Below are 57,671 nucleotides of genomic sequence, written 5' to 3'. Positions count from 1 at the left end.
GCTAAAGGTTTGTCTGAGAAAGAGATTTCTGATAAGCACATCTTTAAAAATGCTATGGTACCACTTGTTTCTGGTATTCCAGGTGCTATCATTGGTGTTATTGGTGGAGCAACTCTTACAGAAACAGTCTTCGCCTTCCCAGGTATGGGTAAAATGTTGATCGACTCTGTAAAGGCTTCAAACAATAATATGGTAGTTGGTCTTGTCTTTATCTTCACTTGTGTCTCAATCTTCTCAAACCTTATTGGTGATATTTGGATGACGATTATTGACCCACGTATTAAATTGACAGAGAAAGGAGGCAAATAATGTCTACAATTAGTAATGAAAAATTTCAGTTTGTAAAACGTGATGATTATGCCTCTGAAGCAATTGATGCTCCTGCCTACTCATACTGGGGTTCTGTCTTTAGACAGTTTTTGAAGAAGAAATCAACAGTAATCATGCTAGGTATCTTGATTGCAATTGTTTTGATGAGTTTCATTTACCCAATGTTTTCTGATTTTGACTTTAATGATGTAAGTAAGGTAAACGATTTTAGCGCTCGTTACATTAAGCCAAATGCTGAATATTGGTTTGGAACAGACAGTAATGGTAAATCTCTCTTTGATGGTGTCTGGTTTGGGGCTCGTAACTCTATCTTGATTTCGGTTATTGCTACCTTTGTTAACCTTTTTATCGGTGTTGTCATTGGTGGACTTTGGGGGATCTCAAAATCAGTTGACCGTATCATGATGGAAGTCTACAACGTTATCAACAATATTCCATCACTTTTGATCGTTATTGTTTTGACTTACTCTATCGGGGCAGGTTTCTGGAACTTGATCTTTGCCATGAGTGTAACCACTTGGATTGGTGTTGCCCATTCAATTCGTATCCAAATGTTACGTTACCGTGATTTAGAGTACAACCTTGCTTCACGTACCTTGGGAACACCAAGTTATAAGATTATTGTGAAAAACATTATGCCCCAATTGGTATCTGTTATTGTTACGAGTACGTCGCAAATGCTTCCAGCCTTTATCTCATATGAGGCTTTCCTATCATTCTTTGGACTTGGCTTGCCCATCACAGTACCAAGTTTGGGACGTTTGATTTCAGATTATTCTCAGAACGTAACAACCAATGCATATCTCTTCTGGATTCCATTGACAACTTTGGTCTTGGTATCCTTGTCCCTTTTCGTAGTAGGTCAAAACCTAGCGGATGCTAGTGATCCACGTACACATAGATAGGAGTAGACATGATAAAAGGAAAAAATGTAATTTTGACTGCTCAAGATATTGTCGTGGAATTTGATGTTCGTGACAAGATTTTGACAGCTATTCGAGGTGTCTCCATCGATTTGATTGAGGGAGAGGTCCTCGCCTTAGTTGGGGAGTCAGGTTCAGGTAAATCAGTTTTGACAAAAACATTCACAGGAATGTTGGAAGAAAATGGTCGTATTGCACAAGGTAGTATTAATTACCGTGGACAAGATTTGACAGCCTTATCTTCTCATAAAGAATGGGAAAGTATTCGTGGTGCGAAGATTGCAACTATCTTCCAAGATCCGATGACCAGTCTAGACCCAATCAAGACAATCGGAAGTCAAATCACAGAAGTTATTGTTAAACACCAAGGCAAGACTGCTCAAGAAGCTAAAGAGATGGCTATTGACTATATGAATAAAGTTGGTATTCCAGATTCTGAGAAACGTTTTGACGAGTATCCATTCCAATATTCAGGGGGAATGCGTCAACGTATCGTTATCGCGATTGCTCTTGCCTGTCGTCCAGACATTCTTATCTGTGATGAGCCGACAACAGCCCTTGACGTGACCATCCAAGCACAGATTATCGATTTGTTGAAATCACTTCAACATGAATACCACTTTACAACGATTTTCATCACTCACGACCTAGGTGTTGTAGCAAGTATTGCAGATAAAGTTGCTGTTATGTATGCTGGTGAGATTGTTGAGTATGGTACTGTTGAAGAAATCTTCTACGATCCACGTCACCCATATACTTGGAGCCTTTTGTCAAGCTTGCCTCAGCTTGCGGATGATAAAGGGGAGTTGTATTCAATTCCAGGAACACCTCCATCACTATATACTGAATTGAAGGGAGATGCTTTTGCTCTTCGTTCAGATTATGCCATGAAGGTTGATTTCGAGGAGAAAGCACCTCAGTTTGCAGTGTCTGATACTCATTGGGCGAAAACATGGTTGCTTCATGAACAAGCTCCAAAAGTTGAAAAACCAGCAGTAATTGCAGATTTACACGATAAGATTCGTGAAAAGATGGGCTTTACTCATCTTGAGGACTAGGAGGAAGGAAATGTCTGAAAAATTAGTAGAAATTAAAGACTTAGAAATTTCCTTCGGTGAAGGAAGCAAAAAGTTTGTAGCTGTTAAAAATGCGAACTTCTTTATCAACAAAGGAGAAACTTTCTCACTTGTTGGAGAGTCTGGTAGTGGTAAAACAACGATTGGTCGTGCCATTATCGGTCTTAATGATACCAGCAAAGGTGATATTATCTTTGATGGTCAAAAAATTAATGGGAAAAAATCACGTGAACAAGCTTCGGAATTAATCCGTCGTATCCAAATGATTTTCCAGGACCCTGCTGCAAGTTTGAATGAACGTGCAACGGTTGACTATATCATTTCTGAAGGTCTTTATAACTACCATTTATTTAAAGATGAAGAAGAAAGAAAAGAAAAAGTTCAAAATATCATTCGTGAAGTGGGACTTTTGGCTGAACACTTGACACGTTACCCACATGAGTTTTCAGGTGGACAACGTCAACGTATCGGGATTGCCCGTGCCTTGGTTATGCAACCTGACTTCGTTATTGCGGATGAGCCGATTTCAGCCTTGGACGTTTCAGTACGTGCCCAAGTTTTGAACTTGCTCAAGAAATTCCAAAAGGAATTAGGCTTGACTTATCTCTTTATCGCCCACGATTTGTCAGTAGTTCGTTTCATCTCTGATCGTATCGCGGTAATTTATAAGGGTGTCATTGTTGAAGTGGCTGAGACTGAAGAATTGTTTAACAATCCAGTTCATCCATACACGCAAGCACTTCTATCAGCTGTTCCTATTCCAGACCCAATCTTGGAACGTAAAAAAGTTTTGAAAGTCTATGATCCAGATCAACATGACTATGAAACTGATAAACCTTCTATGGTAGAAATTCGTCCAGGTCACTATGTTTGGGCAAACCAAGCTGAGTTGGAACGCTATAAAAAAGATTTGAAATAAGAAAGAGTTTTGTAATCTTGGTAGAACAATTCTATTAAGATTATGAAACTTTTTTATTTTTGTAAAAGAACATTAGATTAAAGATAGACAACGATATACCCGAAAACATGCTAATACTTAATGAAAATCAAAGAGCAAACTAGGAAGCTAGCCGCAGGTTGCTCAAAGCACGGCTTTGAGGTTGCAGATAAAGCTGACCTAGTTTGAAGAGATTTTCGAAGAGTACAAGACTAGGCTTCAATGACTCTTGGATGAGAGAGCAAAGAAGCTGTTTTCTTTGAAAGTGTATTGAATCTATACAGAATGGAATGAATAAAACTACTTTCAGATAAGTTTTTATGAATCTTCAAAATTAAAATCACTTTCTATTTAAAATATCAGTCTTGCATTGCCTTCCTTTATGTGCTAGAGTTATGGTAACGTTTACAAAATCAAGGAGGGTTTTATGAGAAATCCAGCACTAATAGAAGAAATGAAAACTTACAGAGGGCGAGATGAAGTTCCGCAAGACTTTGACGATTTTTGGGATGGGGAAATAGAGAAGGTTTCGGCCTTACCAGATTACCAATTAGAGGAACGTGATTTTCATATTCCAAATGTGAAGTGCTATGAACTCAGCTTTAAGGGCACTCGGGAAGGTCTTGTTTATGCACGTGTGGTCTTACCAAAATCTGAACATAAAGTACCTGTCATTTTCCACTTCCATGGCTATATGGGACGTTGTTGGGATTGGACAGATATGTTGGCCTTTACAGTCGCTGGTTATGGTGTTGTATCTATGGATGTCCGTGGTCAGTCTGGATACTCACAAGATGGGTTACGCTCGCCTCTTGGAAATACAGTTAAGGGTCAAATCATTCGTGGTGCAGTAGAAGGAAAAGAGCAACTCTTCTATAAGGATGTTTATCTTGATATTTATCAATTAGTTGAGATTGTAGCTAGCTTACCACAAGTGGATGAAGGCCAATTAGCAAGCTATGGAGCTTCTCAAGGAGGAGCGTTGGCTCTGGTGGCTGCGGGGTTGAATCCACGTATCAAGCGTACAGTTGCTATTTATCCATTCTTATCAGACTTTAGACGAGTACTTGAGATTGGGAATACCAGCGAAGCCTATGATGAGCTCTTTCGTTACTTTAAGTTCCATGATCCATTCCATGAGACAGAAGAGCAGATTATGGAAACACTTAGCTATATCGATGTAAAAAATCTTGCCCATCGTATTAAGGGGGAAGTTCGGATGATTACTGGACTTGATGACGATGTCTGCTATCCAATCACTCAGTTTGCTATTTACAACCGTTTGACTTGTGAAAAGAGTTATCGTATCATGCCTGAATACGCTCATGAGGCCATGAATGTTCATGTCAATGATCAAGTTTACAATTGGTTGTGTGGTAGTGAGATCCCCTTTACCTATCTTGGTCACTAAAAATTGAAAAAAAGCTCTGTAGTTTCGAATGAACTACAGGCTTTTCTTTATGTGACCCAGATAATGAGAAAGTAGTTTCAGGTAGTTTGAAACTTCTAAATATCTTTGAAAGTAGAATCTATTATAGATTATAAAGTCTAAAATTTAGAATATTTATTATATAATATGATTAAGATAAAAAGTGAAAGGAGTATAGCTAGTTGCGAATCTTTTAACATGGAATTTATAAAAGAGCAACAGCATTTCATCTACAAAGAATGGCAATTTCATTCAATAATACAGTTTCTTATTTGCAGCTAGTTTGAGTGGCTAAAAATTTTAAGCAAAAAAGAAAGCGCTTAACTTTATATAAAAACGGAAGGAAACACATGAATCAGAGAGATTTTGATAGAAAACAGAGATATGGAATTCGGAAATTTGCAGTTGGAGCAGCTTCAGTAGTGATTGGAGCGGTTGTTTTTGGTGCTGCACCGGCTTTGGCTCAAGAGGCGCCATCAGCGAATGGTGAAACAGCGGGGCAATCTTTGCCAGAATTGCCTAAGGAAGTAGAGACAGGAAGTCTAGCTAATTTAGATAAGGAGCTTGCAGGCCAAGTAACCACAGTAAATAATAGTGGAACAGAAGTGAGCCGTGAAGAGTTGCAAGCAAACCCAGGGTCTGAAAAACCAACCGGAACAGAAACATCAAACGAAACTCCAGCTACAGAGAGTGGAGACGAGGAAGTTGGAAACATTCCTCGTGACTTTTATGCCAGAGAGTTGGAAAATGCCAATACTGTTATAGAGAAAGAAGATGTTGAAACCAATCCTTCAAACGGTCAAAGAGTTGACATGAAGGAGGAGCTCGACAAGCTTAAAAAACTTCAAAATGCGACCATTCATATGGAGTTTAAGCCAGATGCATCTGCTCCACGTTTTTACAACCTCTTCTCAGTCTCTAGTGATACCAAAGTAAATGAGTATTTCACTATGGCCATCCTTGATAACACAGCTATCGTTGAAGGTCGTGATGCAAATGGAAACCAATTCTATGGTGATTATAAAACTGCTCCTTTGAAGATTAAGCCAGGTGAGTGGAACTCTGTAACCTTTACAGTTGAAAGACCAAATGCTGACCAACCAAAAGGTCAGGTTCGCGTCTATGTAAATGGTGTCTTGTCGCGCACAAGTCCTCAGTCTGGTCGCTTCATCCAAGACATGCCAGATGTCAACCATGTACAAATCGGTACAACAAAACGCACAGGCAAAAACTTCTGGGGTGCCAATCTTAAAGTCCGTAATCTAACTGTTTATGACCGTGCTCTTTCTCAAGAAGAAGTTAAAAAACGTAGCCAACTTTTTGAAAGAGGAGAGTTGGAGAAGAAACTTCCTGAAGGAGCAGAAGTTACTGATAAACTGGATGTTTTTGAAGGTGGTGAGAACCGCAAGCCAAATAAAGATGGTATCGCAAGCTACCGCATTCCAGCCTTGCTGAAAACTGATAAAGGAACCTTGATTGCTGGTGCAGATGAGAGACGCTTGCATCACTCTGACTGGGGCGATATCGGTATGGTTGTTCGTCGTAGTGATGATAAGGGCAAAACGTGGGGAGATAGAATTGTCATCTCAAATCCTCGGGACAATGAGAATGCCAGAAGAGCTCATGCGGGATCACCAGTCAACATTGACATGGCCCTAGTCCAAGATCCGAAAACTAAGCGAATCTTCTCTATTTTTGATATGTTCGTAGAAGGTGAAGCTGTCAGAGATTTACCAGGAAAAGCACCACAAGCCTATGAGCAAATTGGAGATAAGGTTTATCAGGTTCTATACAAAAAAGGTGAAGCAGGACGTTATACAATCCGTGAAAATGGTGAAGTCTTTGACCCTGAAAATAGAAAGACAGAATACCGTGTTGTAGTTGATCCTAAGAAACCAGCCTATAGTGATAAGGGTGACCTTTACAAGGGTGAGGAACTAATCGGTAATGTCTACTTTGATTACAGCGACAAGAATATCTTTAGAGTTTCAAACACCAACTATCTCTGGATGTCTTATAGTGATGACGATGGTAAAACTTGGTCTGCACCAAAAGATATTACATACGGCATTCGTAAGGACTGGATGCACTTCTTAGGTACTGGACCTGGTACAGGTATTGCCTTACATTCAGGAACTCATAAAGGGCGTCTGGTTATCCCTGCCTACACAACAAATAACGTATCTTACCTAAGTGGCTCCCAGTCTTCACGTGTCATTTACTCAGATGACCATGGTGAAACTTGGCACGCTGGTGAAGCGGTCAATGATAACCGTCCAGTAGGTAACCAAACAATTCATTCTTCAACTATGAATAATCCAGGTGCTCAAAATACTGAGTCAACTGTTGTGCAGTTGAATAATGGAGATCTCAAACTCTTCATGCGTGGATTGACAGGGGATTTGCAAGTTGCAACGAGTAAAGACGGTGGAGCAACTTGGGAAAAAGATGTAAAACGCTATTCAGATGTCAAAGATGTCTATGTTCAAATGTCTGCCATTCACACGGTGCACGATGGTAAGGAATATATCATCCTCAGTAATGCAGGTGGGCCAGGACGCTACAATGGTTTGGTGCACTTGGCACGTGTGGAAGCTAATGGAGACCTAACTTGGCTAAAACATAATCCAATTCAAAGTGGTAAATTTGCCTATAACTCATTGCAAGATCTTGGGAATGGCGAATTTGGCTTGCTTTATGAGCATGCAACTGCCACTCAAAATGAATATACCTTGTCTTATAAGAAATTCAACTGGGATTTCTTAAGCAAGGATAGAATTGCTCCAACAAAAGCAACTGTAAAAAATGCTGTGGAGATGAGCAAAAATGTCATTGCTCTAGAATTTGATTCTGAAGTATTGGTGAATCAACCACCAGTTCTTAAATTGGCAAATGGGAACTTTGCGACTTTCTTGACGCAATACGATACAAAAACATTGCTTTTCGCAGTTAACAAGGAAGATATTGGTCAAGAAATTACAGAAATCATTGATGGTGCAATTGAGAGCATGCATAATTTACCTGTAAGTCTTGAAGGTGCAGGAGTCCCTGGTGGTAAAAATGGAGCAAAAGCAGAAATCCATGAAGTCCCAGAATTTACAGGTGCAGTCAATGGTGAAGAAGGTGCAGTTCATGAGGCTCCAGCCTTTGATGGTGGTGTCAACGGTGAGGAAGCCGCTGTTCATAATGTGCCAGCCTTTGAAGGTGGTGTGAACGGCGAAGAAGCCGCTGTTCATGAAGTTCCAGAAATAGAGGTTGAAGAAAATCCACCGGGAACTATTCATGAAGTCCCAGAATTCGAAGGTGGAGTCAATGGTGCTGAAGCAGCCATTCATGAGATTCTGGACTTCGAAGGTGGTGTGAACGGTGAGGAAGCCGCGGTCCATGAAGTTCCAGAAGGTAGTCTAGTAGAAAGCTCAAAAGGAGAGTCTGCCGTTCATGAAGTTCCAGCCTTTGAAGGTAGCGTCAATGGTGAGGAAGGAGCTAAAGCAGAAAGTACAGAGTTCGAAGGCGGTGTTAATGCAGTAGAATCTGCTAAGTTAGAAGCGCCAGAGTATACAGGTGGTGTTAATGGAGTAGAATCCACTAAGTTAGAAGCGCCAGAGTATACAGGTGGTGTCAATGGAGTAGAGGCCGCTAAGTTAGAAGCGCCAGAATATACAGGTGGTGTCAATGCAGTAGAATCTGCTAAGTTAGATTCTCCAGAATACACAGGTGGTGTGAATGCAGTGGAATCCGCTAAGTTAGAGGTGCCAGAATATACAGGTGGTGTGAATGCAGTAGAATCCGCTAAGTTAGATTCTCCAGAATATACAGGTGGCGTCAATGCAGTGGAATCCGCTAAGTTAGAGGTGCCAGAATATACAGGTGGCGTCAATGCAGTAGAGGCCGCTCAGTTAGAGGTGCCAGAATATACAGGCGGTATTAATGGATTAGAATCTGCTAAGTTAGAAATTCCAGAGTACACAGGTGGCGTCAATGCAGTAGAATCTGCTAAGTTAGAAGTTCCAGAGTACACAGGTGGCGTTAATGGAGTAGAATCTGCTAAGTTAGAAGTTCCAGAGTACACAGGTGGCGTTAATGGAGTAGAGGCCGCTAAGTTAGAGGTGCCAGAGTATACAGGTGGTGTTAATGGTCTAGAATCTGCGAGTACAGATGTTCCAGCCTATGTAGGTGGTGCAAACAGTGCTGAAGCTGCTGTCCATGAGGTTTCAGAGTATAAGGGAGAACAGTCAATTGTGGTTCAAGCTATGGCACAAGATAAAACTTATCAAGCCCCTGCTGCTCGTCAGCAACTTCTTCCTGAAACAGGAAGTGAAGCTGTTGCTCCTCTCGCCTCTCTAGGATTTGTAGGCATGCTCCTAGGTATGTTTGCCATGGGCAAGAAAAAAGAAGATCAATGAAATAGTTAAAACCAACGAAATTCATAGAGAAATTTGATCGAATATTAGAAAGGGTCGTGACTAGAACTAGTTACGGCCTTTTTGATCTAGATAAATCAGGAGTCAAATAGTTAATACTCTTCGAAAATCAAATTCAAACCACGTCAGCTTTATCTGCAACCTCAAAGCCGTGCTTTGAGCAACCTGCGGCTAGCTTCCTAGTTTGCTCTTTGATTTTCATTGAGTATAAGTTTGAGATAAAGTTCATTAAAAAAACGATCCAACTGAATGAAGCAATTTTCTGTTTGAAAAAATTCAAAGCATCCGAAAGTAGTTTCAAATGTCTGAGTTTAGGTTTCAAAAACTGAAAGTGAAATCTGTTCTATATTCATCTATCTTAAAATAGGGAAATTTATTATATAATGAGAATAAGATAAAATTTGAAAGGAGTAGGAGACTCTAGTTAACGATGGGTCGTTAAGTGAGAGAAAATTTGAAAGAGCGAGTGTAACCATTCGTGAAAAAGTAATTTTTGTCATTTAGTCAGATGGCTAAAAATTTTAAGCGAAAAAGAAAGCGCTTTATTTTTGAAAATGAAAGGAAGAAAGATGAAGCATAATCAGTTGGAGAGAAAACAACGATACGGAATTCGCAAATTTACAGTAGGAGCCGCTTCAGTAGTGATTGGAGCAGTTGTTTTTGGTGCATCGCCAGTATTGGCACAAGAATCAACAACTACCAATAAGGAAACGACAGAACTAGGAGTAGAGAAGGATCAGGTAGAAAAAGCAGTAGATACTGAAAAGACTGCGACAGATTCTAATGGGGTAGATACAGTCACACATACATCTACAGAAGCACATACTGGAACAGAGACCACTGCAATGGCAGAAACAACTGCAACAGCAGAAACGGCAGAAGCAACTAGAGAAACCGAAAAAGATCCAGCTGCGCTTCCACGTGATTACTATGCTAGAGAGTTGGAAAATGTCAACACTGTTCTTGAAAAGGAAGATGTAGAGACTAATGCTGCAAATAGCAATAGAATTGATCTGACAGAGCAATTGGGCAAACTGAAACAACTTCAAAACGCGACCATTCATATGGAGTTCAAACCAGATGCTTCTGCGCCAGCATTTTACAACCTTTTCTCAGCCTCAAGTGATACGGTTCGAAATGAATATTTCACCATGGCTGTTTACAACAACGTTGCCTTGATTGAGGGCCGCGATCAAAACGGCGACCAATTTTATGATAGATACACAGACGCACCATTAACTGTCAAACCAGGTCAGTGGAACTCAGTAACCTTTACAGTTGAAAGACCAAGTGCAGATTCTCCAGATGGGCAAGTTCGTCTCTATGTAAACGGAGTCTTATCACGAACAAGTAAAAAATCAGGACGCTTTATCAAAGATATGCCTGATGTGAATCATATGCAAATTGGTACCACAAATCGTGCAGGAAGTATGGTTTGGGGGGCAGGTTTACAAGTTCGTAATCTAACTGTTTATGATCGTGCCTTGAGTCCAGAAGAAGTTCAAAATCGTAGCTACCTATTTGAAAGATCCGAATTAGAGAAAAAGCTTCCAGAAGGAGCTGAGATAACAGATAAAAAGGATGTTTTTGAAGCGGGTAAAAATGGGCAGTCAAATCCAGATGGTATTAATAGCTATCGTATTCCAGCCCTCCTTAAGACTGACAAGGGAACTTTGATTGCTGGAGCTGATGAACGTCGTTTGCACCACTATGACTGGGGCGATATCGGTATGGTCGTCAAACGAAGTGAAGATCAGGGTCAAACATGGGGCGATCGTATCACACTTACGAATCTACGCGACAATCCAAAAGCTACTGATCCATCTGTTGGTTCACCAGTAAATATCGATATGGTTTTAGCCCAAGATACTGAAACCAAACGAATCTTTTCAGTCTATGATATGTTCCCAGAAGGAAAAGGTATCTTTGGGATGTCAGCTGAAAAAGAGGAAGCTTATAAAGAAATTGATGGGAAAACCTACCAAATTCTCTACCGTGAAGGAGAAAATGGAGCCTATACCATTCGTGAAAATGGTGTTGTCTACACGCCAGATGGTCAGGCAACGGATTACCGTGTTGTTGTAAATCCAGTTAAGCCGGCTTATAGTGATAAAGGTGATCTTTATCAGGGTGAGCAACTGCTAGGAAATATCTATTTTACAAGCAATAAAACTTCTCCATTTAGAATTGCTAAAGACAGCTACCTATGGATGTCTTACAGTGATGATGACGGTAAGACTTGGTCTGCGCCACAAGATATTACCCCAATGGTCAAAGCTGATTGGATGAAATTCTTAGGTGTGGGACCTGGAGTGGGCATTACCCTCCAGAATGGACCTCATAAAGGTCGTATCGTCGTTCCTGTCTATACGACGAATAGAACAAACCACCTCAATGGTTCTCAATCATCTCGTATCATCTACTCAGATGACCATGGTAAGACTTGGCATATGGGTGGCGGTGTCAATGACAACCGTACACTTTATGATGGCACAGTAGTTGATTCAAGCAATATGAACAATTACTACGCTCAAAATACAGAAGCTTCTGTTGTTCAGTTGAACAATGGTCAGTTGAAACTCTTTATGCGTGGTTTGACTGGTGATTTGCAGGTTGCGACAAGTAATGATGGTGGTATTACATGGGATAACTATGTAGCACGCTATGATGTACCAGATGTCTATGTTCAAATGGCAGCGACTCATACAGTTCAAGATGGTAAGGAGTATATCCTTCTAGCAAATGCCAATGGCCCAGGTCGTAAGAATGGTTACATTCGAGTGGCTCGCGTAGAAGAAGATGGCGAGTTGACTTGGCTGCATCATCATTTGATTCAAGAAGGGGAATATGCCTATAACTCACTTCAACAGATCGGACCAAAAGAATTTGGTCTCTTGTATGAACATCATGAAGCTGGTGGCAATCCTTATACTCTATCCTTCAAGAAATTCAACTGGGATTTCTTAACGAAGGAAAGAATTTCTCCTAAAGAAGCCAAAGTTAAAAATGTTATTGAAAAATGGCCAGGAATTCTTGCAGTAGAGTTTGATTCAGAAGTTTTGGTTAACAAAATCCCAACACTTCAGTTGGCAAATGGTAAAAAAGTAAACTTCATGACCCAGTATGATACTAAGACTCTTCTATTTACAATAGACAAGTCAGATCTTGGTCAAGAAATAACTGGACTTGCTTCTGGAGCGATCGAGAGTATGCACAATCTTCCAGTGAGTCTTGAAGGAGCAGGTATTCCTGGAGCTGCCAACGGTAGTGAAGCTGCTGTTCACGAAGTTCCAGAATTTACAGGTGGTGTTAATGGTGTAGAAGCTGCTGTTCATGAATTACCAGAATTCACAGGTGGTGTGAATGGTGTAGAAGCTGCTGTGCATGAATTACCAGAATTCACAGGCGGAGTCAATGGTAGTGAAGCTACTGTGCATGAAGTGCCAGAATTCACAGGCGGAGTAAGCGCTGATAGTCCTGTAACTCCTGAAAACCTAGGATTTGAGGGTGGTGTCAATGGTCTAGAACCAGCTGTTCATGAAGTCCCAGCATTCACGGGCAGTGTGAAGAATGACGTCGCACCAACGCTAACAGAAAAACCAGGATTTACAGCTGGCATCAAAGGTTCAGAAGGAGCAGGCCATAAAGATCCAGATCACAAAGGTCAGCAGTCTATTGTATCTCAGGCTATGGCACAGGATAAGACCTATCAAGCACCTGCAGTTCGTCAAGATGTTCTTCCTAAGACAGGAAGTGAAGATGCCACTGTCCTTACATCAGTAGGGCTTGTGGGGATGCTCCTTGGTATGTTTGCTTTGGGGAAGAGAAAAGAAGATTAGTAAAATCGTTAAAATTGAAGGTTTCCTTAGTGAAACTAGATCTTAGTTAGAAAGGGTCGTAACGAAAATTTGTTACGGCCTTTTTTCTTTCATGTTTGCGAGAAAAAGGGCTCTATAATATTTGTAGTGGGTAAATCCCCTATGGATATTATGGAGCCTATTTTTGTGTAGAAAAAAAGTCCCATAAGATCTATAATGAAAAGCGACCAAACCATCATTAGAAAGAATCATATGGAACAATTACATTTTATCACAAAACTACTCGATATTAAAGACCCTAATATCCAGATTCTAGATGTCATCAATAGGGATACACACCAGGAAATCGTCGCTAAACTGGACTATGACGCCCCGTCTTGCCCTGAGTGCGGATGTCAAATGAAGAAATATGATTTTCAAAAACCGTCGAAAATTCCTTACCTCGAAACGACTGGTATGCCTACCAGAATTCTTCTTAAAAAGCGTCGTTTTAAGTGCTATCATTGCTCGAAAATGATAGTCGCTGAAACTTCTATCGTTAAGAAGAATCATCAAATTCCTCGTATTATCAACCAAAAGATTGCTCAAAAGTTGATTGAAAAGACTTCTATGACTGATATTGCACATCAGCTATCCATTTCAACTTCAACTGTCATTCGTAAGCTCAATGACTTTCACTTTAAGCATGATTTTTCTCGTCTTCCCGAGATTATGTCTTGGGACGAGTACGCCTTTACCAAGGGAAAGATGAGCTTTATTGCACAAGATTTTGACAAGCTCAATATCATCACCCTTCTTGAAGGAAGAACACAAGCAGTCATCCGAAATCACTTTCTTAAATATGATAGAGCGGTCCGATGTCGAGTGAAAATCATTACTATGGATATGTTTAGCCCTTACTATGCCTTAGCTAAACAGCTTTTTCCATGTGCTAAAATCGTTCTAGATCGCTTTCACATTTTACAACATTTGAGCCGTGCTATGAGCCGTATTCGTGTCCAAATCATGAATCAATTTGATCGAAAATTTCATGAATACAAGGCTATTAAACGTTACTGGAAGCTCATTCAACAGGATAGTCGTAAACTCAGCGATAAACGTTTTTATCGCCCTACTTTTCGTATGCACTTGACGAATAAAGAGATTCTAGACAAGCTTTTAAGCTATTCCGAAGACTTAAAATCTCACTATGAACTCTATCAACTATTGCTTTTTCACTTTCAGAATAAAGAGCCCGAGAAATTTTTCGGACTCATTGAGGACAATCTAAAGCAGGTTCATCCTCTTTTTCAGACTGTCTTTAAGACATTTCTCAAGGACAAAGAGAAAATTGTCAACGCCCTTCAATTGCCCTATTCCAACGCTAAATTGGAAGCGACTAATAATCTCATTAAACTCATCAAACGAAATGCTTTTGGTTTTAGGAACTTTGACAACTTTAAGAAACGAATTTTCATCGCTTTGAATATAAAAATGGAGAGGACAACGATTGTCCTCTCCAGATGTTAGCTTTTATTCAACCCACTACAGTTGACAAAGAGTCGAAAAAAGGGCTGGTTTCAAGATTTAAGAGGTGTTGGGATAGATTTTAGGTCCCTGAAACTACTTTCAGAAGAAACTGTTGCATAAAATTGTTTTGAAACTTCAATCTATTCTAGCACAAGTTATTGAAAGCGCTTTAATAATAAGCTATAATAGTCACATAAACACAAAGGAAAAGAAAAGGAGGAAAGTAGATGCCACAAATTAGTAAAGAAGCCTTGATTGAACAAATCAAAGATGGAATCATCGTTTCTTGTCAGGCACTTCCTCATGAACCGCTCTACACAGAAGCGGGAGGAGTTATCCCCTTGTTGGTGAAAGCAGCTGAACAAGGTGGTGCAGTCGGTATCCGAGCAAACAGTGTTCGAGATATCAAGGAAATTAAAGAGGTCACTAAACTTCCGATTATCGGAATTATTAAACGTGATTATCCACCACAGGAACCATTCATCACAGCGACTATGAGAGAGGTGGATGAACTAGCAGCTCTTGACATCGAAGTCATTGCTCTTGACTGTACCAAACGTGAACGTCATGATGGCTTGGAGATTCAAGAATTTATCCGTCAGATCAAAGAAAAATATCCAAATCAACTCTTGATGGCTGATACAAGTACCTTTGAGGAAGGTCTAACAGCAGTTGAAGCGGGAATTGACTTTGTCGGAACAACCTTATCAGGTTACACTTCTTACAGTCCAAAAGTGGATGGCCCAGACTTTGAACTCATCAAGAAACTCTGTGATGCAGGGGTGGACGTCATCGCTGAAGGAAAAATTCACACACCAGAACAAGCTAAGCAAATCCTAGGTTACGGAGTGCGAGGTATCGTAGTTGGTGGCGCTATTACTAGACCAAAAGAGATTACGGAACGATTTGTTGCGGGTCTTAAATAACACAATATAAAAAACGAGGAGAGTGGTTGATTAGTAGGAAAAAATGAAAACGTATACAAAGTCGACATTGCTCATTATCCGATTCGGATACGCTTATCATCATTTAGGAGAATACAAATGAAATTTAAAAAACTAGCTTGTACAGTACTTGCGGGTGCTGCGGTTCTATCTCTTGCTGCTTGTGGCAAATCAGATGCAAACAAAGATGCTGCTAGCTCTGGTAATGACAGTGGAAAAACTGAAATCACTTGGTGGGCATTCCCAGTCTTTACTCAAGAAAAAACTGGCGATGGTGTAGGAACTTATGAAAAATCTATCATCGAAGCTTTCGAAAAAGCAAATCCAGATGTTAAAGTTAAACTAGAAACAATCGACTTCAAATCTGGTCCAGAAAAAATCACAACAGCAATCGAAGCAGGAACTGCGCCAGACGTTCTCTTTGACGCACCAGGACGTATCATCCAATACGGTAAAAATGGTAAATTGGCTGAGTTGAACGACCTCTTTACAGATGAATTTGTTAAAGATGTCAACAACGAAAATATCATCCAAGCAAGTAAAGCTGGTGATAAAGCTTACATGTATCCAATCAGTTCTGCACCATTCTACATGGCTATGAACAAGAAAATGTTGGAAGATGCAGGAGTTGCAAACCTTGTAAAAGAAGGTTGGACAACTGATGACTTTGAAAAAGTTTTGAAAGCGCTTAAAGATAAAGGATATACACCAGGTTCATTGTTCAGTTCAGGTCAAGGGGGAGACCAAGGAACACGTGCCTTCATCGCTAACCTTTATGGCGGTTCTGTAACTGACAAAGATGTAACTAAGTATACAACTGACGATCCTAAATTCGTTAAAGGTCTTGAAAAAGCATCAAGCTGGATCAAAGATGGTTTGTTGAACAACGGTTCACAATTTGACGGTGGAGCAGACATCCAAAACTTTGCAAATGGTCAAACTTCTTACACAATCCTTTGGGCACCAGCTCAAAATGGTATCCAAGCTAAACTTTTGGAATCAAGTAAAGTAGAAGTGGTAGAAGTACCATTCCCATCTGATTCAGGTAAACCAGCTCTTGAATACCTTGTAAATGGATTTGCAGTATTTAACAACAAAGACGAAAAGAAAGTCGCAGCAGCTAAGAAATTCATCCAATTCATCGCAGATGACAAAGAATGGGGTCCTAAAGACGTAGTTCGTACAGGCGCATTCCCAGTTCGTACTTCATTTGGAAAACTTTATGATGACAAACGTATGGAAACAATCGGTAGCTGGACTCAATACTACTCACCATACTACAACACAATCGACGGCTTTGCTGAAATGAGAACACTTTGGTTCCCAATGTTGCAAGCTGTATCAAATGGTGACGAACAACCTGCTGCAGCATTGAAAGCATTCACTGAAAAAGCGAATGAAACAATCAAAAAAGCAGCTAAATAATAAGCCCTAAATAAAAACTGAGTTCCCCCCTTTTCCCTGAGCATATCTGTGTATGAAAAGGGGGACTTTTGTTTGAAATAGAAGCAACTGACAGGTCAAAATTAAAATGAAGTTTTTACATTGACGAATCTTAGAAAAATTTCATTTTGATTTTAGATCAGGGTCAGATAACAGTCAAAAAAACAAAACTATGTGAAAGTGAGGTGCCGACTGTGAAAATCAATAAAATTCGCATGCGGGAAACTATTGTTTCCTACGCATTCCTAGCACCAGTATTAATCTTCTTTACCGTCTTCGTTTTAGCTCCAATGATCATGGGCTTCATCACAAGTTTCTTTAACTACTCGATGACTAGCTTTGAGTTTGTTGGCTTGGACAACTACATTCGTATGTTTAAAGACCCTGTCTTTACAAAATCTTTGATTAATACCGTAATCTTGGTTATTGGGTCTGTACCAGTCGTTGTACTCTTCTCGCTCTTTGTGGCATCACAAACTTACCAACAAAATGCCGTTGCTAGATCTTTCTACCGTTTCGTATTCTTCCTTCCTGTAGTAACAGGTAGTGTTGCCGTAACAGTAGTATGGAAATGGATCTACGATCCACTATCAGGTATTTTGAACTTCGTGCTTAAGTCAAGCCATATCATCAGCCAAAACATTTCTTGGTTGGGAGATAAAAACTGGGCTTTGATGGCGATTATGATTATCCTTTTGACAACATCAGTTGGTCAACCAATCATTCTTTACATCGCTGCAATGGGTAATATTGATAATTCACTTGTAGAAGCAGCTCGTGTTGACGGTGCGACTGAATTTCAAGTATTCTGGAAGATTAAATGGCCAAGCCTCCTTCCAACAACTCTTTATATCGCAATCATTACAACCATCAACTCATTCCAATGTTTCGCCTTGATTCAATTGTTGACATCTGGTGGTCCAAACTACTCTACAAGTACTCTCATGTACTACCTATACGAAAAAGCCTTCCAATTGACTGAATATGGCTATGCCAATACTATCGGTGTATTCTTGGCAGTTATGATTGCCCTTGTCAGCTTCGCTCAATTCAAGATCCTCGGAAACGATGTAGAATACTAAGGAAAGGAGACAGCTATGCAACCTACACAACAAAAGAAACCATTAACAGCCTTTACTGTTATTTCAACAATCATTTTGCTCTTGTTGACTGTACTGTTTATCTTCCCATTCTACTGGATCTTGACAGGTGCATTCAAATCACAACCAGATACCATTATGATTCCACCACAATGGTTCCCTAAAGCTCCAACTATGGAGAACTTCCAACAATTGATGGTGCAAAACCCAGCCTTGCAATGGATGTGGAACTCAGTGTTCATTTCTTTAGTAACGATGTTCTTGGTTTGTGCAACCTCTTCACTAGCGGGTTATGTCTTGGCTAAGAAACGTTTCTATGGACAACGCATTCTCTTTGCAATCTTCATCGCTGCCATGGCCCTTCCAAAACAAGTTGTCCTTGTACCATTGGTACGTATCGTTAACTTCATGGGAATCCACGACACTCTTTGGGCAGTTATCTTACCGTTAATCGGATGGCCATTTGGGGTCTTCCTCATGAAACAGTTCAGTGAAAACATTCCTACAGAATTGCTTGAATCTGCTAAAATCGATGGATGTGGCGAGATTCGTACATTCTGGAGCGTAGCCTTCCCTATCGTGAAGCCAGGATTTGCAGCTCTTGCAATCTTTACTTTTATCAATACATGGAATGACTACTTCATGCAGTTGGTAATGTTGACATCTCGTAACAACTTGACCATCTCACTCGGGGTTGCGACTATGCAGGCTGAGATGGCAACCAACTATGGTTTAATTATGGCGGGTGCTGCCCTTGCAGCTGTGCCAATCGTAACAGTCTTCTTAGTATTCCAAAAATCATTTACTCAAGGTATTACTATGGGAGCTGTCAAAGGATAGTACACTGCGAAAATTGAATATAGTACAATCTGTTTATCAGTATGCAGAAGTATAGTTGATAGACTAAGAGAATATAGGCTATATAAGTGTCTACAAAATGGAGAGTAGTTCTTACTTCTTGAAGTTTTGTTAGACACTTATAAACTTACTAGACATCTTATGTCTGAAGGTAACAATCAGGTAAAGGAAATTACTATGATTTTTGATGATTTAAAAAACATTAGTTTTTACAAAGGAATTCATCCAAATCTCGATAAGGCTATTGATTATCTCTATGAGCATCGTAAAGATAGTTTTGAATTAGGTAAATATGAGATTGATGGGGATAAGGTCTTTCTAGTTGTGCAAGAAAATGTTCTCAACCAAGAAGAAAATGATCGTTTTGAGCATCATAAAAAATATGCAGATTTGCATTTGTTGGTTGAAGGACATGAGTACTCTAGCTATGGTTCTCGTGTCAAAGATGAGGCTGTAGCCTTTGATGAAGCTAGCGATATCGGCTTTGTCCATTGTCATGAACAATACCCACTCTTGTTGGGTTATCACAATTTTGCAGTCTTTTTCCCAGGTGAACCTCATCAACCTAATGGTTATGCAGGTATGGAAGATAAAGTTCGCAAATATTTATTTAAAATTTTAATCGATTAGTCAGTTAGGAGGAGCAAACAATGGCACATAAAGGATCTGGATTGATAAAAGCGGCATTTGATACGGATAACTTTCTGATGCGTTTTTGCGAGAAAGTTTTAGATATTGTGACGGTTAATCTACTCTTTGTTGTGTCTTGTTTGCCTATTGTGACAATCGGAGTAGCGAAAATCAGTCTCTATCAGACAATCTTCGAAGTTAAGAGTAGTCGACGTGTTCCTGTTTTTAAAACTTATATGAGAGCCTTTAAGCAAAATTTGAAATTAGGTCTCCAGTTAGGTTTGTTGGAACTAGGAATTTTTCTGATTAGCGTTGTTGACTTATCACTATTCTGGGGGCAAACCAGCCTAGGCTTCCAGCTCATTAAAGCCATTTGCTTGGGAATTCTGATATTTTTAACCTTAGTCATGTTGGCTAGCTATCCAATTGCAGCACGCTATGACTTGACTTGGAAAGAAGTTCTTCAAAAGGGCTTGCTTTTGGTCAGCTTTAACTTCGTGTGGTTCTTCTTGATGTTTGCAATTATTTTATTAATCATGATGCTTCTCTATCTATCAGGCTTCACTCTAGTGCTAGGTGGTTCAGCATTTCTACTTTTTGGCTTTGGCCTTCTTGCCTTTTGCCAAGCTGGATTAATGGAAAAATTGTTTGCTAAATATCAAGCAGATTGAAAATGATATGAAACTACTTTCAAACATAAAAAGCTATGGGAGATGAATAGAAATTAAAATCTAAGTGGCTGAGATGTATTGAAAGCGCTTTTCACAAGGTGTATACTAAAATAGTAAAAAATCATCTGCCAAGAGCAGAAAATAAGAAATCTTAGGAGAAATCTATGTCAGATTTAAAAAAATATGAAGGTGTCATTCCTGCCTTCTACGCATGTTATGATGATGCGGGTGAAGTAAGCCCAGAACGTACTCGTGCCTTGGTACAATACTTTATTGATAAAGGTGTTCAAGGGCTATATGTCAACGGTTCTTCAGGTGAATGTATCTACCAAAGCGTAGAAGATCGTAAATTGATCTTGGAAGAAGTTATGGCAGTTGCCAAAGGTAAATTGACCATCATTGCTCATGTGGCTTGCAACAATACCAAAGACAGTATCGAACTTGCTCGTCATGCAGAAAGTTTGGGAGTGGATGCTATCGCAACAATTCCACCAATTTACTTCCGTTTGCCTGAATATTCAGTAGCAAAATACTGGAACGATATCAGTGCAGCAGCACCAAACACAGACTATGTTATCTATAACATTCCTCAATTGGCAGGTGTTGCTTTGACTCCAAGCCTTTACACAGAAATGTTGAAGAATCCACGTGTTATCGGTGTTAAAAACTCTTCAATGCCAGTTCAAGATATCCAAACTTTTGTTAGTCTTGGTGGTGATGATCATATCGTCTTTAATGGTCCAGATGAACAATTCCTAGGTGGACGTCTCATGGGTGCTAAAGCTGGTATCGGTGGTACTTATGGTGCTATGCCAGAACTCTTCTTGAAACTCAACCAATTGATTGCGGATAAAGACCTAGAAACAGCGCGTGAATTACAGTACGCAATCAATGCTATCATTGGTAAATTGACTGCAGCACATGGTAATATGTACTGTGTCATCAAAGAAGTCTTGAAAATCAATGAAGGACTTAATATCGGATCAGTTCGTTCTCCACTTACACCAGTGACCGAAGAAGATCGTCCAGTTGTAGAAGCAGCTGCTCAATTGATTCGTGAAACTAAGGAGCGTTTCCTCTAATCAATAGGAGGCTTTATGACTAATTACGTTGCAATTGATATTGGTGGAACTAATATCAAATATGGTTTGATTGACCAAGATGGACAACTTGTAGAGTCTCACGAAGTAGCAACTGAGGCTCATAAGGGCGGTCCACACATCTTACAGAAAACAAAAGATATCGTAGCTAGCTATCTAGAGAAAGGTCCAGTGGCAGGTGTGGCTATTTCCTCAGCGGGAATGGTTGATCCTGATAAGGGTGAGATTTTCTATGCTGGTCCACAGATACCGAACTATGCAGGGACTCAATTTAAAAAAGAAATTGAAGAAAGTTTCCAAGTTCCTTGTGAAATTGAAAATGATGTCAACTGTGCAGGGCTAGCAGAAGCTGTTTCTGGATCTGGAAAAGGTGCAGGAATAACGCTTTGTTTGACCATCGGAACAGGTATCGGCGGTTGCTTAATCATTGACGGCCAGATTTTCCATGGATTTAGTAATTCTGCCTGTGAAGTTGGCTATATGCATATGCAAGATGGGGCTTTCCAAGATTTAGCTTCTACAACTGCCTTGGTTGAGTATGTCGCTAAGGCTCATGGTGAAGAAGTAGCCCATTGGAATGGTCGTAGAATTTTCAAAGAAGCTACAGAAGGTAATAAACTCTGTATGGAGGGAATTGACCGTATGGTAGACTATCTTGGGAAAGGTCTTGCTAACATTTGTTATGTTGCCAATCCAGAGGTTGTTATACTAGGTGGTGGTATTATGGGGCAGGAAGCGATTTTGAAACCGAAAATTCGTACAGCTCTGAAAGATGCGCTTGTTCCAAGTTTAGCGGAAAAAACAAGATTAGAGTTTGCGCGTCATCAAAATACTGCGGGTATGCTTGGAGCTTACTATCACTTCAAAACAAAACAATCCTAAGTTGGCCTTGCCAATTTAGGATTTTTTAGTCATAAACAGTAAAATGATCATTTAGTAAAAATCTAGTTAAAGCTTTGAAAACCCTTGCATTTTTTAATATAACATAGTATATTTATAATAATGCGAAAACTCTAGAAAAATTCTTGCTAATGGAAGCATTATTTTATTTTTAGAAAATGTAAGCGATTTCTACAACCTTATATTTACTCAAAATAAATAGCTCTGAAAAAGAATTTTAAGCTAGGGAATCAAACAAAAATTGTCGCCAGATAACACTGGGCTCGGGCAGTAGCTGACTGCTCTAGAAGATTAGGAGTATTTGATGAAACAATATTTTTTAGAAAAAGGTCGAATATTTAGTATTCGTAAACTGACTGTTGGTGTTGCTTCTGTAGCAGTCGGTCTTGTTTTTTTTGCATCTGGTAATGTTGCGGCTAGTGAACTTGTGACGGAACCAAAACTTGAAGTAGATAGTCAAGCAAAAGAAGTAGTAGATGTAGATCATAAAAAAGAAGAAGCAGTAAAAGAAGAAGTAACTGAAAAAACAGAAACTGCTGTCGAGAAGGTGGCAGAGGAAGGAAAAACTGCTGAAGTGGCTAGTGATTTACTCCCTGAAGAAATCCCTGACCGTGCCTATCCTGATACACCAGTGAAAAAAGTGGATACTGCAGCTATTGTATCAGAAAAAGATAGCCCACAAGTAGAGACTAAGAGCATTTTGAAACCTACAGAAGCAGCTCCATCTGAAGGCGAAAAAGAAAATAGAGCTATTATCAATGGCGGACAAGACCTTAAGCATATCAATTATGAAGGTCAACCAGCAACATCTGTTACTATGGTTTATTCAATCTTTAGCTCACCTTTGGCCAATGGCGGTAGTCAGCGATACCTTAACTCAGGTTCAGGTATCTTTGTTGCTCCAAATGTCATCTTGACAGTGGCCCACAACTTCTTGGTCAAGGATGCAGATACTAATGCGGGTTCTATCCGTGGTGGTGATACGGCTAAGTTCTATTACAATGTAGGTTCAAATACTGCTAAGAATAATTCTTTACCAACTTCAGGGAACACTATTTTGTTCAAGGAAAAGGATATTCATTTCTGGAATAAAGAAAAATTCGGTGAAGGCTATAAGAATGACCTAGCCTTGGTTGTAGCTCCAGTTCCACTTTCAATTGCAAGTCCAAATAAGGCGGCTACATTTACTCCTCTAGCAGAGCATCGGGAATACAAAGCTGGAGAACCAGTGAGCACAATTGGCTACCCTACAGATTCAACTTCTCCAGAATTGAAGGAACCAATTGTTCCTGGTCAATTGTATAAAGCAGACGGTGTCGTTAGAGATACTGAAAAGTACGATGAAAATGGAGCTGTAGGTGTTACCTATCGTTTGACTTCTGTTTCTGGTCTTTCTGGTGGTGGAATTATCAACGGTGATGGTAAGGTCATTGGGATCCACCAACGTGGTACTGTTGATAATGCGAATATTGCTGAAAAAGATCGCTTTGGAGGAGGGCTTGTCCTCTCACCAGAACAATTGGCATGGGTCAAAGAAATCATTGATAAATACGGTGTTAAAGGCTGGTATCAAGGCGACAACGGCAATCGTTATTACTTTACTCCAGAGGGAGAAATGCTCAGAAATAAGACAGCTGTTATCGGTGAAAACAAATATTCCTTCGATGAAAGTGGTGTAGCGACTCTTCTTGAAGGTGTTGATTATGGACGAGTTGTTGTCGAACATCTAGACCAAAATGATAATCCAGTCAAAGAAAACGATACTTTTGTTGAAAAGACGGAAGTTGGAACTCAGTTCGACTATAACTATAAAACAGAAATTGAAAAGACAGACTTCTTCAAGAAGAATAAAGAAAAATATGAGATTGTATCGATTGATGGCAAAGCTGTCAATAAACAGCTAAAAGATGCTTGGGAAGATGATTATAGCGTTGTGAGCAAGGCTCCTGCAGGAACTCGTGTCATCAAGGTGGTTTATAAGGTCAATAAAGGTTCCTTTGACATTCATTATCGTTTGAAAGGTACCGACCAAGAATTGGCAACTGTAACTGTGGATAATAACGATGGTAAAGAATACGATGTTTCCTTTGTTCACAGATTCCAAGCCAAAGAAATTGCAGGATACCGTGCAGTCAATGAAAATCAAGAAGCAACAATTCAACATAAAGGGGTGAATGAAGTTATTTTTGAATACGAAAAAATTGAAGATCCAAAACCAGTAACTCCTGCAACTCCAGTAGTGGATCCAAAAGACGAAGAAACAGAAATTGGAAATTATGGACCACTTCCAAGCAAGGCTCAATTGGACTACCACAAGGAAGAATTGGCTGCCTTTATCCACTATGGTATGAATACTTATACCAACTCTGAGTGGGGAAATGGTAGAGAAAATCCTCAAAACTTTAATCCAACTAACCTTGATACAGACCAGTGGATTAAGACTTTGAAGGATGCCGGGTTCAAACGAACAATCATGGTTGTCAAACACCACGACGGTTTTGTGATTTATCCATCTAAATATACAGACCATACGGTGGCTGCAAGTCCATGGAAAGATGGTAAGGGTGACCTTCTCGAAGAAATCTCTAAATCAGCGACTAAGTATGACATGAATATGGGTGTTTACCTATCACCATGGGATGCTAATAACCCTAAATATCATGTTTCAACTGAAAAAGAGTATAATGAATACTATCTCAACCAACTCAAGGAAATCCTTGGAAATCCTAAATACGGAAACAATGGTAAATTTATCGAAGTCTGGATGGACGGTGCGCGTGGTAGTGGAGCTCAAAAAGTAACCTATACATTTGACGAATGGTTCAAGTACATCAAGGAAGCTGAAGGAGATATCGCTATCTTCTCTGCACAACCGACAAGTGTCCGTTGGATCGGTAATGAACGTGGTATCGCTGGAGATCCAGTTTGGCATAAGGTTAAGAAAGCTAAAATCACTGACGATGTGAAGAATGAATATCTCAACCATGGAGACCCAGAAGGAGATATGTACTCTGTCGGTGAAGCAGACGTTTCTATCCGTTCAGGTTGGTTCTACCATGATAATCAACAACCAAAATCAATCAAAGATTTGATGGATATCTACTTCAAGTCTGTTGGTCGTGGAACGCCGCTTCTTCTCAATATTCCACCAAACAAAGAAGGTAAATTCGCAGATGCAGACGTGGCTCGCTTGCAAGAATTCCGAGCAACCTTGGACCAAATGTATGCGACTGACTTCGCCAAGGGAGCAACTGTAACGGCAAGCTCTACCCGTAAGAATCACTTGTATCAAGCAAGCAACCTAACCGATGGTAAGGATGATACTAGTTGGGCATTGTCAAATGATGCGAAGACAGGTGAATTTACTGTCGATCTCGGTCAAAAGAGACGCTTTGATGTAGTCGAACTCAAAGAAGATATTGCTAAAGGTCAACGTATCTCTGGATTTAAGGTTGAAGTTGAGCTCAATGGTCGCTGGGTTCCATATGGAGAAGGTTCTACTGTTGGTTATCGTCGTCTTGTTCAAGGTCAACCTGTGGAAGCACAAAAGATTCGTGTGACTATCACGAATTCACAAGCAACTCCTATTTTGACAAACTTCTCTGTTTATAAGACACCAAGTAGTATCGAAAAAACAGATGGCTATCCTCTAGGTTTGGATTACCATTCAAATACAACAGCTGACAAAGCAAATACAACCTGGTATGACGAATCTGAAGGCGTCCGTGGAACATCTATGTGGACCAATCAAAAAGATGCTAGCGTAACCTACCGTTTTAATGGAACTAAGGCTTATGTCGTATCTACAGTGGATCCAAATCACGGTGAAATGTCAGTTTATGTGGATGGTCAAAAGGTTGCAGACGTACAAACTAATAATGCAGCTCGTAAACGTAGCCAGATGGTTTATGAAACAGATGACTTGGCTCCAGGTGAACATACCATCAAGCTCGTTAACAAAACTGGCAAAGCTATTGCAACTGAAGGTATCTACACGCTCAACAATGCTGGTAAAGGTATGTTTGAGTTGAAAGAAACAACCTATGAAGTTCAAAAAGGTCAACCAGTTACTGTAACCATTAAACGTGTTGGTGGTAGTAAAGGAGTAGCAACAGTCCATGTTGTAACAGAGCCAGGAACAGGGGTTCATGGTAAAGTGTACAAGGACACAACTGCTGACTTGACCTTCCAAGATGGTGAAACTGAGAAAACAATCACGATTCCAACGATCGACTTTACAGAGCAAGCTGATTCAATCTTTGACTTCAAAGTGAAAATGACGAGTGCTTCAGACGAAGCTTTGCTTGGATTTGCTTCAGAAGCTACTATTCGAGTGATGAAGGCAGAATTGCTCCTAAAAGACCAGACAAGCTATGACGATCAGGCACCTCAGCTTGACTATAGTCCAGGTTGGAACCATGAAACGAACTCAGCTGATAAATACCAAAATACAGAATCATGGGCGTCATTTGGACGTTTGACAGAAGAACAGAAGAAAAATGCCAGTGTAACAGCCTACTTCTACGGAACAGGTCTTGAGATCAAAGGATATGTGGATCCAGGACATGGTATCTACAAAGTAACGTTAGACGGTAGAAAAGTCGAGTATCAAGATGGCCTAGGTAATGCTTCTGAGTACAACGGTAAGAAGTACTTCAGTGGTACAGCAGCTACACGCCAAGGTGATCAGACTCTCGTTCGTTTGACAGGACTAGAAGAAGGTTGGCATGCTGTAACCTTGCAATTGGATCCAAAACTAAATGATACCTCTAGAAATATCGGTATCCAAGTAGACCAGTTCATCACTCGTGGTGAAGATAGCGGTCTTTATACCAAAGAACAGTTAATCCAAGCAATGAAGAATTGGAAGGATGAATTGGTTAAATTTGACCAAACAAGTTTGAAGAACACTCCAGAGGCGCGTCAAGCCTTCAAGTCAAACTTGGACAAATTATCAGAGCAACTTTCAGCAAGTTCTGCAAATGCACAAGAAGTTCTGAAAACAGCTACAGCCTTGCAAACGATCCTTGATAAGGAAGAAAACTACGGTGTAGAAGAAACCCCAGCCCAACCAGAAGAGCCTAAGATTGACTACGACAAGGCAATGGCAAGCTTGGCAGAGGCTATTCAAAACAAGACTAAAGAACTAGGTGATGATAAGGAAGCTAAGAAGAAACTAGTCGAGTTATCAGAGCAAGCTCTTACTGCTATCGAAGCAGCTAAGACACAGGATGCAGTAGACAAAGCCTTGCAAGCGGCTCTAACTTCAATCAACCAACTTCAAGCGACTCCGAAAGAGGAACCAAAACCAGAGCAACCAGCCCAACCAGAAGAGCCTAAGATTGACTATGATAAGGCCATGGCAAGCTTGGCAGAGGCTATTCAAAACAAGACTAAGGAATTAGGTAGCGATAAAGAAGCTAAGAAGAAACTAGTCGAGTTATCAGAGCAAGCCATCGCAGCGATCGAAGCAGCCAAGACTCAGGATGCGGTAGACAAAGCCTTGCAAGCAGCTCTAACTTCAATCAACCAGCTTCAAGCGACTCCGAAAGAGGAACCAAAACCAGAGCAACCAGCACAGCCGGAAGAGCCTAAGATTGACTATGATAAGGCAATGGCAAGCTTGGCAGAGGCTATTCAAAACAAGACTAAGGAATTAGGTAGCGATAAAGAAGCTAAGAAGAAACTAGTCGAGTTATCAGAGCAAGCCATCGCAGCGATCGAAGCAGCCAAGACTCAGGATGCAGTAGACAAGGCCTTGCAAGTAGCTCTAACTTCTATCAACCAACTTCAAGCTACTCCGAAAGAGGAGCCAAAACCAGAGCAACCAGCCCAACCAGAAGAGCCTAAGATTGACTACGATAAGGCTATGGCAAGTTTGGCAGAGGCTATTCAAAACAAGATTAAGGAATTAGGTGACGATAAGGAAGCTAAGAAGAAATTAGTTGAATTGTCAGAGCAAGCAATCGCAGCGATTGAAGCAGCTAAGACTCAGGATGCAGTAGACAAGGCCTTGCAAGTAGCTCTAACTTCTATCAACCAACTTCAAGCTGCTCCGAAAGAGGAAGTGAAACATTCAACAGTTCCAACTGAAGGAGATAAGGTCTTAGTTCAAACGCAACCAAGTCTTGAAGTAACGACAGAACCAATCGCCTTTAATACTGTTCGTCGTGAGAATGCCTTCCTAGCTAAAGGTAAGGAACAAGTTGTTTCAGATGGTAAAGCAGGTCAAGTAACGACTTATGTAGAAGTAGATGGAGATACACGTAAGACAGTTAAGGTTGAACGTGAAGAAGCACAAGATCGTGTCATCGAAGTTGGTACTTATGAAGGAACATCTGAGCCAGCTGAAGGCGTTAAAAAATTGAGCTTTACTCAACCAAGCCTTGAGGTAGTAGAAGAAGCTGTCAAATTCAAGACAGTTAAACGAGAAGATCCAACTCTGCCAGAAGGTGAAACTCGCGTAACTCAGGTAGGTCGCCCAGGCAAGGAACGTATCTTAACAGAAGTAGCGCCAGATGGAAGCCGTACTGAAAAACTGCGTGAAGTTGTTGAAGTGGTACAAGATGAGATTGTGCTAGTTGGAACTAAGAAAAAAGAATCAGGAAAAACAGAAGCAGCTATCCATGAAGTACCAGAGTTTACTGGTGGTGTAAATGGTTCTGAAGCAGCTATCCATGAGCTTCCAGAGTTTACTGGTAGTGTGACTGGTTTTGAAGCAGCTATCCATGAAGTGCCAGAATTTACTGGTAGTGTGAATGGCTCTGAAGCATCTGTCCACAGAGTTCCGAACTTTGAAGGAGGAGTTCCTGATGGAGCAGCACCTATTCATCAAGTACCAGGGTTTACTGGTGGTGTAAATGGAGCTATTAATGAAGCTCCTACACACAAGGATGAGCAGTCGCATGTGGCTCAGGCTATATCACAAGATAAGACGTATCAAGCACCTGCAAATCGTCAAAACATCCTTCCTGAAACAGGCGCTAAAGAAACAGCTACCCTTGCAAGCTTGGGAGCTTTAGGAGCGCTTCTTGGATTAGCTGCAATGGGAAAGAAAAAAGAAGACGAATAGAATCTGTCAAACTCAAGACATACTTTTGAGGAAGTATAGATTTTGTGGGAAGTTATTGCAGAATAGTAGCATTATTTAAACAAACTACCGTAATAACTATCCAAACTTTAGAGATTGAAAATAATAGCTAATCTCAATTATAAAAAGCGAGCAAAACGAGTTTTCTGAGAATCAGAATTCCGTCTTGTTCGCTTTTTTATATCAAGAATCAGGTGTAGAGTTCGATGTTCACAAGTCATCAGTTATAGGATTTGAGTAAACTAATACTCAATGAAAATTAAAGAGCAAACTAGGAAGCTGGCTGCAGATTGCTCAAAGCACAGCTTTGAGGTTGCAGATGGAAGCTGACGTGATTTGAAGAAGTATAAAAACCAGCGACTTTAATCGCTGGTTGCTGATGTGATTGTTCACTTGAAAGGGATAAAGACTTATCTAGATCTTCTATTTCTACGATAGCCATTTAGTTTTTTATTTTCCCAATAACTGTTAAAGATTTTTTCTTTACTTTCACGATCAATTTCTAGGAAATAAGCATAGAGTAGATCGATTAAGATCAACATAGGAAGTTGGGCAGAAATACGTTGGATATAGGAAGCCTGACTCTGGCTTGCTACCAGTACAGTTTCTGTAAATGCCTGAGTTTCCTTGCTAGGCGTACTAGTAAAAAGAACAGTTTTAGCCCCCATATCTTGAGCGTCTAGTAGACTGTCAATGATGGATGGAGTTGTTCCTGAAAGGGAGAAACCAAAGACCAAACATTTTTCATCGATGATACTGGTTGTCCAAGCGAAACCGTCTGGATCTGTCAAAGCCTCACAAACGACTCCAAGTCTCATGAAACGCAATTTCATCTCACGCGCAACGAGACCAGAACTTCCAGTGCCAAAAAAATAGACGCGTTCTGATTGATCAATCATTTGGGCAATGCGCTCCAGTTGGTCATCATCAATCAATTCTTGTGTCATTTCTCGGATATTTGTATAGCTTCTCAAGACTCTTTGGGTCAAAGGATTCATATCCTGTTGTGGAACGGAAAGGGTATCCTTTTGTTGCTGGTATTTAAAAATAAATTCCCGATAACCTGTAAAGCCACATTTTTTGGCAAAACGAGTGAGAGCCGCCTGAGAAATATGAAGTTTTTGAGTGACCTGCTGAGAAGACAAGTCATCATGAATGGTATCTGCCTGCAAAAAATAGCGGGCAATCTCTTGCTCTAAATCGGTCATTTCTTCAAAGTGAAGATCAATAATCGTAGAGATGTCTGGCTTGTTCATGGGACTCCTTTGTAGTTATTTGTTAAACATTATTTGTCAATAAAAGCTAACAAATAAAATAGCGCTTACTTATATTATACCACAGTTGCTTTGTTTTTGGGATAAAAAGGAAAAGTCTTTTCTTTTTCCATAATTTTCTCATCAAATTATGGTACAATGAAGAGTAAGATTTTAATTAGAAATGAGACTGATTTGTATGAGAAAATTCAACAGCCATTCGATACCAACTCGGCTTAATTTATTGTTTGCAATTGTCATTTTGCTTTTTTTAACAATTATTGGTCGCTTGCTCTATATGCAATTCGTAAATAAGGATTTCTATGAAGCCAAGTTAGCGTCTGCTAGCCAAACTAGGGTAACAACGGGTTCTGCTCGTGGAGAAATCTATGACGCAGCTGGAAAACCCTTGGTAGAAAATACCGTCAAACAAGTCGTGGCTTTCACACGAAGTAATAAGATGACGGCTGCAGATTTAAAGGATATTTCTGCTAAACTATTAACTTATGTAACGGTATCCTCTCCAGATTTGACAGAACGTCAAATTGCTGACTATTATCTAGCTGATCCAGCAGTTTATAAAAAAACGGTAGAAGCCCTACCCAAAGATAAGCGTTTTGATTCTGATGGTAATCAACTTTCTGAATCAGACCTTTATAACAATGCTGTTGAGAGTGTTAGCTCTAACCAAACTAATTATACAGAGGATGAAAAGAAAGAAATCTATCTTTTTAGTCAGTTAAATGCTGTTGGAAACTTTGCGACAGGAACCATTGCGACAGATCCTCTAAATGATTCTCAGGTGGCTGTTATTGCCTCTATTTCAAAGGAGATGCCTGGCATTAGTATTTCTACTTCTTGGGATCGAAAGATTTTGGAAACTTCCCTTTCTTCTATAGTAGGGAGTGTATCCAGTGAAAAAGCCGGTCTCCCAGCGGAAGAAGCAGAAGCCTATCTTAAAAAGGGCTATTCTCTAAATGACCGTGTTGGAACCTCCTATTTGGAAAAGCAATATGAAGAGACCTTACAAGGAAAACGCTCGGTAAAAGAAATCCATCTGGATAAATATGGCAATATGGAAAGCGTGGACACAATTGAGGAAGGTAGTAAGGGAAACAATATCAAACTGACCATTGATTTGGCCTTCCAAGATAGCGTGGATGCTTTGCTGAAAAGTTATTTCAATTCCGAGCTAGGAAATGGTGGAGCCAAGTATTCTGAGGGTGTGTATGCAGTCGCCCTTAACCCCAAAACAGGTGCTGTTTTGTCTATGTCAGGACTCAAACATGACCTGAAAACGGGAGAGTTGACTCCTGATTCCTTGGGAACGGTAACCAATGTCTTTATCCCAGGTTCGGTTGTTAAGGCCGCTACCATCAGCTCAGGTTGGGAAAATGGTGTTTTATCAGGAAACCAAACCTTAACAGATCAGCCTATTGTTTTCCAAGGTTCAGCTCCAATTTATTCTTGGTATAAATTGGCATATGGATCTTTTCCTATTACAGCTGTGGAAGCCTTGGAGTATTCATCCAATGCTTACATGGTTCAAACCGCTCTTGGAATCATGGGCCAGACCTATCAACCAAATATGTTTGTTGGAACCAGCAATTTGGAAACAGCTATGGGAAAACTTCGTGCGACCTTTGGCGAATATGGCTTGGGGGCTGCGACCGGAATTGACCTACCAGATGAATCTACTGGATTTGTTCCCAAAGAGTATAGCTTTGCTAATTACATCACCAATGCCTTTGGGCAGTTTGATAACTATACGCCCATGCAGTTGGCTCAGTATGTAGCAACTATTGCAAATGATGGTGTTCGTGTGGCTCCTCGTATTGTTGAAGGCATTTATGGTAATAATGATAAGGGAGGACTGGGTGACTTGATTCAGCAACTGCAACCGACAGAGATGAATAAGGTCAATATATCCGACTCCGATATGAGTATCTTGCACCAAGGATTTTACCAAGTATCGCATGGAACTAGTCCCCTTACGACAGGACGGGCGTTTTCAGATGGCGCCACTGTTTCTATCAGTGGTAAGACCGGTATAGGTGAAAGCTATGTAGCTGGTGGTCAAGAAGCTAATAATACCAATGCCGTGGCCTATGCTCCAACAGAAAATCCTCAAATTGCAGTTGCAGTAGTCTTTCCTCATAATACCAATTTAACCAAAAATGTTGGGCCAGCAATTGCTCGCGACATTATCAATTTATATAACCAACACCATCCAATGAACTAGAAAGGAAGCCATGCTTTATCCAACACCTATTGCTAAGTTGATTGACAGTTATTCCAAACTTCCTGGTATTGGGATTAAGACAGCAACCCGTCTAGCCTTTTATACTATTGGAATGCCGGATGATGACGTCAACGAATTTGCTAAAAATCTCCTTTCAGCTAAAAGAGAGTTGACCTATTGTTCTATCTGTGGACGTTTAACCGATGAAGATCCCTGTTCTATCTGCACAGATCCAAGTCGGGACCAAACAACTATCCTCGTCCTAGAGGATAGTCGAGATGTAGCTGCTATGGAAAATATCCAAGAATACCACGGACTCTATCATGTCCTGCATGGTCTCATTTCTCCTATGAATGGCATTAGTCCAGATGATATCAACCTTAAGAGTCTTATGACTCGTCTTATGGACAGTGAAGTTTCAGAGGTCATCGTAGCTACCAATGCGACAGCTGATGGCGAAGCGACCTCCATGTATATCTCTCGGTTACTCAAACCTGCAGGGATTAAAGTCACTCGTCTAGCAAGAGGTCTAGCAGTCGGAGCTGATATCGAATATGCTGACGAAGTAACACTCCTAAGAGCTATTGAAAACCGTACCGAACTTTAGTCTGTAAGGATATAGAACAGGCAATTAACTAGCAGATACGATATATAAGAAATCAAGAGACTGGATTTATTTTTAATCCAGTCTCTTTTGTGCTATTCAAGTTTAAAAAAATAAACAAATGTGATATACTAAAAAGCGAGTATTCTAGTAGAAATAGGACAATCATATGAAACAAACAATTATTCTATTATATGGTGGACGCAGTGCAGAACGTGAAGTATCTGTATTGTCAGCTGAGAGTGTCATGCGTGCGGTCAACTATGACCGTTTTGCAGTCAAAACGTTCTTTATCAGCCAGTCAGGTGATTTCATCAAAACCCAAGAATTTACCCAAACTCCTGGACAAGATGAACGTCTCATGACCAATGCGACTATTGATTGGGACAAGAAAATTGCTCCAAGTGCTATCTACGAAGAAGGCGCAGTTGTTTTTCCAGTTCTTCATGGACCTATGGGAGAAGACGGTTCAGTCCAAGGTTTCCTAGAAGTCTTGAAAATGCCTTATGTCGGTTGCAACATCTTGTCTTCAAGCCTTGCTATGGACAAAATCACGACTAAACGTGTCTTGGAATCTGCTGGCATTGCCCAAGTTCCTTACGTAGCCATTGTTGAAGGGGATGACTTAGCTTCTAAGATCGCAGAAGTCGAAGAAAAATTAAGGTATCCAGTCTTTACCAAACCATCTAATATGGGTTCTAGTGTTGGTATTTCTAAGTCTGAAAATAAAGAGGAACTCCATCAAGCTCTCGAACTCGCCTTTAAATATGATAGCCGTGTCTTGGTAGAACAAGGCGTCAATGCGCGTGAAATCGAAGTTGGGCTTTTAGGAAACTATGATGTCAAGAGCACGCTTCCTGGTGAAGTTGTCAAGGACGTAGCCTTCTATGACTACGAAGCAAAATACATTGATAACAAGATTACTATGGATATTCCAGCCAAGATTAGTGATGATGTAGTAGCAGTCATGCGTAAAAATGCAGAAGCTGCCTTCCGTGCCATTGGTGGACTTGGATTATCACGTTGCGACTTCTTCTATACAGATAAGGGTGAAGTTTTCCTAAACGAGCTTAACACCATGCCAGGATTTACCCAATGGTCTATGTATCCATTACTTTGGGACAACATGGGGATTAGCTATTCAGAACTAATTGAGCGTTTGGTGGACCTTGCTAAAGAGAGTTTTGATAAACGCGAAGCACACCTATTGTAAAGACAACTATAAGGGCGGGGCAAGACTCCCTGCCCCTTTTTAAAGGAGTAAACATGAAACTTACGATTCACGAAGTTGCGCGTGTCGTCGGTGCAAAAAATGATGTGACAAGTTATGCGGATAGCCCGCTAGTCAAGGCTGAGTTTGATAGTCGTTTGATTGGACCTGGGGATTTATTTGTTCCTCTAAAGGGGGCGCGTGATGGTCATGACTTTATCGAGACAGCTTTTGAAAATGGCGCTGTTGTAACTCTGTCAGAAAAGGAAGTAGAAGGTCATCCTTACATTTTAGTAGATGATGTCTTGACAGCCTTTCAAGCTCTTGCGGCCTATTACCTTCAGAAGACAGGAGTCGATGTCTTTGCTGTTACAGGTTCAAATGGGAAGACAACGACCAAGGATATGTTGGCCCATTTGCTTTCAACAAGCTACAAAACCTACAAAACACAAGGGAACTATAATAACGAGATTGGGCTTCCCTACACGGTTCTCCATATGCCAGATGACACTGAAAAGTTAGTCTTGGAAATGGGACAGGATCATCTAGGAGACATCCATCTCTTATCTGAACTAGCTCATCCAAAGACAGCTATTGTGACTCTGGTCGGAGAAGCTCATTTGGCCTTCTTTAAAGACCGTTCTGAAATTGCCAAAGGGAAATTGCAAATCGCTGATGGGATGGGAAAGGGTACCTTGCTTTTAGCACCAGCTGATCCTATTGTAGAGGATTATCTACCTACTGAGCAAAAAGTGGTCCGTTTTGGTCCAGGTGCAGAACTCAAAATTACAGAATTGATTGAGCGTAAGGATAGCTTAACTTTCAAGGCTAATTTCTTGGAACAGGCTCTCGACTTGCCAGTAACTGGTAAGTACAATGCGACCAATGCCATGATTGCATCTTATGTTGCTTTGCAAGAAGGAGTAACTGAGGAGCAAATCCATCAAGCCTTCCAAAATCTTGAATTGACCCGCAATCGTACCGAGTGGAAAAAAGCTGCCAACGGTGCAGATATCTTGTCAGATGTCTACAATGCCAATCCAACTGCCATGAAATTGATTTTAGAGACTTTCTCTGCCATTCCAGCCAATGAAGGTGGTAAGAAACTCGCAGTTTTGGCAGATATGAAAGAACTTGGAGATCAGTCTGTTCAACTTCATAATCAGATGATTTTGAGCATTTCACCAGATGTTCTTGATGCTGTTATTTTCTATGGTGAAGACATTGCTGAATTGGCTCAATTAACCAGTCAAATGTTCCCAATTGGCCATGTTTACTACTTCAAGAAAACAGCTGAAGAAGACCAGTTTGAAGCCATGGTCAAGCAAGTTAAGGAAAGTCTTGGTGCACATGACCAAATCTTGCTTAAAGGTTCGAATTCTATGAATCTAGCTAAGCTAGTAGAAAGTCTAGAAAATGAGCACAACTGATTTCGCCAAAGCTATTCAGAGAATGTTAGCTATCACTGATACTGGGTTGACCTATACAAAGGATCCTTATGATCGTGAACGTTATGAGGATTTACGTCAGATTTTATGGAGTGTCTTGCAAGATCAAACAGAGCTCGATCAAGAGGAATTGACTGCAATTTTAAAACCAACAGGTAGCTATGCAACTCCCTTGATGGATGTAAGGGCATGGATTGTTCAAAATCAGAAGATTTGCCTGGTTAGAGGACAAGGAGAGGATACTTGGGCATTACCTGGTGGCTTTGGCGAGGTAGGATATTCTCCCAAGGAAAATATCCGAAAAGAAGTTCAGGAAGAAACAGGCTTTTCGGCAGAAGTAGGTTCTTTATTAGCGGTTTTTGATACCAATCGCTTTCAACTTCAGAACAAGCAGTATGCAAAGTTCGTCTTTGACTGTCAGTTATTGGATGGACACTTTCAAGAAAATCAAGAAATTGCAGAACTTGAATTTTTTGATATCAAGAATCTCCCACCCCTATCTGAAAAACGAATAACCAAAGAACAAATGGAAATTCTATGGCAGGTCTATCAGGGTGAGCGGGAACAATATGTCGATTAGAAGCTTTGTTTTATATTAAGATCGACAGTTTCTTTTACACAAAATTATATGAAATAAATGTAAGCTAGGCTCTATAGAGATGAGTAAGGGGCCTGCTTATATGAAAATGAGGAAAGTTACATGAATGTTTGGGATGCTTTATTTAGCACGCAGCCGACGGAGCCACCCCAATTTGATCTTCTTTGGTATGGAAGTCTATTTACTTTATTGGCATTGACTGTATTTCTTGCCTATCGCTATGGTAATAATAAAATTTGTCAGCGATTTTTCCAGATTTTACAGGCTCTGCAGTTAATCCTTCTCTACGGTTGGTATTTGGTCAATCAGATGCCTTTGACAGAAAGTCTACCCTTTTATCATTGCCGTCTGGCAATGTTTGTAGTGCTTTTGCTTCCTGGTGTTTCTAGAGTCAAACAGTATTTTGCTGTATTGGGAACCTTTGGGACTTTGGCAGCCTTTGTTTATCCAGTGCCAGATCCCTATCCCTTCCCCCACATCGCTATCCTGTCCTTTATTTTCGGACACTTAGCCCTTCTTGGAAATTCCTTGATTTATCTTTTGAAGGACTACGATGCTAGCTTATTGGATTTCAAACGGACCCTAATCATCACATCTTCCCTTAATGCTGTGATTTTTGTGGTTAATCTAATGACGGGTGGAGATTATGGCTTTTTGACAAAACCGCCATTGGTTGGAGACCACGGTCGTTTGATCAATTATCTAGTGGTTACGCTATTCCTGACTTGTGCCATTTATTTAGTCTCTAAAATTTTTCAGACAATCCTTCAGGAACAGGAAGAAAAAAGATTGAGAATCTGGCAGAAATAAAAAAATATTTTCCCAATCTCTTGACTTTTATCTGAGAATTTTGATACAATAGTAGACGGTATTGTTTACCCCATTTGTAAGGCCCCGGAACCTTTCAAATAACTTGCGGACCGGAACATCCGCCCTGTAAACAAAAACGATATTCATATAGGAGAAATCATGAACAAAACTACATTCATGGCTAAACCAGGCCAAGTAGAACGCAAATGGTACGTTGTTGACGCAACTGATGTACCTCTTGGACGCCTTTCAGCAGTTGTTGCTAGCGTGCTTCGCGGAAAAAACAAACCAACATTCACACCACACACTGATACAGGTGACTTCGTAATCGTTATCAATGCTGAAAAAGTTAAATTGACTGGTAAAAAAGCATCTGATAAGATCTACTACACTCACTCAAACCACCCAGGTGGATTGAAATCAATCTCTGCTGGTGAACTTCGTTCTAAAAATGCAGTACGTTTGATCGAGAAATCAGTTAAAGGTATGCTTCCACACAATACTCTTGGCCGCGCTCAAGGTATGAAATTGAAAGTATTCGTTGGAGCTGAGCACACTCACGCTGCACAACAACCAGAAGTTCTTGATATTTCAGGACTTATCTAAGGAAAGGAACAATAAAGTATGTCACAAGCACAATATGCAGGTACTGGACGTCGTAAAAACGCTGTTGCACGCGTTCGCCTTGTTCCAGGAACTGGTAAAATCACTGTTAACAAAAAAGATGTTGAAGAGTACATCCCACACGCTGACCTTCGTCTTGTCATCAACCAACCATTCGCAGTTACTTCAACTGTAGGTTCATACGACGTTTTCGTTAACGTTGTAGGTGGTGGATACGCTGGTCAATCAGGAGCTATCCGTCACGGTATCGCTCGTGCCCTTCTTCAAGTAGACCCAGACTTCCGCGATTCATTGAAACGCGCAGGACTTCTTACACGTGACTCACGTAAAGTTGAACGTAAGAAACCAGGTCTTAAGAAAGCTCGTAAAGCATCACAATTCTCAAAACGTTAATCAATGCGATTATATCAACGTTTACAGACATTCAAGAATTATTTCTTGGATGTCTTTTTTTGCTTAAAAATCAATAATTTCCCTGAAAAATTCCCTGAGATTTCCCTTAATCATTTTTTGAGATTCCTAAAAGCAATTTCACCGACTGTCTGATTAACTGTATCAGCTGTATTTACATATATTTTTGTTACCTGTTTATCGCTATGAGTTAGAGCTTCAGAAATAGTCTCAAGTGAAATACCTGCTTGTTTAGCAAGATGTTGGAATTTATGAGGTCCTTGATGGATATTATTTTTCTTCATAGTATGTTGTGTTATAATGTAGATACGATATGAAAAAATTAAGATATCTCTTTAAATGCTGTAAATGTCACTTTGTGTGAACATGAGTACATTTGAATTTAGAGAATGATAGGAGATGGTTTACAATGATAAGTTTAGAGCTGATGTCTGAAGAAAATAGCATAGATATTTATTATTTTGAAAAAGAAAATCGGGAGTATTTTGAGCGAAGTTTACCTCCTAGACCAGCTCACTATTTTGACTCAGAAGGTTTTAAAGAACTTACAAGGGAATTGTTAAGGGAACAAGAGAATCATGATGTCTACATGCATCTTATTAGAGATGCACAAGGCATTATGGTCGGAAGAATCAATTTAAGTGTTTTAGGGAAGGATAGAAAAACAGCAGAACTTGGATATAGGATTGGAGAAAATGTTACTAATTTAGGTTATGCAAGTGAAGCGGTTAAACTCGTTTTAGACAAGGCCTTTACTACTTATGGTTTACATAAGATTATCGCAGGGACGGCAACGGACAATCGGGCTTCCCAGAGAGTGCTTTTAAAAAATGGTTTCACCTTTAGTAAAATCATAGAAAATGACTTTCAAATGCATAACGAGTGGATTCATACGGCAGTATTTGAGATAAGGAATCTATAGCATCATCATTACAAGTCGTTTGCCAAAACTCAACATTCCCAGTAGACATTCGTCTACTTTTTTTATATAATAAAACTAAACCAAAACGGTTGAGTTTCAAAAATAGAGTCAACCTACGATGAAACATCACACTAGGAGGGAAGTCATGTACCAACCAGAAAAACTTAAGGCTCGGAGAAAAGAGTTAAAGCTAACACAGAAGGAAATTGCAGAGCAGCTTGGCATTAGTTTTCAGGCTTATTCGGCTTGGGAGCGTGGAGTCAAGGAGCCTTCTGAAGAAAAGGTTGCTCAGCTAGAGAAAATCTTAAAAGTACCAAAAGGCTATTTTACTCAAATCGAAATTGTCCGTCTCTACAATAGTCTTTCTAACCAAGGGAAAGAAAAGGTGGTAGTCTATGCTCGCAACCTGGTTCAAGAAGAACAAGCTAAGAAGGTAACGGCCATGCCAGAAAAACTTTTCGAGTATCATGTCTACGAACGCATGTCAGCTGGGATCGGTGCTTCAGTTTATGATGATCGAAACTTTGACACGGTTTACTTTAATGAGGAACTAGCTCACGATTTTGCTTCCTGGGTCTCTGGGGATTCTATGGAACCCAAGTATCAAAATGGTTCCGTGGCTCTGATTCGAGAGACTGGATTTGATTATGATGGCGCTGTCTATGCAGTGGTTTGTAACAACCAGACCTATATCAAACGGATCTATCGAGAAGAAGATGGCTTGCGTTTAGTTTCCATCAATCCTAAATACAAGGATATTTTCATCTCTTATGAGGAAGATCCGCGGATTGTAGGCATTATCGTGGGCAACTTTGTACCGATGGAGGGATAGCCTATGGGCTACTTTGATTATTCCAGAGAGCCCAAAAGTGATATTGCCTTTGTCGATATGAAGTCCTTTTATGCCAGTGTTGAGTGTGTGGAAAGAGGACTTCATCCTCTTAAAACTTCCCTTTGTGTCATGAGTCGAGCGGATAATTCTGTTGGGCTTATTCTTGCCTCCTCACCTATGTTCAAAAAGGTCTTTGGGAAAGCAAATGTAGGCCGTGCTTATGACCTGCCCTTTGATATTAAGACGCGTAAATTTTCCTACTACAATGCCAAGAAACAAGGCTTGCGGACAGACTCAGACTATGTGAAATTTATCGAAGACTGGGCTCGGGTGACCGTGATTGTCCCTCCTCGGATGGATAAGTATATCGCAGTTAATATAGAAATCCAACGAATCTTTCAGAATTATGGCAGTCCAGATGATATTTATCCCTACTCTATTGATGAGGGCTTTATCGATTTGACTAGTTCGCTCAATTATTTTGTTCCAGACCAGCAGATTTCTCGCAAAGATAAGCTGGATATGCTTTCGGCTCGTATCCAGAGGGATATCTGGCGGCAGACAGGGATTTACTCGACGGTGGGCATGTCTAATGCCAATCCTCTGCTTGCTAAGCTAGCCTTGGATAATGAAGCCAAGCACACACCGACCATGAGGGCCAACTGGTCTTACCAAGACGTGGAAGATAAGGTTTGGTCCATTCCAAAGATGACCGATTTTTGGGGGATTGGACATCGGATGGAGAAGCGCTTGAATGCCTTAGGGATTCGTTCAATTAAGGAATTGGCCAATAGCAATCCTGACGTTCTGAAGAAAGAACTTGGTCAAGCTGGACTTCGCTTATGGTTTCATGCCAATGGGATTGACGAGAGTAATGTTCATAAACCCTATAAAGCGAAATCTCACGGCTTGGGCAATTCGCAAATTTTACCGAGAGATTATGTTAAGCAGCGAGATATCGAAATTATACTCCGAGAGATGGCTGAGCAGGTGGCTATCAGGCTTCGAAGAGCTAGTAAAAAGGCGACAGTGGTATCTATTCATCTTGGTTTTTCTAAGCATGAAGAACAACGGTCGATTCATACTCAAATGAAGATTGAGCCGACCAATAACACCAGTATTTTGGTCAGCTATGTATTGAAATTATTCCATAGTAAATACACTTCTGGTGCTGTTAGGAGTGTTGCCATCAGTTATTCAGGATTTGTGGACGAATCCTTTGGATTGATTTCCCTTTTTGATGATGTTGATAAGCTAGAAAAAGAAGAAAGGCTCCAGACGGCCATTGATTCTATTCGAGAGCAATTCGGATTTACTTCTCTCTTGAAGGCGACTGTCTTAGAGGATGCATCGAGAAGTATTGCCAGAAGTAAGCTGATCGGAGGGCATTCTGCTGGAGGATTAGATGGACTCAAATGATTGATCGTTCTTACTTACCTTTTCAATCCGCGAGGGACTACCAGGATCCAGGAATGCAGAAGTGGATGGGATTTTTCTTATCGGAGCATACGAGTTCACTCAGTGAAGAAAAAAATCGTGTCGATTTGTCGACTGATTTGAATCCAGTTGAGAAGTTGTTGTTACTTTCCCAGCTCTACGTTGGGCGGCTAAAAGGCTCTTTTGTGGTCAAGGAGAAAAATCATAAAAGCACGATATTGGGTGAAGTAAGAGAATTATCTCCTCAAGAAATCTCTGTTAAAACTGATGAGGGCTATAGATTGATAAGGGTAGATGATATTCTCGCAATCCAATTATGTCAGGAGGAAGTTCATGACTAGAAAAGAGCTATATGAAAATAAATTGCAGATGGATTATTTCTCAGATGACTACATTCGTTTTGAAGAAGATTTCCAAAAATACTCTGCCATGAATGTACCTCTGACTTTCCTGATTGACGACATTCTACGAACCATGGCCATCAACCAAAAGAACTACTTTGTCTTGAACAAGGAAAATGCCAAGGATGGTAGGGAGCATCGGTTTTATTTTAGGGTGAAGATGTCCGAAAATAAAGCCGTTAGAGGTTTTAAGTATACTTTTTGTATTTAGACAACGAAGAGGCTAGGATAAAAGTCTTTAAAATCAAAAAAACGCATATTATCAGGTATTGAAAAACCTTGATAATATGCGTTTTATCATAGAAAGATCTATTTCATTTTCTGCTAAAATTAAGTTATTGTCCAGCCGTCGTCGATTGATTATTGAAGATTAACTTTATTTTTCAAGATATAGTAGGTTCCGAGATAGAAGGCTGCGCTGAGGATGAGGTCTTTAACGATTTCAAAGGAGATCATCCAATTGTAGTCGATATCTATGCGAAGGTTGAGACCAACAAAGCCGAGAATGGTTTGGATAACAATATAGGCTAAAACGGCAAGAGCTGTACGGTATTCATTAAAGAGTTGTCCAATTGAAATAGACAAGTAGATGCAAAGGATGCTTGCTACAGTGCTAAGGATGAATGAAATCACAGAAAGCCAGAAACTATCCATGTAAAATTTAAAGAGGTATTCGAGAGAAAAGATATCAAGGAAGTTTGCGCCAGTCAGAACTAAAATGATATAAATACTCAAGATAAAGACTAATGAGCTCGCCAGAGACCAGATGAAAGCACCCAAAAGTTTGGATAAAATGATTTGGTGCTCAGATACGGGGAGTGTGAGAGTTAGGTATCCCTGACGATCATAGACACTACCCTTGAAGCGACGGATGATCAAAATCAAGGTTGAAATACTTAAGGTAATGATTAGTCCACCAAAAACTAGAGCCAGAAAAACTAACATAATCATTTGTTGATCAGGTGTATCGATGGATTTTAGGGAATTAGCTTGAACCCCGATAAGGGCAGAAAGAGCCAACACAGCACCATAGAGGGCTAAATACCATTTGTTAACATTTTTAAATTCATAACGAACTAAATTCCAAAACATAATAATCTCCTTTATCTAGGCTTTGAATTCGTGGCGGAAGAGCTGGTCGATAGACTCTCCAGACTCATAGCGAATATCATCAACATTTCCTTGACGGACGACTTTTCCATCCTTGAGGAAGATAATCTCATCCAAGATTGGTTCGATATCTGAAATCAAGTGAGTTGAAATCAAGACAGTCGAAGTTGGAGAGTAGTTGTTAATGATGGTGTTCAAGATATAGTCACGAGCCGCTGGGTCTACACCCCCGATTGGTTCGTCAAGCACGTATAGACGAGCATCACGACTCATGACAAGGATCAACTGAACCTTTTCTTTGTTCCCTTTTGAGAGTTTCTTGAAACGGCTGTTTTCATCAATGCCAAGATCACGAAGGAGACCTTGAGCACGTTCCAGATTAAAATCTTGGTAGAAGGTCTTGAAATAAGTGAGAGCTTCTTTGACCTTCATCTGTTCGTTGAGGTAGGTCGTATCAGGGAGATAAGAAACAATCGCTTTAGTTGCTGGACATGGTTCCATGTCGTTGATAAGGATACGTCCTTCATCAGGTTGGAGCAAGCCGTTGATTAGTTTAATCAAGGTTGTCTTTCCAGAACCGTTTGGGCCAAGGAGGCCAACGATTTTTCCAGCTGGAATTTCAAGGGAAACATTTGTAAGAGCAGGGCTTGCTCCATAGGATTTTGACACATTTTCAAATGCTAACAAGGTCATAGTTTAAACTCCTTCAATATAATCTCTCAAAACAGTCGGTAGTTCTTCTTTTTCATAGCCAAATTCTACCATGCCTGTTACAAACTGTTGCAGCTGTTCTTCTGACAGTTGCTTACGGGATTGGAGGATCAAGTCCAAATCCTCTGTGACAAAGCGTCCAGATGTCCGCTTGGTATAGACAAAGCCTTCTCTCTCCAAGTCCGATAGGGCACGCTGGATGGTGTTGGGATTGACCCCTGCCTCGCTTGCTAATTCTCTAACGGTTGGAAGCTGTTGATTGGGCTCGAGTTTATGGGAAATAATCTGCAATTTGATTTTCTCCATAATCTGCAAATAAATGGGTTTATTGTTATCAAATGTCCAAGACATCACGATCTCCTTTCTAATTACCTTTGTGTTAATTCAATAATACAACAAAACAAAAAACTTGTCAAGCCAAAAGGAGAATTATTTTGGGAATTGTTCAAAAAATGGTATAATGAAAAGAAAACGACAAGGAGGGAAAGGCATGCGTTGTCCAAAATGTGGCGCTACAAAATCAAGTGTGATCGATAGTCGCCAGGCTGAAGAAGGAAATACAATCAGAAGAAGACGTGAGTGTGAAGAGTGTCAGCATCGGTTTACAACCTATGAACGTGTTGAAGAGAGAACGCTGGTTGTGGTAAAAAAAGATGGTACACGGGAACAATTTTCAAGAGATAAAATCTTTAACGGGATTATTCGTTCAGCCCAGAAACGTCCAGTGTCAAGTGATGAGATTGGCATGGTGGTCAATCGCATCGAACAAAAACTCCGTAGTCGCAATGAAAATGAAATTCAGAGTGAGGTTATTGGCTCTTTGGTTATGGAAGAGTTGGCAGAGTTAGATGAGATTACTTATGTACGTTTTGCCAGTGTTTACCGTAGCTTTAAGGATGTGAGTGAACTTGAAAGCCTACTCCAGCAGATCACACAATCCTCTAAAAAGAAAAAGGAAAAATAAATGAAGCCAAATGACCGTTTTTCTTTTGTAAAGAATAATCGGGTGTCGCAAGATACCTCATCAATGGTGCAGTGCTACCTCCCGATTATCGGTCAGGAGGCGCTGAGCCTCTATCTTTATGCTGTGACTTTTTGGGATGGTGGTCAAAAGGAACATCTCTTTGCAGCTATGCTTAATCATCTGAATTTCGGGATGGATACCCTTTTAAAGGCTTTTAAAACTCTAACAGCCATGAAATTGGTGACCCTCTATCAGCAGGGGGAGGCCTATAACTTGTTACTCCATTCTCCCTTATCAACTCAAGAATTTTTACAACATACAGTTTATCGGACTTTGTTAGAAAAAATGATTGGGGATAGTGCGGTTGCAGCCATGAGACAGGAAGGTGTTGAAGGGGAACCTATCTCGGTGTCCTTGAGTCAAATCTTTCCTCAGTTATCTGAGTCTGCGAGTCAAGAAACCTCTGGCAGTCAGCCAGCAGCAGATGATTTTGATTTGGAGCATTTCCGTCAGCTTATGGCTCGCGATGGTCTTCGTTTTAAAGATGAGACTTCGGATGTTCTGGCCTTGTTTGCAATAGCAGACGAGCAGAAGTGGACCTGGTTTGAGACTTATCATGTAGCCAAAGCGACAGCAGTGTCGCAAGTGATTTCTGTCAAACGCATCCGCGAAAAGATAGCGCAAAAGCCTGTGACTTCTGACTTTAGTCCCAAGGAAGCAACCATTATCCGAGAGGCTAAGAGAAAGACAGCCTTGCAGTTCCTTGCTGAGATTAAGCAGACCCGCAAGGGAAGTATTACTCAGACTGAACGGGACCTGCTCCAGCAGATGGCAGCCTTGGGTTTGCTGGATGAAGTGATCAATGTTATCTTGCTCCTAACCTTTAATAAGGTTGATTCAGCTAATATCAATGAAAAATACGCCATGAAGGTGGCTAATGACTACGCCTATCAAAATATTCGTAGTGCCGAGGAGGCTGTCCTCCGTATTCGTGAACGTGGCCAAAAAGCAAAAACGCAAAAGCAAAATCAGACTGCCCCAGCAAAAACCAATGTGCCTAAATGGAGCAATCCTGAATATAAGAATGAAACGAGCGAAGAAACTCGTTTAGAACTAGAACGTAAGAAACAAGAAATGTTAGCTCGATTAGAAAAAGGAGGAGACTAGATGGAAAGTGTCGGAGACGTACTCAAGCGTCAACCAAGCCGATTTCAGTATCAGGATTTGGTCCAGCAAATTGTACAAGATCCTGATGTGGCGGTTTTTATCCAGCAAGCATCCCTCAGCCAAGAAGAGTTAAATCGGAGTATCTCCAAGTTTAATCAATACATCACGGAACGCGATAAGTTCCTCCGAGGAGATACAGACTATATCGCGCGTGGCTACAAGCCTATCCTAGTCATGAACCATGGCTATGCAGATGTCTCTTATGAAGAGACTCCAGAGCTAATCGCGGCAGAAAAAGAAGCGGCGATTAAAAACCGTCTCAAGCTAATCAATCTTCCAGCTAGTCTTAAAAAAGCTAGCCTAGCTCAAGTAGACTTGGATGATTTGGGGCGCTTGCCAGTTTTTGAAAAGCTTTTAGACTTTGTGGAGCAATATCCAGCTATTCGAAAAGGTCTGTACTTATATGGAGACTTTGGTGTGGGTAAAAGTTTCATGGTGGCTGCTCTAGCTCATGATTTATCTGAAAAACGTGGAGTATCTACAACTCTGCTCCACTATCCGAGCTTTGTCATTGATGTCAAAAATGCTATTGGGGATGGCTCTGTCAAAACCTTGGTAGATGAAATCAAGCTGGCAGAAGTTCTGATTTTGGATGATATCGGTGCTGAGCAATCAACACCGTGGGTCCGTGATGAAATCTTGCAGGTGATTCTTCAGTATCGCATGCAGGAAGATTTACCGACTTTCTTTACTTCAAACTTCAATTTTGAAGATTTGGAAAAACATTTTGCAAAAGGCAAGAACGGAAATGACGAAACTTGGGAAGCCAGACGTGTCATGGAACGTATCCGTTACCTTGCTGAAGAAACACAACTAAAAGGAGAAAACCGTCGATGACAGAAACTACAACATTAATGAAGTCCCACTCTTCAGTACGTCGCTTTAAGGAACAAGAAATTCCTCAAGCTGACCTAACTGAAATTTTAACTGCCGCACAAATGGCCTCTTCTTGGAAAAACTTCCAATCTTATTCTGTGATTGTTGTAAGAAGCCAAGAAAAGAAGGATGCCTTATTTGAGCTAGTTCCTCAGGAAGCGATTCGCCAGTCTGCAGCCTTTCTCCTCTTTGTCGGTGACCTAAACCGTGCAGAAAAAGGGGCTCGTCTCCATACGGATGTTTTCCAACCTCAAGGGGTGGAAGGACTCCTCATCACTTCAGTAGATGCTGCGCTTGCTGGGCAAAATACCTTGCTTGCGGCAGAAAGCCTAGGCTACGGTGGAGTGATTATCGGTTTGGTGCGTTACAAGTCTGTTGAATTAGCAGAATTGTTTAAGCTTCCTGACTATACCTATCCAGTCTTTGGGATTGCACTAGGTGTTCCAAATCAAAAGCATGCTGTAAAACCAAGATTGCCACTAGAGAATGTTGTCTTTGAGGAAGAATACCAAGAACAGTCAACTGAGGCAATCGAAGCCTATGACCGTGTACAGACTGAATATGCAGGTGCGCGTGCGACTACAACTTGGAGTCAACGTTTGGCAGAGCAATTCGGCAATCAAGAACCAAGCTCGACTCGAGAAAATCTTGAGCAGAAGAAGTTATTGTAGAAAGTGAGAAAACATGGCCTTACCAACTGTTGCCATTGTGGGACGTCCCAATGTTGGGAAATCAACCCTATTTAACCGTATCGCGGGAGAACGCATCTCAATCGTAGAAGATGTTGAAGGTGTAACGCGAGATCGTATTTATGCCACGGGTGAGTGGCTTAACCGTTCTTTTAGTATGATTGATACTGGAGGGATCGATGATGTCGATGCTCCGTTTATGGAACAAATCAAACACCAGGCAGAAATTGCCATGGAAGAAGCAGATGTTATCGTCTTTGTCGTATCTGGTAAAGAAGGAATTACAGATGCGGACGAATACGTTGCCCGTAAACTTTATAAAACTCATAAACCAGTCATCCTAGCCGTTAACAAGGTTGACAATCCAGAGATGCGAAATGATATCTATGATTTCTACGCTCTAGGTTTGGGCGAACCACTACCGATTTCATCTGTTCATGGTATCGGGACAGGGGATGTACTGGATGCTATCGTTGAAAATCTCCCACATGAAGTTGAAGAAGAAAATCCAGATGTCATTAAATTCAGCTTGATTGGTCGTCCCAATGTCGGAAAATCTAGCTTGATCAATGCCATTTTGGGAGAAGATCGCGTCATTGCCAGCCCTGTCGCTGGTACTACTCGTGATGCCATTGACACTCATTTTACAGATGCTGACGGTCAAGAGTTTACCATGATTGATACTGCTGGTATGCGTAAGTCAGGTAAAGTCTATGAAAATACTGAGAAATACTCTGTCATGCGTGCCATGCGTGCTATTGACCGTTCAGATGTAGTTTTGATGGTCCTCAATGCCGAAGAAGGTATTCGTGAGTATGACAAGCGTATCGCTGGATTTGCCCATGAAGCTGGTAAAGGGATGATTATCGTGGTCAATAAGTGGGATACTCTTGAAAAAGATAACCATACTATGAAAAACTGGGAGGAAGATATCCGTGAGCAGTTCCAATACCTGCCTTACGCACCGATTATCTTTGTATCAGCCTTGACCAAGCAACGTCTCCACAAGTTGCCTGAGATGATCAAGCAAATCAGCGAGAGTCAAAATACCCGTATCCCATCAGCTGTCTTGAATGATGTGATTATGGATGCCATTGCTATCAATCCAACACCGACCGACAAAGGGAAACGCCTCAAGATTTTCTATGCGACACAAGTGGCAACCAAACCACCGACCTTTGTCATCTTTGTCAACGAAGAAGAACTCATGCACTTCTCTTACTTGCGTTTCTTGGAAAATCAAATCCGCAAGGCCTTTGTCTTTGAAGGAACACCAATCCATCTCATCGCAAGAAAACGTAAATAAAAAAGTAGAATCTGGAATGACATTTCCAGATTTTTTTGATAGAATGAAGCTAAAGAAAACGCTATCGAAAAGAGGTGTCGATAATGAAACTGTCGTTTAATCAATTGATACTCTTATTTCCTTGCTTTTGCTTTTTCTATTGGATAGACAATGCTGATAGAAACAGTAAGTTTTTCCCCATCATCTACTATTTCTACTGGATTTATTTTTCCCTTTTAGCTCTATTTAGCCTGGATTTGACAATTTTTTCATTCTTATTTTTCCCTCTTGTTCTGAAACATGTATCAGATATGAGTGCTTGGGGTGTTTGGTTGCTGTTGATAGTCCTATCTCTAGGCAGTGACTGGCTAGACTACATCTTCTTCAAAAAAATGTTTCGTTTGAGACGGGAGTTAGGGAAATCTAAAGGCGGAAGGCATTGATTTATACTCTTCGAAAATCAAATCCGCAAGGCCTTTGTCTTTGAAGGAACACCGATTCACCTGATCGCAAGAAAACGGAAGTAGTGGATGTAAAAAAAGGTAGAGCATCAAGACTTGTTCTACCACTTATCTACCCCACCAAATCATTTGCAAAAGATGTGAACAGGATTTGGTTTGTAGTATATTATTGAAATTGAAAAAGGATGGAATGATTTTCCATCCTTTTTATAGCGGAATAAATTTATATTCCTAGGGGGACAATGTTTAATCTTTCTTACCTTTTAGTAAGAAGGTAGCTGAGAGGGCTAGGCTGAGACTTGCCATAAAGAGGAGAGGGCTAGCTTGTTCACCTGTGGCTGGGAGTTGTTTGTCATTCGTAGAGACCTGATCATTGGCTTCATTACTTTCAACCAATGGTTTTGTGGTTTCTAGGTTTCTTTCTTCCGTATGAGCTGGGACAGGTTTAACAGTTGAGCCTTCTGTCTTGTAAACAATAGCGTAGGTGCTCACGTCAAAAGTAATAAACTCAATCATACCATCTCGAATGGTGAATTCTTGTGGTTTTAATTCACTTGTTGAAGTTAATTGATAAAGTTCTTGAACATCACCTGAAATTGGTAGTTGAACGAGTACAGCACCTTTTGGTTGAACTGGTTGTCCATCTTTATCCTTGAGTTGAAGAGTGTAAGCATCGTATTTCTTGCCCAAGAGTTCTTTGTTTTCAACTTTTTGACTATCGAGGTAGCTTGCGCCTTCGAGTTCAGTTGTTCCACTAATAACTTGAACTCTTGTAGTCCTGTCTTTCAATACTTTGAGTTTAAACTCAGGAATTGTGTTACTTGGCGCGGCTTGACCACTACCTGTTCCAATAGGTTTGGTATATTCAGGCCTTTCCACAGTAGGTGCTTTCTGGTCCCCAACAGTTCCGATAGGTTTGGTATATTCAGGTCTTTCCACAGTAGGTGCCTCCTGATCCCCAGCAGTTCCGACAGGACCAGTGTATTCAGGTCTTTCCACAGTAGGCGCTTCCTGATCCCCAGCAGTTCCGATAGGACCAGTGTATTCAGGTCTTTCCACAGTAGGTGCTTCTTGATCCCCAGCAGTTCCGATAGGACCAGTGTATTCAGGTCTTTCCACAGTAGGTGCCTCCTGCTCCCCAGCAGTACCAATAGGATCTGTGTACTCAGGAATGGTTACTACTGGAGCAGGCTCATCCCCTTTACTTGTTTGGATTTTTTCTTCCACTGGACTAGTTTCATCCTTAGGAAATACTGTTACAACAGAGCTGCTTATTGTTTTTCCTTGGATGGCATAAGCTTCTATCGGATTACCAGCTTTACGATCTGTAGTTTCAGGGATGTCTAGTTGGACCTTATTATCCTTGATGGTTAGAACAGTTTGTTCACCTGATGTGACAAGATGGTCATCATCGACTTTTCTGAGTAGAAGAGGATCCTTGATACCAGGGAAGGTGACAGCGACTCCATCCCAATTACCAGTTGGTAGGGTTAAGGTAACAGTCTTATCTTTGGACTTAATAGGATCAAGGATTGGACTATCGAGAGACACAGATGGTGCCTTTAAGATATCAAAGGAATCAAGAGAGATTTTCTTTCGCCCTTCTGGAGAATCTGGATCTACTTTCAAAGTTAGGACGTGATCACCATCAGCTAGATTTGTGAATTCGCCAATCAAAGCACCTTTTTCTGTTGCTCCTGGAGTGAAGAAGTCAAGGGCTGGCATCTCTTTGCCATCCAGTGTGACAAGTGCCTTGCCTAGTGATGCTGTTTTTAATCCATAGATTCGGATACCTGTTCCAGAGAATGGGATGGTTGCAGTGGCTTCAGAAGCGAGGCTATCATCAGCGTTGATGTCAGCGTATTTTTCTGTAGAAGCATATAGTTCTGCATCGCTCCAATCCTTAAACATGGAACCATACTGGATTCGAGGGTCACGGTCGTCAATCTTCTCAACAGTTGCTCCTTGGCCTGGGAAGACTTTGAAGTAATCGAGAGAAATTTTTGCACGCTCGTTTGTACGTCCTTTGTGCTCGCGCTTAACAGTGATGGTCATGAGGTGAGAACCTGAAGAAAGATTTGTATAATGACCGATTAGGACACCTTTTTCAGTTGCTCCTGCTGTATAGAAGTCAAGTTCTCCAACAGATTTACCATCGATTTTAACGTCAGCAAGTCCCAATTGAGATGACTTGAGTCCGTAGATTTCAATACTAGGTCCATTGAATGGAATAGTTGCAGTCGCATCCTTATCGGAGTAATTTCCATTTGAGATATCGGCGTATTTTTCTGTTCCGCCAAAGAGTTCTGAATCAGCCCAGTTTCCATAAGCAGAGCCGTACTGGATGCGCTTGTCACGGTCATCCATCAACTCAGTGAAGGCATCGATAGAAGCAGGATCTGAAACTGGTGTTGTACGGTCCCCTAGCATAGCCTTAACGCTATAAGTATAGGCATGACTAGAATCAATCGAGCGATCGATAAAGTGAGTTTGGTTGGTGATGAACTCACGAACGCTAGGAGTTTGGCTGTTTTCATCCTTGCTTTCTCGTCGGATGACATAATAAGTTGCTCCCTCAACTGTGTTAAAGTCGAGTTCAGCTGTGACGGAATCTTTTCGAAGGGCTGATAAGCGAGTCACTCGTCCAGGGAAGTTTTCAAAGGTAATGACATCACCTTTTTGAGTCGCAAGTTGGATACGGTTATCTTTGAGGCGACTAGCTTGAACTTCCTTGCCATTAATCTTGATAATACTAGATTCGATATTTGGATAGTCTACGACTAAGTCTCCACCAACATTAGAAAGGAAAGATAGCGTTTCAAGATTTTTCTCTTTCCATTTCATGCTGACTTCAAAGTTACCACGAGCGACTAAGCCTGAGACTTGACCGTCTTTCCAAGCATCTGGAAGGGCTGGTAATGGGGCAATGTAGCCTGTGTGAGACTGAAGGAGCATTTCTGCCATACCGCTGGTTGCACCAAAGTTTCCATCGATTTGGAAAGGTGCGTGGGTATCCCAGAGGTTTTCTAGGGTTGAAGATCTAAGCTGTTCTGCCAACAAACGGTGGGCACGATTTCCATCTAAGAGACGAGCCCAGAGGTTGATTTTATTGGCCTTAGACCAACCAGTTCCACCATCTCCACGGTGGTTTAGGGTTGCGCGTGCAGCTTCTAGATATTCAGGTTGATCCTTGCCAAATAGAGTACCTGGGAAGAGTCCAACTAGATGAGAAACGTGGCGGTGATGGTTTTCAATGCCTTCGTTGGTGAATTGTGGGCTGTCTTCTTCGTACCATTCCTTGATACGGCCGTCTTGGTTGATATGAAGTGGTTTGAGCTTATCAAATTTAGCCTTCACTTCTGTCACCAAATCTTGGTCGACTTTCAGATGATTGGCTGCTTCCATATAGTCGTGGAATAACTGCCAAACTAGAGATTGGTCAAAGGTATTCCCAATCGTGATGGTTCCATGTTCTGGCGAGTAAGATGGAGAAGAAACCCAACGGTCACTAGCCTTGTCGTAGTGCAAGAAGGAATTCCAGAACTTGGCAGTTTCCTTGAGCATTGGATAAATCTTTTCTTTAAGATAAGTTTCATCCTTGGTGAATTTATAGTAGTCATAGACGTTTTGCATCATCCAAGCATTGGCAGCTGGAGACCAACCCCAATAATAGTTCCAGCCAGGAGTAGTCCAGCCAAATGGAGTCGCCTGAGTATGAACCAACCAACCGTTTTCTTGACCTTCTTTGGATTCGATACCTGCATATTCTTTAGCAGTGATACGGCCATAGTAACGCATGTCATCGATATAATTGATCATTGGCTTAGCCGTTTCTGAGAGATTACTCATGTAGGCAGGCCAGTAGTTCATTTGTAGGTTGACATTGAGGTGGTAGTCTGAGTTCCAAGGTGGATTATCTACAGCATTCCAGACCCCTTGCAAGTTGGCAGGGAGGGCATCTGTCCGGTTACGAGAAGAACTGATCAGTAGGTAACGTCCGTATTGGAAGAAGAGTTCTTCTAGCTTTTGACCTTTTGTTGGATTATAGGTTTGGAGAGCTTCTTTTGTAGTTTGATTAGACTTGCTACCGCCGAGGTTTAGTTGAACACGATTGAAAAGGCTTTGGTAATCCTTGATGTGGTCATTTTTCAGAGTCTCATAGTTTTTGGCTTTGGCAGCTTCTACGATAGATTTGACAGTTTTTTCTACATCAATATCCTTGCGATAATTAGTTTTTGGATTTTGAGCAAAATTAGTCTTGGCACTGAGTAGCAGTGTTGCATAACTGGCTCCAGTGACAGTCAAATAACCATCTTGAGCAGTGACTTGTCCGTCCGTCTTGATACCAAGATAGGAAGCAAATTTCAGACCATTATCTTTGACAGTTCCCTTGAGTAAAATACCATTAGAATCAACGCTCACAGTCCCTTGTTTGTACTTAGAATTCTCCCAAGAATAGTCTCCGTTAGCAATCAAATCTTCAGTCAAGCTATTCCAAAGGGTAAAATCAAGCGTCTTATCTCCCTTTTTAGTCAAGTGGGTAACAGTGACGTCGTCTGGATAACTAGAGAAGGTTTCTCGTTTGAAACTTGTCCCATCTTGAGTATAGGAGGTAGTTGTGATAGCTTCAGAAATGTCTAAGCCACGATGATAGTCAGTAACATTTTCCAAGCCCTTCTTCTGGTTATTAAAGACCATGAAGATATCACCGAAGGCTAGGTAGCGACCGTATTGGGCATTATTTGGCCCAACCAAATTTCTCTCTGCTAGTTGTTTGGCTTTTTGACGATCACCGTCCTCTAGGGCCTTACGGATTTCAGCTAAGACTTTGTAGCGGTCCTTGTAGTTTCCTCCATTGTAGTCTTGACTATCTGGCTGTGGGCCTCCAGACCAAAGTGTTTTTTCGTTGTACTGGATTCTTTCTTCACCGATGAGTCCGAAAACCTTGGCACCCATTTCTCCATTTCCGACTGGCAGGGCTTGTTTTTCCCATCCATCATAGGAAGGAGCAGTTGGTTGGTTGTAATGTAGTTCGTAATGTTCTTGCTTGTTCACAGGAAGTTCTGGTTTCTCGCTCTCCTTATTGTCAGCAGGGGCGGTAGTAGCACTTGTCTCTGACTGACTACTAGTTTGAGGTAGTTCTGTCCCTGGGTTTGTTTGCTTTTCAGCTGATTCAGCTACAGGCTGAGTCTCTGTGTTAGAAGTAACAACTTCCTCAACTTTGGTGTCCGGTTTAGCAGAGGTTTCAGTAATGGTTGCCTCACTTTCCGGAATCTCGACACCATCAGCGGCTACACCCTGTGCTGCTAAAAAAACAGCACCAAGTAAAACAGAGGCAGCTCCGACACTTAGTTTGCGGATGCTATACTTACAGGATTTTTCCCAATATCTCTTATCCACAAAATTCTCCTTTCTCAAATCTGTAAGCGCATACATTCTCTTTTAAAAAAATAAGTCTTGCAGAAATATGTGTGATTTTTTCAGATAATCTTAATATAACAAATAAACAAAACTATTGCAAGGGCTTTCAGGAGAAATGACTTTATTTTACCAAATTTTAGTTCTTTTTAATTCTATTGAAAAAGATCAGAGATAAAAAATAATCTGAGTAATTACCAACCCTTATGAAAGCGTAACTCAAACTAGTCAGGCGTGGGACTTTATGGTATAATATAGAAGATTCAAAAAGAAACAGGAGAAATGTTATGAACCTTATTTTAGCAATTGTATTGATTCTTTTAGCTTTTCTAGGAGGAGCTCTTGGAGGTATGTACTTGGTGCGCAAGCAAATCGAAAAAGAATTTGCGGATAACCCACGTTTGAATGCAGAAGCAGTTCGTACTCTGTTGAGTGCAAGCGGTCAAAAGCCAAGCGAAGCTAAAGTACAACAAGTTTACCACCAAATCATTCGCCAACAAAAAGCAGCCCTTGCTAACAATAAAAAGAAATAAATAGGAAAAGTCTGGGATGAAAGTTCCAGACTTCTCACTATGTTTGACTGATATTTAGAGACAAGACTTTTTCCTTGCATTCTATTGATATTTGATTATGATTAAGAGGGAGACAGTCGGGAGCTATCCAGTCTGTCAGAAATTTCAGGAAGAAATGTAATGATAATGAACTATCAATCAGAAAAAATACTAGAAAGAAGACTGTATGGATAATCGACCAATTGGTTTTTTGGATTCGGGTGTCGGGGGCTTGACGGTTGTGCGTGAACTCATGCGCCAGCTTCCCCATGAAGAAATCGTCTATATTGGAGATTCGGCACGGGCTCCCTATGGTCCCCGGCCTGCTGAGCAGATTCGTGAATATACTTGGCAGCTGGTCAACTTTCTTTTGACCAAGGATGTTAAGATGATTGTTATTGCTTGTAATACAGCAACGGCAGTCGTCTGGGAAGAGATTAAAGCTAAGTTGGATATTCCGGTGCTGGGTGTGATTTTGCCTGGTGCATCAGCAGCTATCAAAGCGAGTCAGGGTGGGAAGATCGGTGTGATTGGAACTCCGATGACGGTAAAATCAGATATTTATCGACAAAAGATTCATGATCTAGACCCAGATTTACAAGTGGAAAGCTTGGCCTGCCCTAAGTTTGCTCCCTTGGTCGAGTCAGGTGCTCTATCGACCAGTGTAACCAAGAAAGTTGTCTATGAAACCTTGCGTCCCTTGGTCGGAAAAGTAGATAGCTTGATTTTAGGCTGTACCCATTATCCGCTTCTTAGACTTATCATCCAAAATGTCATGGGGCCTAAGGTTCAGCTGATCGATAGTGGAGCTGAGTGTGTGCGTGATATTTCTGTCTTGCTCAATTACTTTGAGATTAACCGTAGCCGAGATGCGGCGCCCCTTCAACACCGTTTTTATACAACTGCAAATAGCCAAAGTTTTGCCCAGATAGGAGCAGAATGGCTGGAAAAAGAGATTCATGTGGAGCATGTAACATTATGACAAACAAAATTTATGAATACAAGGACGACCAGGACTGGTATGTTGGATCCTACAGTGTTTTTGGTGGCATTCGGACTTTGACGGATGATGACTTAGAGCTTCCTTTGTTTGATTTAGCCAAAATCTTTCGAGATGAGGAGCGAGGATTTCCGCTTTCAGTCACTGTTTTACGATACGGTTCAGCCTATCGCTTACTCTCTTTTGTGGTAGATATTCTCAACCAAGAAGCGGACCGAAACTTGGAAGTCATTCAACGTCAGGGTGCCTTGCTCTTAGTTGAAAATGGACAACTTCTGCATGTCGAATTGCCAAAAGAAGGAGTAAATGTTCAAGACTTTTTCGAGACAAATAAAGTCAGAGAAACCTTGTTGATTGCAACTCGTAACGAGGGTAAAACCAAGGAATTTCGTGCGATCTTTGACAAACTGGGCTATGACGTAGAAAATCTAAATGATTATCCAGACCTACCTGAAGTTGCTGAAACTGGTATGACCTTTGAAGAAAATGCTCGCCTCAAGGCTGAAACTATCTCTAAATTAACAGGCAAGATGGTTTTAGCTGATGACTCTGGTCTTAAAGTTGATGTCCTCGGTGGATTACCAGGTGTCTGGTCAGCTCGTTTCGCAGGAGTAGGGGCTACTGACCAAGAAAATAATGCTAAACTCTTGCACGAGTTGGCTATGGTCTTTGAACTCAAGGACCGTTCGGCACAATTCCACACCACCCTGGTCGTAGCTAGCCCAGGTAAGGAAAGCTTGGTTGTCGAAGCTGACTGGCCAGGTTATATTAACTTTGAACCTAAGGGTGAAAATGGTTTTGGTTATGATCCGCTCTTCTTAGTAGGAGAAACTGGTAAATCATCAGCTGAATTAACCCTCGAAGAAAAAAATAGTCAATCCCACCGTGCCTTAGCCGTTAAGAAACTTTTGGAGGTATTTCCATCATGGCAAAGCAAACCATCATTGTAATGAGTGACTCCCACGGAGATAGCTTGATTGTAGAAGAAATCCGTAACCGCTATTTGGGGAAAGTCGATGCTATTTTTCACGATGGTGACTCTGAGCTTCGCCCAGATTCACCCCTCTGGGAAGGAATCCAAGTAGTCAGAGGGAACATGGATTTTTATTCAGATTATCCAGAACGCTTGGTGACTCAACTAGGCCCTACCAAGATCATCCAGGCCCATGGACACTTATTTGATATTAACTTCAATTTCCAAAAGCTTGATTTCTGGGCGCAGGAAGAAGATGCAGATATTTGCCTTTATGGTCACTTGCATGTTCCAAATGCTTGGATGGAAGGAAAGACCCTCTTTTTAAATCCAGGTTCTATCAGTCAGCCACGTGGGACCATCAGAGAATGTCTCTATGCCCGTGTAGAGATTGATGATAGCTACTTTAAAGTGGACTTTTTGACACGTAACCAT

General features: G+C 40.8%; 45 protein-coding genes and 1 pseudogene (2 of these 46 cut by a window edge). 40 read left to right on the top strand and 6 right to left on the bottom strand.

What is annotated here, in order from left to right; all coding sequences use genetic code 11:
- The 17 genes from AAFQ93_RS00475 to AAFQ93_RS00395 all read left to right on the top strand — a co-directional run.
- On the top strand, positions 1-309 hold the 3' end of the coding sequence (locus AAFQ93_RS00475) for an ABC transporter permease (protein ID WP_375555346.1). The gene continues 1,188 nt to the left of window position 1, outside the view; only the last 309 of its 1,497 coding nucleotides appear in the window; its start codon lies beyond the left edge, outside the window; the stop codon is at positions 307-309.
- Entirely contained in the window at positions 309-1,235 is a 927-nt protein-coding gene (gene oppC, locus AAFQ93_RS00470; RefSeq protein WP_049528229.1) for an oligopeptide ABC transporter permease OppC, read from the top strand. Before AAFQ93_RS00475 ends, oppC begins: the two co-directional genes overlap by 1 nt.
- An 8-nt stretch (positions 1,236-1,243) precedes the next feature.
- Entirely contained in the window at positions 1,244-2,311 is a 1,068-nt protein-coding gene (locus AAFQ93_RS00465) for an ABC transporter ATP-binding protein (RefSeq protein WP_375555345.1), read from the top strand.
- A gap of 10 nt (positions 2,312-2,321) precedes the next feature.
- Entirely contained in the window at positions 2,322-3,248 is a 927-nt protein-coding gene (locus tag AAFQ93_RS00460; RefSeq protein WP_375555344.1) for an ATP-binding cassette domain-containing protein, read from the top strand.
- Between the two features lie 445 nt (positions 3,249-3,693).
- Positions 3,694-4,677 carry an acetylxylan esterase gene (locus tag AAFQ93_RS00455; RefSeq protein ID WP_375555343.1) on the top strand — a complete coding sequence of 328 codons (984 nt, stop codon included), beginning with the start codon at positions 3,694-3,696 and terminating at the stop codon, positions 4,675-4,677.
- Between the two features lie 368 nt (positions 4,678-5,045).
- Complete coding sequence (locus tag AAFQ93_RS00450; protein WP_375555342.1) at positions 5,046-9,098, top strand: SIALI-17 repeat-containing surface protein; 4,053 nt, start codon at positions 5,046-5,048, stop codon at positions 9,096-9,098.
- Positions 9,099-9,685: 587 nt separating this feature from the next.
- The gene (locus AAFQ93_RS00445; RefSeq protein WP_375555341.1) at positions 9,686-12,955 is read left to right on the top strand and encodes an SIALI-17 repeat-containing surface protein; all 3,270 of its coding nucleotides are present in this window, start codon (positions 9,686-9,688) and stop codon (positions 12,953-12,955) included.
- A 231-nt stretch (positions 12,956-13,186) separates the two neighbouring features.
- Positions 13,187-14,443 carry an ISL3 family transposase gene (locus tag AAFQ93_RS00440; protein ID WP_375555340.1) on the top strand — a complete coding sequence of 419 codons (1,257 nt, stop codon included), beginning with the start codon at positions 13,187-13,189 and terminating at the stop codon, positions 14,441-14,443.
- 227 nt (positions 14,444-14,670) lie between these two features.
- On the top strand, positions 14,671-15,369 hold the full coding sequence (locus AAFQ93_RS00435; protein WP_001135656.1) for an N-acetylmannosamine-6-phosphate 2-epimerase: 699 nt from the start codon (positions 14,671-14,673) through the stop codon (positions 15,367-15,369).
- A gap of 117 nt (positions 15,370-15,486) precedes the next feature.
- Positions 15,487-16,812 carry an ABC transporter substrate-binding protein gene (locus tag AAFQ93_RS00430; protein WP_375555339.1) on the top strand — a complete coding sequence of 442 codons (1,326 nt, stop codon included), beginning with the start codon at positions 15,487-15,489 and terminating at the stop codon, positions 16,810-16,812.
- Between the two features lie 233 nt (positions 16,813-17,045).
- Positions 17,046-17,912: a carbohydrate ABC transporter permease gene (locus tag AAFQ93_RS00425; RefSeq protein ID WP_081108297.1), complete on the top strand. Its 867-nt coding sequence runs from the start codon at positions 17,046-17,048 to the stop codon at positions 17,910-17,912.
- Between the two features lie 15 nt (positions 17,913-17,927).
- Positions 17,928-18,770, top strand: coding sequence for a carbohydrate ABC transporter permease (locus AAFQ93_RS00420; protein ID WP_049502842.1), 843 nt, complete (start codon positions 17,928-17,930; stop codon positions 18,768-18,770).
- 195 nt (positions 18,771-18,965) lie between these two features.
- Complete coding sequence (locus AAFQ93_RS00415; protein ID WP_311523630.1) at positions 18,966-19,418, top strand: YhcH/YjgK/YiaL family protein; 453 nt, start codon at positions 18,966-18,968, stop codon at positions 19,416-19,418.
- 20 nt (positions 19,419-19,438) lie between these two features.
- Complete coding sequence (locus AAFQ93_RS00410) at positions 19,439-20,089, top strand: YesL family protein (RefSeq protein ID WP_070460764.1); 651 nt, start codon at positions 19,439-19,441, stop codon at positions 20,087-20,089.
- 164 nt (positions 20,090-20,253) lie between these two features.
- Positions 20,254-21,171, top strand: coding sequence for a dihydrodipicolinate synthase family protein (locus AAFQ93_RS00405; protein WP_006149428.1), 918 nt, complete (start codon positions 20,254-20,256; stop codon positions 21,169-21,171).
- A gap of 15 nt (positions 21,172-21,186) precedes the next feature.
- Positions 21,187-22,071 carry an ROK family protein gene (locus AAFQ93_RS00400; RefSeq protein WP_045762682.1) on the top strand — a complete coding sequence of 295 codons (885 nt, stop codon included), beginning with the start codon at positions 21,187-21,189 and terminating at the stop codon, positions 22,069-22,071.
- Between the two features lie 322 nt (positions 22,072-22,393).
- Positions 22,394-29,161: an SIALI-17 repeat-containing surface protein gene (locus tag AAFQ93_RS00395; RefSeq protein WP_375555338.1), complete on the top strand. Its 6,768-nt coding sequence runs from the start codon at positions 22,394-22,396 to the stop codon at positions 29,159-29,161.
- 428 nt (positions 29,162-29,589) lie between these two features.
- Here the strand turns inward: AAFQ93_RS00395 and AAFQ93_RS00390 are convergent, their stop codons facing one another.
- The gene (locus tag AAFQ93_RS00390) at positions 29,590-30,435 is read right to left on the bottom strand and encodes a MurR/RpiR family transcriptional regulator (protein WP_060956197.1); all 846 of its coding nucleotides are present in this window, start codon (positions 30,433-30,435) and stop codon (positions 29,590-29,592) included.
- Between the two features lie 181 nt (positions 30,436-30,616).
- On the opposite strand from AAFQ93_RS00390, the gene pbp2b reads away from it, so the two are divergent.
- From pbp2b to rpsI, 8 genes are all read left to right on the top strand, one after another.
- The gene (gene pbp2b, locus AAFQ93_RS00385) at positions 30,617-32,674 is read left to right on the top strand and encodes a penicillin-binding protein PBP2B (RefSeq protein ID WP_375555337.1); all 2,058 of its coding nucleotides are present in this window, start codon (positions 30,617-30,619) and stop codon (positions 32,672-32,674) included.
- Positions 32,675-32,684: 10 nt separating this feature from the next.
- The gene (recR, locus tag AAFQ93_RS00380; RefSeq protein WP_045613513.1) at positions 32,685-33,281 is read left to right on the top strand and encodes a recombination mediator RecR; all 597 of its coding nucleotides are present in this window, start codon (positions 32,685-32,687) and stop codon (positions 33,279-33,281) included.
- Between the two features lie 166 nt (positions 33,282-33,447).
- Positions 33,448-34,491: a D-alanine--D-alanine ligase gene (locus AAFQ93_RS00375; RefSeq protein ID WP_375555336.1), complete on the top strand. Its 1,044-nt coding sequence runs from the start codon at positions 33,448-33,450 to the stop codon at positions 34,489-34,491.
- Positions 34,492-34,544: 53 nt separating this feature from the next.
- A complete protein-coding gene (murF, locus tag AAFQ93_RS00370) occupies positions 34,545-35,918 on the top strand; it encodes a UDP-N-acetylmuramoyl-tripeptide--D-alanyl-D-alanine ligase (RefSeq protein ID WP_375555335.1) in 1,374 nt (457 codons plus the stop codon).
- A complete protein-coding gene (locus tag AAFQ93_RS00365; RefSeq protein ID WP_375555334.1) occupies positions 35,905-36,516 on the top strand; it encodes an NUDIX hydrolase N-terminal domain-containing protein in 612 nt (203 codons plus the stop codon). Before murF ends, AAFQ93_RS00365 begins: the two co-directional genes overlap by 14 nt.
- Positions 36,517-36,636: 120 nt before the next feature.
- On the top strand, positions 36,637-37,344 hold the full coding sequence (locus tag AAFQ93_RS00360; protein WP_375555333.1) for a TIGR02206 family membrane protein: 708 nt from the start codon (positions 36,637-36,639) through the stop codon (positions 37,342-37,344).
- A gap of 159 nt (positions 37,345-37,503) precedes the next feature.
- Positions 37,504-37,950, top strand: coding sequence for a 50S ribosomal protein L13 (rplM, locus tag AAFQ93_RS00355; RefSeq protein WP_001044622.1), 447 nt, complete (start codon positions 37,504-37,506; stop codon positions 37,948-37,950).
- Between the two features lie 18 nt (positions 37,951-37,968).
- Complete coding sequence (gene rpsI / locus AAFQ93_RS00350) at positions 37,969-38,361, top strand: 30S ribosomal protein S9 (RefSeq protein WP_000075973.1); 393 nt, start codon at positions 37,969-37,971, stop codon at positions 38,359-38,361.
- A gap of 110 nt (positions 38,362-38,471) precedes the next feature.
- On the opposite strand, the gene AAFQ93_RS00345 is transcribed toward rpsI, so the two are convergent.
- Positions 38,472-38,663 (bottom strand): site-specific integrase, encoded by a 192-nt coding sequence (locus AAFQ93_RS00345; RefSeq protein ID WP_223140159.1) that lies wholly within the window; start codon positions 38,661-38,663, stop codon positions 38,472-38,474.
- 125 nt (positions 38,664-38,788) lie between these two features.
- On the opposite strand from AAFQ93_RS00345, the gene AAFQ93_RS00340 reads away from it, so the two are divergent.
- The 5 genes from AAFQ93_RS00340 to AAFQ93_RS00320 all read left to right on the top strand — a co-directional run bounded on the left by AAFQ93_RS00340 (position 38,789) and on the right by AAFQ93_RS00320 (position 42,182).
- The gene (locus tag AAFQ93_RS00340) at positions 38,789-39,301 is read left to right on the top strand and encodes a GNAT family N-acetyltransferase (RefSeq protein WP_223140158.1); all 513 of its coding nucleotides are present in this window, start codon (positions 38,789-38,791) and stop codon (positions 39,299-39,301) included.
- A 145-nt stretch (positions 39,302-39,446) separates the two neighbouring features.
- A complete protein-coding gene (locus tag AAFQ93_RS00335; RefSeq protein ID WP_223140157.1) occupies positions 39,447-40,133 on the top strand; it encodes an XRE family transcriptional regulator in 687 nt (228 codons plus the stop codon).
- A gap of 3 nt (positions 40,134-40,136) precedes the next feature.
- The gene (locus AAFQ93_RS00330; RefSeq protein ID WP_223140156.1) at positions 40,137-41,552 is read left to right on the top strand and encodes a Y-family DNA polymerase; all 1,416 of its coding nucleotides are present in this window, start codon (positions 40,137-40,139) and stop codon (positions 41,550-41,552) included.
- Complete coding sequence (locus AAFQ93_RS00325; RefSeq protein ID WP_373094192.1) at positions 41,549-41,911, top strand: hypothetical protein; 363 nt, start codon at positions 41,549-41,551, stop codon at positions 41,909-41,911. The genes AAFQ93_RS00330 and AAFQ93_RS00325 overlap by 4 nt, the downstream gene beginning before the upstream one ends.
- Positions 41,904-42,182, top strand: coding sequence for a DUF5960 family protein (locus AAFQ93_RS00320; RefSeq protein ID WP_223140154.1), 279 nt, complete (start codon positions 41,904-41,906; stop codon positions 42,180-42,182). Before AAFQ93_RS00325 ends, AAFQ93_RS00320 begins: the two co-directional genes overlap by 8 nt.
- A gap of 301 nt (positions 42,183-42,483) precedes the next feature.
- Here the strand turns inward: AAFQ93_RS00320 and AAFQ93_RS00315 are convergent.
- From AAFQ93_RS00315 to AAFQ93_RS00305, 3 genes and pseudogenes are all read right to left on the bottom strand, one after another.
- A pseudogene (locus AAFQ93_RS00315) lies at positions 42,484-43,063 on the bottom strand (hypothetical protein); the annotation flags it as partial.
- 15 nt (positions 43,064-43,078) lie between these two features.
- Positions 43,079-43,774 (bottom strand): ABC transporter ATP-binding protein, encoded by a 696-nt coding sequence (locus AAFQ93_RS00310; protein ID WP_223140152.1) that lies wholly within the window; start codon positions 43,772-43,774, stop codon positions 43,079-43,081.
- A gap of 3 nt (positions 43,775-43,777) precedes the next feature.
- Positions 43,778-44,143 (bottom strand): GntR family transcriptional regulator, encoded by a 366-nt coding sequence (locus tag AAFQ93_RS00305; protein WP_000119157.1) that lies wholly within the window; start codon positions 44,141-44,143, stop codon positions 43,778-43,780.
- Between the two features lie 139 nt (positions 44,144-44,282).
- Here AAFQ93_RS00305 and nrdR point away from each other — a divergent pair, with 139 nt between their 5' ends.
- The 6 genes from nrdR (at position 44,283) to AAFQ93_RS00275 (ending at position 49,276) form a co-directional block, all read left to right on the top strand.
- Positions 44,283-44,756 (top strand): transcriptional regulator NrdR, encoded by a 474-nt coding sequence (gene nrdR, locus AAFQ93_RS00300; protein WP_001203674.1) that lies wholly within the window; start codon positions 44,283-44,285, stop codon positions 44,754-44,756.
- Entirely contained in the window at positions 44,757-45,923 is a 1,167-nt protein-coding gene (locus tag AAFQ93_RS00295) for a DnaD domain protein (protein WP_375555332.1), read from the top strand.
- Entirely contained in the window at positions 45,924-46,820 is an 897-nt protein-coding gene (dnaI, locus tag AAFQ93_RS00290) for a primosomal protein DnaI (protein WP_375555331.1), read from the top strand. It abuts the gene before it with no gap.
- Entirely contained in the window at positions 46,817-47,530 is a 714-nt protein-coding gene (locus AAFQ93_RS00285) for an NADPH-dependent oxidoreductase (protein ID WP_375555330.1), read from the top strand. The genes dnaI and AAFQ93_RS00285 overlap by 4 nt, the downstream gene beginning before the upstream one ends.
- 13 nt (positions 47,531-47,543) lie before the next feature.
- On the top strand, positions 47,544-48,854 hold the full coding sequence (der, locus tag AAFQ93_RS00280; RefSeq protein WP_045762664.1) for a ribosome biogenesis GTPase Der: 1,311 nt from the start codon (positions 47,544-47,546) through the stop codon (positions 48,852-48,854).
- 83 nt (positions 48,855-48,937) lie between these two features.
- Positions 48,938-49,276 (top strand): hypothetical protein, encoded by a 339-nt coding sequence (locus tag AAFQ93_RS00275; protein ID WP_375555329.1) that lies wholly within the window; start codon positions 48,938-48,940, stop codon positions 49,274-49,276.
- Positions 49,277-49,540: 264 nt separating this feature from the next.
- Here the strand turns inward: AAFQ93_RS00275 and AAFQ93_RS00270 are convergent, their stop codons facing one another.
- Positions 49,541-54,694 (bottom strand): SIALI-17 repeat-containing surface protein, encoded by a 5,154-nt coding sequence (locus AAFQ93_RS00270; protein ID WP_375555328.1) that lies wholly within the window; start codon positions 54,692-54,694, stop codon positions 49,541-49,543.
- A gap of 305 nt (positions 54,695-54,999) precedes the next feature.
- Here AAFQ93_RS00270 and AAFQ93_RS00265 point away from each other — a divergent pair, with 305 nt between their 5' ends.
- The 4 genes from AAFQ93_RS00265 to AAFQ93_RS00250 form a co-directional block, all read left to right on the top strand.
- Complete coding sequence (locus AAFQ93_RS00265; protein ID WP_060955249.1) at positions 55,000-55,245, top strand: YneF family protein; 246 nt, start codon at positions 55,000-55,002, stop codon at positions 55,243-55,245.
- Between the two features lie 205 nt (positions 55,246-55,450).
- Positions 55,451-56,245 carry a glutamate racemase gene (gene racE / locus AAFQ93_RS00260; protein ID WP_375555327.1) on the top strand — a complete coding sequence of 265 codons (795 nt, stop codon included), beginning with the start codon at positions 55,451-55,453 and terminating at the stop codon, positions 56,243-56,245.
- On the top strand, positions 56,242-57,213 hold the full coding sequence (locus AAFQ93_RS00255) for a nucleoside-triphosphate diphosphatase (protein ID WP_375555326.1): 972 nt from the start codon (positions 56,242-56,244) through the stop codon (positions 57,211-57,213). The genes racE and AAFQ93_RS00255 overlap by 4 nt, the downstream gene beginning before the upstream one ends.
- Positions 57,189-57,671 carry the 5' portion of a metallophosphoesterase gene (locus AAFQ93_RS00250; RefSeq protein WP_375555325.1) on the top strand. It continues 39 nt past the right edge of the window, so only the first 483 of its 522 coding nucleotides appear in the window; the start codon lies at positions 57,189-57,191; its stop codon lies beyond the right edge, outside the window. The genes AAFQ93_RS00255 and AAFQ93_RS00250 overlap by 25 nt, the downstream gene beginning before the upstream one ends.

The organism is Streptococcus nidrosiense, assembly GCF_042140045.1.
Taxonomy (GTDB): domain Bacteria; phylum Bacillota; class Bacilli; order Lactobacillales; family Streptococcaceae; genus Streptococcus; species Streptococcus nidrosiense.
The sequence above is the reverse complement of the archived record's forward strand: the minus strand, read 5'-3'. Positions and strand labels throughout refer to the sequence as shown.

Coding starts and splice junctions, on each gene's coding strand:
- dnaI (WP_375555331.1), top strand. CDS start 45,924: ATGGAAAGTGTCGGAGACGTACTCAAGCGTCAACCAAGCCGATTTCAG.
- nrdR (WP_001203674.1), top strand. CDS start 44,283: ATGCGTTGTCCAAAATGTGGCGCTACAAAATCAAGTGTGATCGATAGT.
- racE (WP_375555327.1), top strand. CDS start 55,451: ATGGATAATCGACCAATTGGTTTTTTGGATTCGGGTGTCGGGGGCTTG.
- AAFQ93_RS00445 (WP_375555341.1), top strand. CDS start 9,686: ATGAAGCATAATCAGTTGGAGAGAAAACAACGATACGGAATTCGCAAA.
- AAFQ93_RS00295 (WP_375555332.1), top strand. CDS start 44,757: ATGAAGCCAAATGACCGTTTTTCTTTTGTAAAGAATAATCGGGTGTCG.
- AAFQ93_RS00330 (WP_223140156.1), top strand. CDS start 40,137: ATGGGCTACTTTGATTATTCCAGAGAGCCCAAAAGTGATATTGCCTTT.
- AAFQ93_RS00425 (WP_081108297.1), top strand. CDS start 17,046: ATGCGGGAAACTATTGTTTCCTACGCATTCCTAGCACCAGTATTAATC.
- AAFQ93_RS00345 (WP_223140159.1), bottom strand. CDS start 38,663: ATGAAGAAAAATAATATCCATCAAGGACCTCATAAATTCCAACATCTT.
- AAFQ93_RS00410 (WP_070460764.1), top strand. CDS start 19,439: ATGGCACATAAAGGATCTGGATTGATAAAAGCGGCATTTGATACGGAT.
- AAFQ93_RS00450 (WP_375555342.1), top strand. CDS start 5,046: ATGAATCAGAGAGATTTTGATAGAAAACAGAGATATGGAATTCGGAAA.
- AAFQ93_RS00320 (WP_223140154.1), top strand. CDS start 41,904: ATGACTAGAAAAGAGCTATATGAAAATAAATTGCAGATGGATTATTTC.
- recR (WP_045613513.1), top strand. CDS start 32,685: ATGCTTTATCCAACACCTATTGCTAAGTTGATTGACAGTTATTCCAAA.
- AAFQ93_RS00325 (WP_373094192.1), top strand. CDS start 41,549: ATGATTGATCGTTCTTACTTACCTTTTCAATCCGCGAGGGACTACCAG.
- AAFQ93_RS00465 (WP_375555345.1), top strand. CDS start 1,244: ATGATAAAAGGAAAAAATGTAATTTTGACTGCTCAAGATATTGTCGTG.
- AAFQ93_RS00305 (WP_000119157.1), bottom strand. CDS start 44,143: ATGTCTTGGACATTTGATAACAATAAACCCATTTATTTGCAGATTATG.
- AAFQ93_RS00440 (WP_375555340.1), top strand. CDS start 13,187: ATGGAACAATTACATTTTATCACAAAACTACTCGATATTAAAGACCCT.
- AAFQ93_RS00420 (WP_049502842.1), top strand. CDS start 17,928: ATGCAACCTACACAACAAAAGAAACCATTAACAGCCTTTACTGTTATT.
- AAFQ93_RS00395 (WP_375555338.1), top strand. CDS start 22,394: ATGAAACAATATTTTTTAGAAAAAGGTCGAATATTTAGTATTCGTAAA.
- AAFQ93_RS00455 (WP_375555343.1), top strand. CDS start 3,694: ATGAGAAATCCAGCACTAATAGAAGAAATGAAAACTTACAGAGGGCGA.
- AAFQ93_RS00375 (WP_375555336.1), top strand. CDS start 33,448: ATGAAACAAACAATTATTCTATTATATGGTGGACGCAGTGCAGAACGT.
- AAFQ93_RS00430 (WP_375555339.1), top strand. CDS start 15,487: ATGAAATTTAAAAAACTAGCTTGTACAGTACTTGCGGGTGCTGCGGTT.
- AAFQ93_RS00435 (WP_001135656.1), top strand. CDS start 14,671: ATGCCACAAATTAGTAAAGAAGCCTTGATTGAACAAATCAAAGATGGA.
- AAFQ93_RS00310 (WP_223140152.1), bottom strand. CDS start 43,774: ATGACCTTGTTAGCATTTGAAAATGTGTCAAAATCCTATGGAGCAAGC.
- AAFQ93_RS00265 (WP_060955249.1), top strand. CDS start 55,000: ATGAACCTTATTTTAGCAATTGTATTGATTCTTTTAGCTTTTCTAGGA.
- AAFQ93_RS00275 (WP_375555329.1), top strand. CDS start 48,938: ATGAAACTGTCGTTTAATCAATTGATACTCTTATTTCCTTGCTTTTGC.
- oppC (WP_049528229.1), top strand. CDS start 309: ATGTCTACAATTAGTAATGAAAAATTTCAGTTTGTAAAACGTGATGAT.
- AAFQ93_RS00460 (WP_375555344.1), top strand. CDS start 2,322: ATGTCTGAAAAATTAGTAGAAATTAAAGACTTAGAAATTTCCTTCGGT.
- AAFQ93_RS00335 (WP_223140157.1), top strand. CDS start 39,447: ATGTACCAACCAGAAAAACTTAAGGCTCGGAGAAAAGAGTTAAAGCTA.
- AAFQ93_RS00390 (WP_060956197.1), bottom strand. CDS start 30,435: ATGAACAAGCCAGACATCTCTACGATTATTGATCTTCACTTTGAAGAA.
- AAFQ93_RS00255 (WP_375555326.1), top strand. CDS start 56,242: ATGACAAACAAAATTTATGAATACAAGGACGACCAGGACTGGTATGTT.
- AAFQ93_RS00365 (WP_375555334.1), top strand. CDS start 35,905: ATGAGCACAACTGATTTCGCCAAAGCTATTCAGAGAATGTTAGCTATC.
- AAFQ93_RS00340 (WP_223140158.1), top strand. CDS start 38,789: ATGATAAGTTTAGAGCTGATGTCTGAAGAAAATAGCATAGATATTTAT.
- pbp2b (WP_375555337.1), top strand. CDS start 30,617: ATGAGACTGATTTGTATGAGAAAATTCAACAGCCATTCGATACCAACT.
- AAFQ93_RS00285 (WP_375555330.1), top strand. CDS start 46,817: ATGACAGAAACTACAACATTAATGAAGTCCCACTCTTCAGTACGTCGC.
- rpsI (WP_000075973.1), top strand. CDS start 37,969: ATGTCACAAGCACAATATGCAGGTACTGGACGTCGTAAAAACGCTGTT.
- murF (WP_375555335.1), top strand. CDS start 34,545: ATGAAACTTACGATTCACGAAGTTGCGCGTGTCGTCGGTGCAAAAAAT.
- der (WP_045762664.1), top strand. CDS start 47,544: ATGGCCTTACCAACTGTTGCCATTGTGGGACGTCCCAATGTTGGGAAA.
- AAFQ93_RS00415 (WP_311523630.1), top strand. CDS start 18,966: ATGATTTTTGATGATTTAAAAAACATTAGTTTTTACAAAGGAATTCAT.
- rplM (WP_001044622.1), top strand. CDS start 37,504: ATGAACAAAACTACATTCATGGCTAAACCAGGCCAAGTAGAACGCAAA.
- AAFQ93_RS00400 (WP_045762682.1), top strand. CDS start 21,187: ATGACTAATTACGTTGCAATTGATATTGGTGGAACTAATATCAAATAT.
- AAFQ93_RS00360 (WP_375555333.1), top strand. CDS start 36,637: ATGAATGTTTGGGATGCTTTATTTAGCACGCAGCCGACGGAGCCACCC.
- AAFQ93_RS00405 (WP_006149428.1), top strand. CDS start 20,254: ATGTCAGATTTAAAAAAATATGAAGGTGTCATTCCTGCCTTCTACGCA.